This window comes from Coleofasciculus sp. D1-CHI-01 (assembly GCF_040218875.1).
Taxonomy (GTDB): Bacteria; Cyanobacteriota; Cyanobacteriia; order Cyanobacteriales; family Coleofasciculaceae; genus Coleofasciculus.
Window position 1 is genome coordinate 1 of record NZ_JAVJQP010000083.1, and the last position, 41,019, is coordinate 41,019.

The window sequence follows — 41,019 nt, forward strand, 5'->3', positions numbered from 1 at the left end:
GAGATTTGGGCAAGGGGTTTGGAACGAACCTCTTTAGACGCAGAGCCGCCTAGCTCTACTAATTGCTCCAAGCATGAAGCAGCCATCGGCGAAGAAGCGTCAGAAACAGCGACTTCAACGAAGTAAGTCGCTGTAGTTCATTCCCATTCAACAGCTAACTCGCCATGCAAATTACCCAATGTCTCCATACAGCTATTCTCGTCTCTAACCTGGAGAACGCCAAACACTTTTATGGCAACATCTTAGGGTTATCGAAAGTCGAGCGATCGCTAAAATATGCTGGTGTCTGGTATCAGATTGGCGATGTTCAACTCCACCTCATCGTTGACACCACGCTCTCAACTCACCTGCAAAACCCGGAAAAATGGGGGCGCAATCCTCACGTCGCCTTCTCGGTGGCTAACTTAGATGACACCAAAACCAAGCTATTGGAACATAACTGCCCGATCCAAATGAGCGCATCGGGTCGTGCGGCTTTATTCACTCAAGACCCCGATGGTAACATTATTGAACTAAGTCAAGTTTAGTTATTTGTCCTTTGTCATTCGTCGTTATTCAAAACCCGGTTTCCTTAAGCACAGGATTCGGTCAGGGCGGGTTTTGAACAAACGTGATCATCGATAGTGAAACGAAAATCCCTAAACCCGCCCCTACACAGTCAAAATGCAACACCAGGTTCCCTCGAAAGTCGTGAAGGGTCAAAAATGCGAATTGTTGCCTACCTCTATAGTGATCCTCTCTTAGAATCTTCTCCAGATCCAGTTATCTGGGGGTGGGAAGTGGATCACGTCTATCAAGATTTAGGTGGGCGTCAACAGTGGCGACAACTCATTGCTGACTGTCAAACTGAACCGACTGATTATCTGCTGATCCGCCGTTTAGAGGAACTGGGCGACTCCATTACCCAAGTGAGCGATCGCCTCACTCAAATCCAAGCCCTAGGCGTCATTGTCATGGCAACCGAACAATCCTACTCCTCCCATAACCCCAACTCCCAAACCAACTTACTCCAACTCCTCAGTGAAGTCCAGCAAGAAGCCAGTTCTCGCCGTCTGCGTCAAGGACATGCCCGTAATCGCCTCAACGCCTTACCCCCACCGGGAAAAGCCCCCTACGGCTACCGACGGGGCAAAGACCGCTATATTCTGGATCGCAGTACTGCCCCTTTAGTCAAAGATTTTTTCGACCAATTTCTGCTGTACGGCTCATTACGCGGTGCGGTGCGGTATCTGGAAAAAAAGTATAGTAAAAAAATCTCTGTGGCAACAGGGAAACGTTGGCTAACCAGCCCTGTCTATCGGGGTGATCTCGCCTATCGCAACGGAGAAGTTATCTGTGACACCCATAGCCCGATTCTCAACCGCGAAGAAGCCGCCCAAATTGACCGTTTGCTGCGTCGCAACCGTCGCCTCCCGTCTCGAACTGCCAGCGCCCCCCGTTCCTTAGCGGGTTTAGTCGTCTGTGGTGACTGTCAATCTCAGATGAGTGTTACCAGTGTCACTCGCCCCCGCCAAACCTGGGAATATCTTTACCTGCGTCCGGTTAACTGTCCCAAGCGCCCTAAATGCCGAGCGATTCCCTACCAACAGGTTTTAGATTCCACAATTCAAACCATTTGTCAAGAGTTACCCCGTGCCGTAGCCGGGATGAACCTGCCCAATTTGGATGAGGTCAAGCAATCTCTGAAGAGCAAAATTGGTGAGCAAAAAGGGGTATTAGACCAGCTTAACCACTTAACCGCCACAGGTGTTCTGGATACTGAAACCGCCCAGCTTCGCGCCTATAAGCTTCGCACCGAACAGTCTCAACTTCAGGCACAGCTAGCCTCCCTGCCCCCCGTGAATTTAGGCGCGATCGCGCAAACCGTATCTATTCCCCAATTCTGGTCAGATTTATCAGAATCTGAGCGCCGATTTTACTTTCGAGAATTTATTCGGCAAGTCAAACTCATTCGCCAGGGTAAAGAGTGGCGGCTGCAACTGATTTTTATCTTCTAGGCACTTACAGAAGTTGAAATAGAGTATAGTATTTAGTTTGGTGCGTATCGTTATAGGGGCTTATCCTGATTCATTGGTGTCAACTTAAGCTCAACCCCTCTCCCCCAGCCCCTCTCCCACGCCGGGGAGAGGGGAGTAAGAGAATCTGGTTCCCCTTCTCCCCACGGTGGGAGAATGGGTTAGGGGATGAGGGGGAAATTTTGAGGATTAAATAGACATAGCTGAGATCCTTACCAGCATTGGTTTTCGACTTTAAGTTGACACGGATGATCCTGATTATTCCATTCATACGGGGTAAATAGATAATCCCATCCCAACCAGGTGCAACTGCCTCAAATCACTGATGAATTAGGACGTTAGCGAGAGGCTAAGACCTGGGAATTTTTATGGATGCTGCTGAATTGCTAAAGGGTTATGCTGCCGGAGAGCGAGATTTTGAGGGAGTTGAACTCCGGGGAGCCTATCTGACTGAAGCAATTCTCAATGGGGCGAATCTGAGGCGCAGCGACTTGAGTGGTGCTAATCTCAGTGGCGCAAGTTTGAAAGGAGCGAACCTGAGCGAAGCCAATTTGAGTCAAGCTAACTTAAGCGTCGCTAATTTAAGCAAAGCTGAACTCAACGATGCCAATTTAACGGCGGCTGAGTTAGTGAGAGCCACGTTGATTGAATGTAACTTAAAACGTGCGAATTTGACGGAAGCGCATCTGCGGGAAGCCAGCTTGATGTTTGCCAATCTTGCCCAAGCTTGTCTTTATCAAGCTGATTTACACGGTGCGATGCTGCATCAGGCTATTTTACATTGGGCAAGCTTAAAAAATGCAGATTTAATTGGGGCAATCCTACAAGGGGCTGATATGAGAGGCGCTGATCTCAGTCAAGCTTGTTTGATTCGCGCTGATGTATCCAAGGCAATTTTGATGGTTGCTGATCTGCGCGGGGCAATTGTTATGGGGGCTAATTTTAAAGCCGCCATACTCACAGGCGCGGTTTTGCCAGATGGCAAGATGCATCAATAAGTAAGGTCTGCTGAATAAGTGTTCTGGTGAGGGGAAGCGGGGGAAGCGGGGGAAGCTGGGGAAGCGGGGGAAGCTGGGGGAGCGGGGGAAGCGGGGGAAGCGGGGGAAGCGGGGGAAGCTGGGGAAGCTGGGGGAGCAAGGGTACATTTGTCCTGAGCAAGGTGATGCCATACTTATGAAGGATGCTTAAGTGCTAAAAACGATTTGTCCATTCTGAATGGCGATTAACTGCATTTTCAATGGTCCGGCTGTAGAGGTTGGGTCTTGGGCGATCGCTCTTACCGCCAGAGGTTGCTCAGATTCTGCCAACTGTTCTATAAAGCGAATTAGGGTAGACGGATCACCATCGGCAACTTGAATCGGACCGAGGACTCCAGCGCGACGGGCGCGAAACTGAGAGGCGGCGAGTAACTGGTCAATGCGCTGTTGCAGTGCCTTATTTGTCAAGGTTGAAGCATCGATAGAAACAGCAGCTAACACCTCCCCCGGTTCAAACACCGCTTGATTCAGCGCTGCATCGGCAAAAGCTTGAATCGGTTTTTCGCCAACCACATAGTTTCCGGCGGAGAGAATTCGCACCACATAGTCTTCACCATCTTGAATTTGCTCGATTAACTGTTCGGCTTGGGCTTTTGTAATTTGAATCAGGGGTTCCTTCGGTTCCTCAGATCCGGGCAAAATAATTTCCGTGGCGGTTCGATTGGCTTCCCGCAGGAGTTGATTAACCGCCTCAGATGCGGCTGACGGTTCAACAATACGCACCACGCCAAATGCCAACACTTGACCGCGCAAAATTGCCACATTGCCCTGACGCAGGGCTTGGTAGTTCTGATAATATTGCTCCAGAATGTTGACTTGCCGTTCTAAAAACGCCAGTTGTTGTTCTTGATCTTGGAGTTGTTGGTTACGTTGAGCGATGAGGAGTTCCCGTTGAGCAAGTTCCTCTTCCAGTTGAGCTAAGCGAACTTCCCGTTGGGCGATCGCCTCTTGGAGTTCGGTTTGCAGTTCTTGAAGACGGGCTTCTCGTTGTGCGATCGCGTCCTGGAGACGGGCTTCCCGTTCAGCCATGGTTTCAATCACATTATCTTTTTGGGCGAGTTCCTGCTCTTTTTCCCTCAGTTGCTGATTTCTCTGCTCAAGTTCCTGGTTTTTTAGCGCCAGTTGCTGGCTGGTTTCCTCCAGTTCCTGATCCCGTTGAGCCACTAACTCTTTAAGCTGGCTAATGTCTGCCCTCAGTTGATTCCGTTGCTCAATTAACTGCTGACGTTCAGCCAAGAGTGACTGAATTTCTGAACGTAGATTACTTGCCTGTTTTGAGATATCTCGCAGTTGAGCTTGAGCTTTCTGGAAATTGCTGTTCAGTTCATCCAGACGCTGTTGTACTTTGGCTTGCTCAGCCCTAGTTTTAGCCAGTTCGCCCTCTACTTGTTGTTTCTGGGCATTAACAACTTCCACATCCCGACGCGCATGTCTAAGTTGTCGCAGGATGTTATCCAGTTGAAACACCCCTTCCCGCAGGGATTCACTCAGACCGAAGAGGATACCCAAAGTTGAGGCAGAAATCAAACATCCCGTCATAATCGTGACCACCGTCGCCGTTTTACGAGGACGTAAGTTAAATAAACTCAGCCGCGCCTTGCCAACTTTCGTACCAATGCGATCGCCTAAAGTTGCGAGGACTCCTCCCAACAGTAATATTGCCACGATCAGGATGTAAGCGCTGGTCATCACGGTGCTACGTCTGTCCAGATACAGCCTATCTTATGGCTGAGGCTGATTATATATTTTTTATGGTTTATTGTTTATGGTTCCGCCGAGAAAATTCTTCTCTCCGGAGTCTTCCCCTGCTTCCCCTGCTTTCCCTGCTTCCAGACGTAGCATGCTACGTCTCTACATAGCGTCCCCTGCACCCCCAGCTTCCCTTGCTTCCCTTGCTTCCCCAGCTTCCCCAGCTTCCCCAGCTTCCCCTGCACCCCCAGCTTCCCCAGCTTCCCCAGCTCGTCAATCAAAGCCGGAAACTATGCTGAAGCCGTCAAAGCTTATGATCAAGCTTTGAAAGTAAATCCTAACAGTGATTGGGCTTGGTTCCATCGGGGAATTACCCTGGGACGGCTGGAACGTGATCAAGAGGCATTAGAGGCTTATGATCAAGCTGTTCGCATCGATCCAGACTACGAACGGGCGTGGTACAATCGCGGTTCTGTCCTGGTTAAATTAGAACGTTATCCAGAAGCAGAAACGTCGTTTGCCGAAGTTGTCCGAATTAATCCAAATAGTGAGCTAGGTTGGTTCAGACGCGGTATAGCGTTACTGGAAATGGAGCAAAATAATACCGCTCTCAACGCTTTTGAACAGGTTTTATTAATCAATCCAGATAACGCCTATGCTTGGTACAACAAGGGCATTATTCTCGAAAAGTTAGATGGGAATGCAGAGGATATTTTTGCCGCTTATGACCAAGTAGTGCAACTGATACCAGATGATGTGGATGGCTGGTTTAAGCGAGGGAATGCTTTACTCCGTTTAGATCGCTACGCAGACGCCTTGAACTCTTATGATCGGATGTTAGAACTTGAGCCTGATAGTGAAGCGGGCTGGTATAACCGGGGAATCGCCCTCGCCCTGCTGGAACGGTATCATGACGCGATCGCATCCTTTGATGAAGCCCTACGTATTAACCCAGACAATACAGAGGCGAAGGAACATCGCGACAAATTGCAGGAACTGGTACAGCAGCAACCCCAAGAGGCGATCGGATAATCAATTAGTGGCAACAGATACAGGGGCATTTGTCATTTGTCATTTGCCCTTTGTTTTTTGTCCTTTGTCAAATAGCCTTTATATCATCCCAGACTGTGTAATTAGTTTATTATACCTGTAGTTATTTGGCAAGCAGCATTAACCTTTTTCATTTCTACCAAGTGAGTGCTTCTGGCGCTAAATCAAATAACTCTTTCAACTCTGAGAGAAACTGTTGCTGACGCTGCATTTCTTTCCAAATTGTGGGATGTTGCATTCTTTGTAATGCTGTAATCATAGGCTTTAGTTGCTCTGAAAGGGTGTCTGTTTTCTTTTTCTTAATATATTCACCCAACCTTGCCCGATAGTTGTAGAATGCTTCTTTGCTGGCTTCGACTAAATAGTCTCGGTCATTTAAGCGTAATACCTCAATCGTATAGTCTGCTCGTTGATAATCTTTTGAATCTAGAGAATATCTAGGCAAAAAATAGAAGGTATCAATTAAGTCAATTTCCAGAAAATCCATCGGATCTTCCTTTCGCGGATCGATAAGTACTGGCTCTCCCTGTTCTGGCTCCACCACCGGATCGCCCCGCCTTCGCGCAACTTCTCTTAGTTGACCCGTTTTATCCGAAAAAACAGCATACTTATTATTTTTGCCGCCATTACATTGACCGCAAGCATATAAATAATTTTCCCAGACAAAAACAGTTTCAGGATAGAGATCCTTTGGTTTAATATGCTCCACTTCATCAGCGACAGAATCTTCACAGTAACCACAGCGACAAGCACCACAACACATGTGGGTTAAAGTTTGACGCACTTGGCGAAAGGTAAAATTTGTTAGTTTGTTACGTCTGGCAAATGCTTTTTTTTCCTGAGCAACTCTTTCGGCGTAATCTTCTAAACAGTTAATCTCGTTTCGCCATACATTTAATTGGTTTTGAGCCGTTTTAGGTAAATTTTGATGTGGAAGCCGTATCATTGTTGTGACACTTCAGATTAGGGCTGATTTATTCATTCGGAGTATCTATCGCACTGTATTGGACTGACACAGCTACAATTGTGGAATAGATTTGACCATTGAATCGGGCGCAAAGCTTTGCGCCCCTACGGTTTTTGGATGTGAGCGTCATTCATCCAATTTAGGTATACCACGCTCATGTTATCGTAAAACATGCTCCTATAAATTATATTTTTATAGGTTTTTTCTATCCAATGAGCATCTTATTAGCAGACTTTATGGGGTGAAGTTGGCATCATTGTCCGCAGTTTTTCTTGTTCATTTCGCTCATCTTCACTGAGTTGTTCACGCAGTTCTTTCCGATTCAATTCAGCCAACCGTTGTAACCGATTTTTGGATTCGTCTGATCGCGTCACATCTGCACCAAATGCTTCTGTACCATAAGCATCTAAGACATTACCATAAAGTAAGCGATCTAAATCTTTCCCCCTTACCCTACCCCCGGATTCATTACTACCTGGTTTAGGTAAACGCCAGACTGTTCCCACGGTTGCGGCTTGGCAAATTAGAGGACTATGGGTTGTGACAATAAATTGAAGATTGGGAAAATGTTCTCGAAACCAAATCCCGACTCGCTGTTGCCAAGTAGGATGAAGGTGAGCATCAATTTCATCGATGAGGACAACCCCAGGAGGAATAATTTTTGTTTTGTCATTGGAATCAAAAATAGATTCATAACCGTAAACTCGAGTAAGTTGGCGAATCAGTTCAAAGGTTAGGCTTAAAATCGAGCGATACCCATCACTCAATTCCTCAACTGGCAATCGACAACCATTGCCATCAACAAATTCAACACCTTTAGAGGAAACGTGTTCCAGACGCGCTTGATGCGGCAGAAATTCACTTTGATTCACAAACTCTTTCACAGAATCAATCAAGTTACCTTCTGGATCACCTTCGAGTTTCTTGAATTGCAAATCTTGCAACCACTGTAAACATTCAGTGAGAGCCACATCTTCACCAAATAACGATAAGTGTGCCGCTACTTTGGGATTAGAGGAGAAAAGCTCGTCATAATCTTTATTTCCACCCCTGAAGCGTCGAAAGGGACCAAAGCCAGCCGAAAACCAGCAAGCTCTTTTTCCCCATAAACCTCGTCTAGGATTATACCCATCTACTTCTGAATCGTCTATTTTGACATCATTTTTGCTCTTGATAAATTCAATCAAAACAGGAAAACCATGAAATCCCATCGATTTATCCCCTCCAGGTATTTTGTCGAAACGGCTGTCATACAATAAATGGACATAAATTTCTTGAGGATTTTCAATGTCTCCATGGTTTCCATTTTTGTTTAACCAATTATTCCAATTTTGCCGCAGCGCAATAGCATTAGTTGGACCAAATAAAGCTAATGCAATAGCACGTAATAAAGTTGACTTGCCTGAACCATTGTCACCAATAACTACGTGCCATCCCGCACACTGTTCTAAACCTATCTTCCAATAGAAATTTTCAATTGAGCGGATATTCATCATTCCAATTTCATTAATATACATAATCTCTTCATTTAGTTTTTTGTCGGATAAATATCTTTCCCACCAAAGCCAATGGTGCAAGAACTGAAATCTACAATAGCTGATGCGATCGCGCTTTTTCTCCAATCCCCCCAAACCCTCTGCGAACCTCTGCGCTTTCCCTCTGCGAACCTCTGCGTTGAATCATTCTGGGAATGAATCCAGCAGCACAGATATCCCTCGCACACCCACAACCGCCACCAAACTGCCCATCACCACCAGGCTTAAAACTCGTAGACTAACCTGTAGCGATCGCAGTCGTTGTTCTAACTCACTATCATAGTGTTGGGCTAAGGTTTCCAGCGTCCGATCCAAGGTTCCGCTTTCTTCCCCCGTGCTAATCATCTGTAGGGCTGTGGCGGGTAATTTACCCTGGAGACTCTCACTCAAGGATTGACCCATGCGAACACGCCGCCTAGCCCCAGAGAGTTTGCCTTTGATGATAGTATCGGGGATATGGTCTCGCAGTAAATCCAAGGCGGTGAGGATAGAAACCCCACAACTTAACGGTAATCGTAACTTAGCCAGATAGAGGAGCGATCGCACTTGCACGATTTTCCCGAAAATAGGTAATCGTCTCACCAGTTGCAGCCAAAAGGGACTAGAAAAGCGAGACACGAGGATTATCATCACCCATAATAGCAGCGCGATCGCTAACCCTCTTAACCAAAACTCTGGTTTAATAATTCCTGTTGCATTGGGGTTAAAAATAGCCGCCGTTAACACCAAAAATCCCCAAATTGTCGCTATAGCTGAACGTTTTACCGACCCATATAATCGTTCCTGTCTCGCTTGCGTTTCAGCGTCTTCGGCGAGGATTTGACAGGTTTGGGGGAGAGAACCGCTATATTCAGCTAAACGAATTAAGCTAATCGTCCAACGGTTAAAATAACGGCGTTCACAGGTTAAGGCGGTGGCGAAATCCTGACCAGAACCTACGGCGAGACTGACTTTTTGTAAATAGCGTTTAACGGCTGGGTTTAAATCATTTCCCACCAGAGTTAAGCTTTGCTGTAGATTTATACCAGAATTGAGTAATTTAGCAAGCTGGGAGAAGATTTTAGCATTTTGGCGATTTGTCATTTGTCCTTCGTCATACTTGAAGAGCGCGAGAAGCAAGTTACGTCTTATGTCCTGATCTAGGTTTACTACCCCCTTTATAATCCAGTCCGCTTTTAGTGAGATTAGTTTAACCGGATTTGATATCAGAGCCTTTCCCAAACCCCTGGAGCGAACCTCTCCCTAGCCCTCCCCTACGAGGGGAGGGAAGCGGAATATATTTTTTATGTGGAGGGGCTTTCATACTCCTGCTTCCCTGACAGGATACTGCTGGAAAACTTCTGCCTTCTTGCACTAGGTTTCGCGGCTTTCCAGGAAAAATCGCGATCGCACTTCGTTTTCCGGTAAACTCAAATGTTGCTTATTCCAGCCTTATGACCCCCAATCTACGGAGAAATAACCTTGGCTATAGAATTGCGATCCTACGTCTATATCGATAGCTTACAGCCGCAGCACGCAGCATATATGGGGACGGTGGCGCTAGGGTTCTTGCCATTACCTGGGGATACGTCGCTCTGGATTGAAATCTCACCCGGTATCGAAATTAACCGGATTACCGATGTGGCGCTCAAATCGACCTCTGTACGCCCAGCTGTGCAGATGGTGGAACGACTCTATGGGGTTCTGGAAGTCCATGCGAATAAACAAGGCGAAACCAGGGCGGCGGGGAAAGCGATTCTAGCCGCCCTAGGCGTCGGTGAACGAGAACGTCTTAAACCGCGAGTTGTCTCTAGCCAAATTATTCGCAATATTGACCCTCACCAAACTCAACTGATTAATCGTACCCGACGGGGACAGATGATTTTGGCAGGACAAACCCTCTATGTTTTAGAAGTCGCACCAGCCGCTTATGCTGCTTTAGCCGCTAATGAAGCCGAGAAAGCCGCCTTAATTAATATCTTGCAAATTTCCGCCGTCGGCAGTTTTGGACGCCTCTATTTGGGCGGTGAAGAACGGGATATTCTGGCAGGTTCACAAGCGGCGCTGACAGCACTGGAGAGCGTTCCTGGGCGAGAACATCCAGGGGCTGGTGGGAAGGAGTAAAGTAGGGGAGCAGGGGGAGCTGGGGAAGCTGGGGAGCAGGGGGGAGCAGAGGGAGCAGGGGGAGCAGGGGGAGCAGGGGGAGCAGGGGAAGCAGAGGGGGTATGAGATGAACGCGCTAAAAGATAAAGTAATCAATATTGAGTTCAGAGGAAGGCATTACAGACTTTCCCGACTGAACGACAATCAATATTATGAACGGCGGCAAAATAGTATTTCTATTGCCGATGATTATGGATTTTATACTGATTGACTTTTATCGGTACTTAAGACAACAAGGCGAGGATTTAAATCTTGCCCAAATCTATGTCACCCTAGAAACAATCCCTATAATCAGTTTTTCTTCAAGCGAGTAGCTTCTAATGGTATCGTATTTGGATATAAAGACGGAGAATTTTTTGAAGAACAGTATGATTCCCCTAAAACCTACAACCAGGCTATGAAATCATTAGAGAATTACAGATTGGGGTAGGGGCGCAAGGCTTGCGCCCTTAGCTCTTACCGAGGTACTACGGATACATTGGCTAATTGTTAAATCCAGTTAGCAGCACCAAATCTGAGGGATTTATTGATTCTGTGTTTTAGATTGTGGTAAAGTTCGTTGAGTATTCCCCGACAATTGTACTGTATTATTACGATCACCCCGAATCAGCTTGTAATAATTCCAGATATCTTGAGTTATCCTGGTTGGAAGATACACCGATTTGACCGTTACCCTCTTGAAGACGCTCAATTAGGGATTCTAGTCTAAGAACATGAAGTTTTTGTCCAATTTGCTGACATTCCTCCCATAAATGATTTGCGTTATTGACGGGTTCATCTTCACCTTGAGCGAAGTTGTTTCGCAGATGAAAAGCGTAGAGGCTCAATTACAAGTTTAACAACTTCTACCCCTAATGAGCCTTCGGCAGCTTCACCTAATTCATCCAGATAAATTCGTCTCACCTGGTTCAGGGCTAAGAGGTTCCCAAAATGTAACGTCTGTTCTCGTTCAATACGGCGGTTGGGATAGATGACGATAATTTGCCAAGGATGGGATGGCTGGTATTGCCTTAAAAAGATGAAGAGTTCGGCAAATATGCGGTAGTATAAGCCAGCATCCGGCTGTAACTGAACTTCAACCAGGTAGAAAGGTTTGTCAGGTTCGCGGGTTTTGGGTAAAAATAAACCGTCTAGGCGAAAGGATAATTGTTTGACTTCGCGGGAGGTGAATTCATAGCTATCGGCTTCTTCGGGAGAATGGTTAATCAGCTCAAAGAAGATGCCGGGAAATGCTAGAAATAGGTTGTAGAAGATACTGTCAGGTGAGCAACAATCAGCATATTGACTGTTGCTTCCGCCAACTCCCCCTGCATTCGATGGCGCACAAAGCGGCGTTTAATCTTATCCAGAAATGCTCGTTCTGTTTCGGTTAACTCTGGTAAATTATCATGCCACTCCGGAAAAAATAGATCACTGTCGGCTGGGTTCAGTGTAAACCGCTCCTGAAGTTGAGCCATATTAGTAATGGCTTGAGAAATAGCTAGAGATTGAGTCATATTAATTAAAATCTTAAAAATCTATTTATCTTGTAACTGTAAACCTCCCTTGATCAATAATAATCCTAAATCAGAGTTTTTTACCCCTATTATAGTTTAGTCCGCGTAGGCGGACTTTGTTTGTGTAGCAGCGATTTCAATCGCCATAGCTGTCTAATCACCCGCGTTGTCGAACTGAAACAGTATCCGCCACCTTGCCATCCGCCCCTTTCCATTGAACAATAGGTGAGGTGAATGTTTAAAAATTTAAGAGAGAGCGGTTCCTCAGTCGAGGACATACACGAAAATGTAGAGGGAGCATGTCAGGGAAAGCACAAAATGTTCAAGCCCTCATATATGTGTTGGGTTGCTCTTTGAGAAGGCTCCGCCTACGTTCTTCAACCCAACCTACAAAATTGACATATACCCAAGGCTTGCGCCCTTAACAAGGTTCCGCATCAGACAGGAAATTGTCATATAGAAATTAGCAATAGACAAGAGTGAACGGTAAAGCGGGAGACGCGAATGGCAAATTTAGAGCATCTGAAATTACTTCAACAAGGTGCAGTTAGCTGGATTAAATGGAGAAATCAACATCAAACCATAGAACCCGATTTGAGTGAGGCTAACCTGGAAGGCGCTAACCTCAGAGGCGCTAACCTGAAGCAGGTTAACCTGAAAGGGGCGCAGTTAGAATCCGCTAATCTAATCACGGCAAATCTGACAAAAGCAAACCTGAGCCTTGCTTATCTGAGTCTGGCTTGTATGATTGACGCGAATCTCATCGAAGCCTCCTTAGTCAGCGCTCATTTGATGCAAGCGGAACTCAGCTATGCTGATTTAAGCCATGCTAACTTAATCGGGGCTGACCTCAGAGGCGCTACGTTGATGAATGTTAATCTGAGTCATGCTAATCTGATTGGCACCGACTTCAGAGAGGCAAACCTGAAAGGCGCAATGCTCAATGAAGCTAATTTGAGACGCAGCAACCTCAGTGACGCCAGCCTGATTCATGCCCATCTTAACCGGGCTAACCTTACCGATGCTAATCTTCATGAAGCGGAATTGATTGGCGCTTACCTCTACCAAGCTGACTTGGAAAAGGCGAATTTGAGTCAGGCTCATTTGGGAGGGGCGTATCTGTTTGGGGCAAATCTGGGCACCGCCGATTTAGAAGGAACAGATTTGAGATGGACGAATCTTACAGGCGCAAATCTCCAAGCTGCTAATCTCAAAGGCGTTAAGCTTGAAGGCGCTCATCTTGACAAAGCTAACCTGACAGGGGCAGTTTTAGATGATTTTACCCTAGAGGGTGCTAGTCTCCAAGGGACAATTTTGCCTGATGGGACGATTCATAGATAGGGGAGATGGGGAAGCAGAGGGAGCAGAGGAAGCAGGGGAAGCAGAGGGAGCAGGGGGAGCAGGGGGAGCAGGGGGAGCAGGGGGAGCAGAGGGAGCAGGGGAAGCAGGGGGAGATGGGGGTGGGTTGAGTCACATCAGGGTGACAACAAACAATCTCTGATCGAGTGCATCCCAGACACGCTACGATAATTGACAACCGGGATAATTGGGAAGCAACTATGCCACGAACACAGCGTAACGATAACTTTGTTGACAAAACCTTCACGGTAATGGCAGATCTCATTCTTAAGGTTTTGCCCACCAACAAGAGAGCGAAAGAAGCGTTCGTCTATTACCGCGATGGGATGTCGGCTCAGGGAGATGGCGAATATGCTGAAGCTTTGGATAATTACAAGCAAGCGTTGGAGTTAGAAGAAGATTCCTATGACCGCAGCTTGATTCTGTACAATATGGGGTTGATTTACACCAGCAACGGTGAGCATGAGACAGCATTGGAGTACTACCAGAAAGCCCTCGACTCTAATCCCCGTCTCCCCCAAGCGCTGAATAATGTTGCTGTCATTTACCATTTCCAAGGTGAGAAGGAAAAGGAAGCGGGAAATGATGAAGCTGCGGAAAAGTTGTTTGATCAAGCCGCAGATTATTGGAAACGAGCGATTCGTTTGGCTCCTAATAACTACTTGGAAGCGCAAAACTGGCTGAAAACCAGTGGACGTTCAGCCATTGATATCTATTTTTAGTGTTCGTCATTTGTCATTTGTCATTGACTAGGGAATAATCAAAAAATAACAATCAACAACTATGATTGACCTTGAACAAGTTCGCAAAGTTGCTAATCTGGCTCGTTTGGAGTTGACTCCTGAAGAAGAAGAGCAATTTTTGCCGCAGCTTAATAGCATTTTGGAATACTTTCAACAGCTTAGTGAATTGGATACGGAAAATGTTCCGCCAACGACCCGAGCTATTGATGTTAGTAATGTGACTCGACCTGACCAACTTCAACGGTATCCGGCGCGGGATGCTTTATTGGCAGAATCTCCTGACCAAGATGGGGACTTTTTTAAAGTGCCGCAAATCCTCAGTACGAAAGAGTAACGCTGAATTGCTCCTTTGTCTTTGGTCATTTGCCGATTTTTTTTGAGCATCACCAAGGGCGAAGGAGGATAAATACCAATATATAGTAGGGGCGGGTTTAGCCACTTAGGTAAGTTGGTTACTAATAACTTATCACCAAAACCCGCCCCTGGCTCAAAGGAAAATTTGTTGTCCCCAGGGATGAATAAATATTAAGTTTTTTTGAAAATATGAGGAAAATGACGAAATAGAGAATTGACAAACCAAAATTTGGGATAATTAACCAACAAATAGATTGGGATAGAAAGAAAATATGGCAACTGGAATGCTGGTGAATGGACAATGGACGAAGGAACCTTACCAGCAAGACCCTGAGGGGCGATTTAAGCGAAATCCGACCAAATTTCGTAACTGGGTGAGTGCTGATGGTTCTACAGGGTTTAAAGCTGAGTCTGGACGCTACCATCTCTATGTCTCTCTGGCTTGTCCGTGGGCGCACCGCACGCTGATTATGCGGAAGTTGAAGGGTTTGGAGGAGGCGATTAGCCTGTCCATTGTTGACCCGTTTATGGATGAAGATGGATGGGAATTTTCTGAGGCTCCCGGTTGTATCCCGGATACGGTTCATGGATCTCGTTATCTGCGAGAGGTTTATCTAAAAGCAGACCAGAACTGTACGGGACGAGTGACAGTCCCTGTGCTTTGGGATAAACAAAAGAATACGATCGCAAATAATGAATCCCGTGAAATTATCCGTATGTTCGATACGGAGTTTGAGGCGATCGCGAAATCTCAAGTTAGCTTCTATCCCGATCATCTGCAAGATGAGATCGATCGCGCGATTGACAGAATTTACCAACCAATCAACAATGGCGTCTACCGCGCTGGGTTCGCCACGACTCAGACGGCTTATGACGAGGCGGTAACCGAACTTTTTGAAGAACTAGACTATTGGGAAGGGGTTCTATCCCAGCAAGCTTATCTGTGTGGCGATCGGATCACGGAAGCGGATTGGTGTATGTTCACTACCCTGTTTCGCTTTGACCCCGTTTACTACGTGCATTTTAAGTGCAACTTACGTAGAATTAGTGATTATCCCCATCTGGGAAATTATCTCAAAGATCTCTATCAGCAACCGGGCGTTAGCGATACCTGCAACCTTGACCAGATCAAGCAACATTATTACCAGAGTCATCCCCACATTAATCCCACTCGCATTGTACCCAAAGGTCCTGTGATTGATTGGGTGGCGGGGTAAGTGTTGACTGTGTAGGGGCGGGTTTAGGGATTTTTTGTTCGCTGTTGATGATAACATTTGTACAAAACCCGCCCTGACCAACCCTTCCTTGCGTTCCCTCTGCTCCCCCTGTTTCCCCAGCTCCCCAAATTCCTACCAATAGAGTAAAGTCTATTCAGGAGCAACCATAATTTAGTATTATTGTCAATATTATTTATACAAGGATCTTGAGATCGGTAGAGTCTAATTTGAGCCATCGGTAAGGTAGCATCTGAGATAGTCCCCATGGATTGATCACAGCTCCTGACCCCCTTTCACCACCCGACTAGCAAGAGAAGGCAAGCTGTCAAGGCGTTTACACCAGGTTGCACTATGATTTCAAATTTATCTGAACAGTCCCATTATCCAGAAAGTGCGAGTAGCGGATTACAAATTGCCAGAGGATTAAAAGCTAAATCACAAAACTATAAACGATTGCTGGTTGAGGTGCTGAAATGGACAGGAGGACAACCCTTCCTCACCCAGCAGCTTTGTCGCTTAATCGCCCAAGCCCCTGATGCGCCGTCGAAAGGAACAGAAGCGGAATGGGTGGAAAACTTAGTGCGATCGCACTGGCTGGAGAATTGGGAAGAACAACCGGAACTGATGCATTTGCAGACGATCCGCGATCGCTTGCTCAGACGTAAACACCGCAGTCTGAAGCTGTTGCAGGTGTATCAGCGAATCCTCCAACAGGGAGAAGCGATCGCCAATGACAGTTCCGAACACAAGGAACTGCGGATGATGGGGTTAATCCTCAAGCATCAAGGAAAAGTTAGGATTCACAATCGCATCTATGAATCAGTATTTAACCAAGAGTGGGTCAATAAGGCTTTAAAAACCATCCAAGCTGATTTAGAACCAGGCGACTCGGAATTTCTCAAAGCCTTAGCCGAATTAGAACGCAAACTCCTGGTTTCCCAGGTAGAAATCCTATCCAAAGCCGATACAGAATCCGAGGATGAAGGTTCGGCGCAAGCCCTTTATGAGGTGCTGCGCGATGTTACCTCTAAAGTCGGTGAATTACTCGGTGCGGATCGCGCCACCATTTTCTTACTCAATGACGAGAAGACAGAACTCTGGTCATTAGTGGCGGAGAATGAAGAAGGTGAATTCCTAGATATTCAAGTGCGAGTCGGGGAAGGGATTGCGGGTCATGTGGCTGAGGATAAAAAAGTAATCCATATTCCCGACAACGTTTATGAAGATCCCCGCGCCGCACTGGTTAAGGAATTTGACAAAAAATATAATTACCGCACCGAAAACATCTTGGCATTTCCGATCTTAAGTGAAAACAAAGAGGTGATTGCGGTAATTCAGTTACTGAATAAGTTACCGGGCGATGAGCAATCCGACAAACGACCCAAAGGATTCACCACCCTCGACTTAGAACGATTGGCAAAATGCGTGGTTCCGGTGCGGCGGATTCTGGAAAGTTGCCAATCCTGTTACAAGGTAATGAAGAAGCTGCGGGCGACAGCCGCCTTAGCCGAAGCCACGCGATCGCTCGATCAGATTAACTTAGATACTAAGGCGATTTTGCAACGGGTAATGAATACCGCCAAGAAGCTGCTGAACGCCGATCGCAGTACCTTATGGTTAGTGGATCGCGATCGCGGCGACTTATGGACGGAACTTCCTGGAAAAGGAGAGGTACGCTGCGAAGTGGGTGTCGGTTTTGCGGGTCAAGTAGCGCAAACTCGCCAACCGATGATTATCCCCTTCGATCTCTATGACCATCCCAGTGCAGAAAATGCCAAAAAAACCGACGCACAAACCCGTTATCGCACCTGTAGCATCCTCTGTATGCCTGTTGTTAGTCCAGATGGGGAATTATTAGGCGTCACCCAACTGATCAACAAGCGCAAACCCGGGGATCATCCAGAGTATAACAAAGACGAGTGGCCCCACGTTCCCAGTTACTTTAAGGCGAGTTTTGATAAAAATGACCGCCAGTCCATGCAAGTCTTTAACGAACGAGTGGGTGTTATCCTGCAATTCGTTAAGACTCATGAAACGTTAAAACAGCTTGCTCAAATTGAGCCAAAAGAATCCGTTTATAACACCCTGGCAATTCTTAGTAATTCCGTTGCCGATCAGAGTGATGAAGCGCTCTACAATGCCCTGTATTATACCTTAAGCTTTGTCACCAACTCGATTAACAAACTCTTGGGCGCAGAACAGACCACAATTTTCCTCCTAGATGCCGAACAAAGCATCTTTTGGTCATTAGTCTGGAACTCCAGAACCCTAAATGCTCAAGAAATTCGAGTGTCCGCCACTCTAGGAATCGCCAGTAAAATGGTTGAATCGCGTTCAGTCAAAGCCAGCAAAAACCCCAGCAAACTGAATGATCTGATCATCCACATGGGGTTAGAACCCGACGCGATCAACAATGTGGAAAACATGTTGTTATTCCCGGTTGTGGACTCCAAAGGGAAAGTGATTGCCATTATTCGGTCATTTAACAAATTCCTCTTTACCTATGAATCGGGAGGAATGTTATCCGAAACAATCGAAATCAATGGCTTTACCCAAGCCGATGCCCAGAAATTGCATGAACGCATGGCATCCACATTGCCCATTCTGCAAGGCTTCCAAGCATTTCACCGGGAAATTCGCAATCTTCAGGAACAACGCAAGGCGATCGATCCCCTCTATCAAGCGATTAGTTTAGTCAGTAGCAGTAGCGGCGGAAATGCTGAAGAAGTCATCCAAACGGTGATGCAAGCCGCCAAACAACTGACCCATGCAGATCGCACCACCCTTTGGTTAATTGATTACTCAACTCAGGAATTATGGACAAAAATTCCCCAAGCCGATGGATCATTAATGGAAACACGAGTACCTTTAGGAGAAGGATTTGCTGGGAAAGTTGCCCAAACCGGTCAACCCTTAAACATTCCCTTTGACCTCTACGAACATCCCGATTCTGATATCGCCCGCCGAACCGACGCCAAAACCCATTATCGGACCTGTAGTCTGTTATGTATGCCGGTTTTAAGTTGTGATGGTGAGTTACTCGCTGTTACCCAACTCGTGAATAAACGTCATGGTGATGATACGACAGAGTATGAGCCATCCCAGTGGCCCCAAGTTCCTGAGTACTTTAAAGCCAGTTTTGATGAAAATGATCAACGGGACATGGAAATTTTTAACAATCAAGTGGGTGTTGTACTTCCCGGTATCATGCGTTAAGTCAGTTTCAACAGACATGTCATGACACCTCTGTTTTGACCGTTCACCACCTTCGGGGAACCTGATTTGTAGGGGCGGGTTTAGGAATTTTCGGGTCGCTATTGATGGTAATCTTTGTGCCAAACCCGCCCTGACCGATCCTTCGCTTAAGGACATAATTTTGAGGAACCCATGAACAATTTTTAACTGCTAAATACCTGAGCTAAATCTTCATTGGACGTTCCCAAGATACGTGCTAGTCGATTCAGTTCGCTATCACTGAATCCATCCCGTACTTCAATTAACTCTTCCACGGATTTTCCTAAGATTCGGGATAATGACTTAAGCTGGCTATCCGGAATATCTTTACCTTGAAAAATATCTTTAAGTTGTTGCGGTGCTAATTTGTAAGAGGCACAAAACCGAACAAATTCTCGATTGCTGATATCGAGAGCTTGCTGTCGTTCTCTGAGCAAGAACGCGATCGCACGAGTTCCATGTTCCGGACGTTTGGCTTTATCCAGATAGTCCTGGATACGCCTGTCGAGATGATTCATGCTAATCCCAGCTTGTTTAAGCAAGTCGATACAGGCTAATTTTAAGGCTTTGTTTAACATTTCATTTTCTTCATGGAGTCGTTCGTACTCATTAAAGATTTCCACCATCTTCGCCGCAAATTCTGGCGTACAAAACCCAACTTCCATATCCTCGCAGGAAATGGCAATATAGGAGCGGTAGTGATTCAGTTGTAAACGCAATGTCTGGTTATTTGGGCGCATAAGTCCAACGTTTTTAGTAAAAAAACTATTCTAGGGGAGTTATTTGACCAATTGTGCCAAAGTATAGTTCATACCGATAGTGGCGTAGAATGCAAGAGTTAACAATATAGCGCCTCCGCCAAAAAATTGGTGATCTTGCCCTCCAACCTGACTTAGGGTGAATACGATATTCTAGTACACCCTGTTTCCCAATCAGGAGATAACCTGATTGTCTGTTACATCGACATTTTGACATACTACCCCGCTAGACGACTGTTAGCAGGGGAGATGGGTGAGGGGGAGATGGGGGAGATGGGTGAGAATTCAATGTGTAGGGGCGGGTTTCACTACTACCTTTTCGATTGCACCCATAAGTGACTAAACCCGCCCCGATTTTCGCAGATTTCCAGACGCCCCGTGAAAAGTCAGCCCCCTGCAGATGGGTCAGGGCGGGTTTTGTACAAACGTTATTATCAATCGTGACAAGAAAGCCCCTAAACCCGCCCCTACACACTCAAAATTTTCTCAATCACGTCGGAGAATCTTGATTGCAGAGACGTTGTAAGGTGGTGGTAAAGTCAGGGTAGGAAATGGTTGCGGCTTCAGCGCCGTGGATGGTGGTGATTCCTTGGGCATTGAGAGCCGCGATCGCAAGACTCATGGTAATCCGATGATCGGTATGACTGTCAACCTCTGTACCCGTTAGCGGCGTGTTTCCGGTGATTTCTAATCCATCGGGGAGTTCTGTAATCTGCGCCCCCATCCGGTTTAACTGAGACGCCATAACCGCGAGGCGATCGCTTTCTTTAACCCGAAGTTCGGCGGCGTCGCGAATCACAGTGGTTCCTTGGGCGAAAACCGCCGCAACTGCCAAAATGGGAATCTCATCAATCATACGGGGAATTAAATCCCCAGAAATCTCACAAGCGCTGAGACGACTATAGCGAACACGGATATCCGCCACTGGTTCTCCCGCTACTATCCGTTGATTCTCCAACTGAATATCCGCATTCATCATCGCCAATGCGTCTAAAATACCCGTGCGGGTGGGATTAACCCCGATATTTTCAATCAGTAACTCAGAATCCGGGACAATCGCCCCAGCGACTAACCAAAAGGCGGCGGAACTAATATCTCCGGGAACAATCACCGTTTGTCCCTGGAGTTGCGCTGGACCCGTGACTGTAGCACTGTGGGTGTCTGGGTCAACAGTGATCTTAGCACCAAACGCCTTAAGCATCCGTTCACTGTGGTCACGAGACAGGGCGGGTTCTGTTACCGTTGTCTCCCCGTCTGCCATTAACCCCGCTAACAGGATACAGGATTTAACTTGGGCAGAGGCGATCGGGGAATGGTAATGAATCGGCTTAAGCTGTTGTCCCTGAATCGCCAGAGGCGCTAATGAACCATTCCCCCGCCCCCAAATTTGGGCACCCATTTGTTGCAGGGGATGAACCACACGAGACATGGGGCGCGATCGCAAGGAATGATCCCCCGTTACCGTAAAAAAGCGTCCAGGGTGGGAAGCTAAAAGTCCCAGCATCAGCCGCAGAGTCGTCCCAGAGTTGCCCGCATTTAAGATATCCAGAGGTTCTTGTAATTCTCCCACACCCACGCCCTTAACGATAACCTCGTCGGCGTTCAGTTCTGAGATAGTCGCCCCCATCCCTTGGAAACAACGGGCGGTACTGCGCGGATCATCGCCCAGTAAGAGTCCCTGGATGCGGGTTTCCCCTTGCGCGATCGCACCCAACATTAAAGCACGGTGGGAGATAGATTTATCACCGGGAACCTGGATATTCCCTTTCAGGAACAATCCCGAAGGCGGGCGGGTGATAATTAAATCCAGTTGAGTTTCGATTTGCTTCAGGGTGACAACCGTAACAGGCATAGGTATGGAGGGCTTTAACCAGGGCAACATAAAATTGTATCAAAGAATTGTATTAGGGGAGTGTAGAGACGTGCCATGGCACGTCTGGGATCAGGGGAAGATGAATGATCCATGATTATGTAGGGGCGGGTTTCACAACTATCGTTTTTTTCTGCCCTAATGTCACTAAACCCGCCCCGCCCAAATGATGAATACCCTGTTCCCTGTCCTCTGTTCCCTCTTTTTTAACCAATGACTAACTCAAAATTCTGGAAACCCGTTTATCAACTGTTTAAACCTGAAGAACCCTTGGAAAAACCGGAAGATATTCGCGATTTTTACGTTTCGCGATCGGATAGTCCTGTTGAGCATTTAGTCAACGCCTTAGAAATGGAAGATGACCCCGCCAAATTTTTAATATCGGGTCACACAGGTAGTGGGAAAACCACAGAATTACACCGCGTTGAACAGTGTTTAGCGGATAACTATACCGTCATCTGGATTGACACCGCTACCGCCCTTGACCGTTATAATATCGGTTATGCCGAAGTTGTTGTCTTAATTGGTCAAGAAGTTTGTCGTCAAGCCATTAAACCGGGGTGGTGGTCACGCAAAGATGACCGTTTACTCAAGGATTTAGAAGATAGTCTCAAAACTGTTATTTATCAAGATAAAACCAACGCCACTGAAGGATTAGCCCTACCCGATCTGCTGACCAAAATGGGCATGACCCTAAAATTAGGGCTAACGCGAGAAATGACAAGAAGCCTGAATATTCGTCCACTGTTAAGTGAAATCATCGCCAAGGTGAATGCAATTATTCAAGCTGCAGAAAAAGATAGGAAGCAAAAACTATTAGTTATTGTCGATGGATTGGATCGTCATGATCAGATGACCGCCTTGGAAATGTTTGCCAGTCCTCTGCTGACAGAACTCAATTGTCATATCATCTACACCATTCCCATTTCCCTGCGCTATTCTCCCAGTTTTCGCCAACCGATGCAGCGATTTCAAGACTGTTTAGACTTGGCGAATATTCCCGTATTTGAATGTGACGCCAATTTATGTCCCACAACCCAGCCGGATCAGATGGGGCGACAGCTACTGAAACAGGTAATTAACAAACGATTAGCGCGATTAACCAACTATAATACCCAGGACTTGTTTACCCCAGAAGCATTAGAACTACTGTGTAAAAAAAGTGGCGGAGTAATGCGAGATTTAATTCGTTTAGGGCGAACAGCCTGTCAAGTCGCGGTGAAGCAGAAATCCCCTTTTGTGGATCAAGCTGTGGCTGAACAAGCGGTAAAAGAAGAACGACAAGCGTATACCATTAGTGATTATCAGTTCCCGGAATTAGCCGCAATTCACCGAACTGGGCGATTAACCACAAAAACCCATACCTTGCCGAACAAAGGAGAATTTGTAATTAGCGATGAACTCCTGCAAAATAAATTTGTTTTAGGCTATTACGACAAGAATCAAAATCCTTGGTTTGATGTGAATCCGATATTGATTGAAGACTTACAGCGATGGCAAGCAACTCAAGGGTGATTCGTCATTCGTCATTCGTCATTCGTCATTTGTCATTCGTTATTCGTAGGGTGGGTTAGGCGGTGTTAAATTTAGGAGATAACCATTCAATTCAATACAGCAGTTTGCTCTGCTATGCGGTACATTGTCGATCCCCCTAAATCCCCCATGCAAAAAAAGCGAAGTATCCTCTGGCTTCCCCCATGGAACAAAAAGCGAAGCATCCTTTGGTCTCCCCCTTTTGAAGGGGGACGGAAGGGGGATCTAAAAGGGGGACGGGAGGGGGATCTGAAGGGGGACTTTGATCTACTGTACTTTATTACAGCGCAAAGAGCTGTATCCGCAGTAACCCACCGATATCCTAATGTTTACAAAAACAAACCTTAATCAGGAGACTCATTAATGCAATCAGCGTTAAGAATTGAAACCCAAGTATTACCCGGAAATAAAATTGAGATAACCATTTAATTAGATATCCGCCGTAACCCACCAACAGCTTGAAATGTTATGAACCTGTTCGTAGTCAGCACTTTAGTGCTGGCAAATCAAGCATTTTAAGGCACTAAAGTGCCTACTACGAACAAAATCATCTACAATTAGACTAAGCATCAGGACGGATTGACCATGGCAATCGACATTCCCCCCAATCTAAATCAACCTGACCAGGAAACCTTAGACGATTTAGTCACCACCCTAGAATTATCCGACGGGACAACCATTGTTTTTGCCATCACCCCTGAAAGTGCCCCTAATCATCCCGTCGTCGAACAATTAAAATCCGTCCTCAACCCCGATGAATTTCAGGTTGAGAACTTCTTTTATAGTCAAGAATCTCTGATTGCTTTTCTCTATGCTTTAGACAAGAGAATCCCGGTTAACCCAGACGCAAAAGACGAATCTAAACGTCCAGTTATCATGGCGTTTGGGATTGAACAGTTACCTCGCCCCCGGATACTGAAGGAACTGAAACGATTGAATCTGGGGCGAGAGGCGCTGTTTTCACGGGAGATTGTGCTGATATTTTGGCTGAATAAGCGGGATTTTATCGATACGTTTCGCGGTTATGCGCCGGATTTTTGGGATTGGCGGGAAAAGGTGGTGAAGTTTACCACTCGTCCGCCGTTGAATCCGCTACTTTATCCCTATTTAGAGAGTTTAATCGCGGAGAATTCTTATCTGAAAATGAGTGGCGTGATGCAAGTACAGCGCCAGGTTGATATTTTTTTAGATCAAGTTTATGTGTCCCTAAAGGCGGAACGTCAGCAGCAGGTGACAGAAAGGAAGAGAGGGGGAAAGTTAGGGTTTGAAACGCAGAGGTTCGCAGAGGTTGGCGCAGAGGTTCGCAGAGGGATGGAGTTTGCGCCGTCGGAAATGATGACGAAGACGGTGACGCATAAGGTGGATTTGGCGGAGGCGGTGGGGAGGTGTCACTATAGTGTGATTTTAGGTGATCCGGGGGCGGGGAAAACGACGCTTTTGCGATATCTGGCGCTGCATTTTGCTATGGCGCAACGGGATGGGAAGGAGAGGGTTTTGGTGGATGGGGGAGATGGGGGAGATGAGGGAAATAAGGACGAATTTTCTCAATCTTTAGTCACTACTCCTGAATCATTGGGGAATACTCGTTTCCCGGTGTTTTTGCGAGTTGCGGATTATGCGGAACGGTTGGTGAAACAGCCGGAGTTGAGTTTGTTGGCGTTTCTGGAGGAATTTTATCAGCAGTGGGAAGCGGATGTTGGGAATTTGGGAGATGAGGGGGAAAATGTCCAAAGGGCAAATATTACTTCCGATGATTCTGCTTGTCTCTCCGATGAGATCCCCCCTCCGCCCCCCTTCAAAAGGGGGGAACTACAAGAGGCTGAACCAGGCAATCTTACTCCCCCCTTCCGTGCAACAAAAGCGAAGCATCCTTTGCCATCTCCCCTCGCAGGGGGGAACGAGGGGGGTAGGGAAGGGGGGCTGGGGGGGTTAGGTCAACCCTATTCCCACAATACAAATATCACCCAATTACTGTGTGAAAAGATGCGTCAGGGTGAATGTTTGGTGTTGCTGGATGGTTTGGATGAGGTGTTTAATCAGACTAGCCGTCAGCAGATTGTTAAACAAATTGAGGCGTTTGTTACTGATTATCCCGATAACAAATATGTGATTACCAGCCGGATTGCTGGCTATCAGGATGTGAAATTAGGCAGTCGCTTTACCCAGTTTACCATTACTCAGATGGAATTTGAGCAGGTGGAGCGATTCCTGCGTCGCTGGTGTTTGGCGATTGAGAAGGCACAGAAACCCGATGAAACGGAGGAGGTTTGGCGACGAGACGCACAGAAAGAAGCTGAGGAACTGTTAGAGGCAATTCAAGGAAATGAAGGGGTCAAACGCCTCACCGGAAATCCCCTATTATTAACGATTTTGGCATTAATTCATCGCAATGGGTCGCGCCTCCCGAATCGGCGGGTGGAACTGTATGCGTTGGCGGTGAAGACGTTGATAGAAGATTGGCAATTGAGTAAAAATTTACCCAATGCGCCGCAGGTGATGTTGCGGGAAAGTGAGGTAATCGAACTTTTAGCACCTCTGGCGTATTGGATGCATGAGGAGAAACCATCGGGGTTAATTACCCAAGCAGAAGCGGAAGCGCAGTTAGGGGAAAAATTGGCAGAGTTAAATGATGAAGATGCGGAAGCCGATAGTGTGAAAAAAGCCGTCCAGGAATTTTTGCGGCGGGTACGGGAAACCACGGGGTTATTTGTGGAACGTGCGCCCAATGTTTATGGGTTTATGCATTTAACCTTTGAGGAGTATTTTGTGGCGCGGTATATTGCCGATAATGAGGTGAGTGAGATTCTGGAGATTATCCAGAAACATCAGGATGAGGCGCGTTGGCAAGAACCGATTTTATTAGCGTTGGGGTATTTGGGAATTCATAGTCCTAAGCGGGTGAATCGGTTACTGGAACGGTTGTTTAAGGGGTTGGAGGACTATCAACCTGTTCTGGGAGAAGGAGAGATTCAGGTTAAAAATAATTCATCGAGTGAGACTATTTTACAGTGGTCAGTTTTGGCGGAAGATGGGACAATTTCCTGGCGTGAATCTGACTCGATATTGAAGGAATTGCTATTTGCGGGTCAGGTTGTGGCTGAAGTTGAGGTGAATAGCCGGATTCGGTCAAAGGTGATTGAGAAGTTAGGCGTGACTTATTTGGGATTGGATGAGGAGTTTGACAATGAAACGATTAAACAGATATTGAGATTGCTGCGACAAATTGAACGATTTAATCAGAAAGGGGAAGTAATCCGTTATTTGCGCCAAGCGGTTGAGGAGGCGCAAGAAATAGCGGAACGAGGAGTGAAAGCACTGTCAGCTATTTTATATGTGGCTTGTGGTGAGTCGGGGGCGGGATTGGTGGATTGTGTGACGGAGATTGTTAATCAGATTACTAATCGGGCGGTTGAAACCGCAGCTACACAAACAAAACCTGCCTACGCAGGTTTTCAAATCGTTGATTCTCCCCAAGTTCGCGCAGGCGGACTTGGTTTTTATAGCCGCGAATTCCATTCGCTAGGGTGTGTTCCTCTATTTTGTTCAATTAAGGATTTAGTGGAGGAATTAGGGAAAGAAATGACTCCAGCGTTGGAGGTAACGCGACAGAATCAGAGTGGTGTGTCAATGGGATTAACCTTTATCACCGCGATGTCTTACCTGCGAAGTGATGATTATGAGAAAGCGATTCCTCTTTTAGAAGAGATAACGGGGCAAAATAACAGTGGGATTCAGGTTTATATTGATTGGTCACTGGCTGCGGCTTATCAGGAAGTGAATAAATTTGACCAAGCGATTGATTGTTATCAAGCTTGCTTAGAAAAGTTAGGTCAAGATATTGAGTCAATAGCATTGTCAATGTTCTGGATGGATTTGGGCGTTTGTTATCAATTAAATAAAAATTATGAACTGGCAATTGACTGCTTTGAGCGAATGTTGACGAAGGTAAGAGAGGCTGATAAATTAAGAGATGAATCACTCGGTCTTTATCACATCGGAAGAACCTATCAAGATTGGCAAAAATATGAACAAGCAATAGATTACTACCAACAAAGCCTTGAGATCTATGAACAATTAGGAAAACAGCAGGATGTCATTAGCCAGTGGTACTGGTTAGCTGATTGCTATCAAGACTGGGGACAGTATGAAAAAGCAATTGAGTGTCAACAAAATTGTTTAGCACTTAGCCAACAGCTCAATGACAAAACCAATGTCGCGAATGTCTATTATGAACTTGGTTGGCTCTATCATAATTGGGGCAAATATAAAGAGGCGATCGCACATTACCAACAAAGCTTAAAACTTAATGAGCAATTAGGAAAACATCAGTATGTCGCTAATCAGTGGGACTGGTTAGCTGTTTGCTATCGAGACTGGGGACAGTATGAGAAAGCGATAGAGTGTGAACAAAAGTGTTTAGCCATTTGCCAGCAGCTAGATAACCCATCAGATATCGCTTTATCCTACTATAAATTGGGTAGAATCTATCAGGATTGGTACAAATATGAGGAGGCGATCGCACATCACCAACAAAGCCTTGAACTCTATGAGCAATTAGACAAACAGCAGAATGTGGCTAATCAGTGGTACAACCTAGCAGATTGCTATCGAGACTGGGGACAGTATGAAAAAGCCATAGAGTGTGAACAAAAGGATTTAGCGATTCGCCAGCAGCTAGATGACCAACCCCGTATCGCTTTAGCCTACTATCAGTTGGGTAGAATCTATCAGGATTGGGGACAATATGAAGACGCGATCGCACATTACCAACAAAGCCTTGAACTCAATGAGCAATTAGACAAACAAGATAATGTGGCTTCAGTGTGGTACGGGTTAGCAGATTGCTATCGAGACTGGGGACATTATGAGCAAGCGATAGAGTGTGAACAAAAGGATTTAGCCATTCGCCAGCAGCTAGATGACCCATCAGATATCGCTAATGCGTACAATCAGTTGGGTAGAATATATCAGGATTGGGGCAAATATGAAGAGGCGATCGCACATCACCAACAAAGCCTTGAACTCTATGACCAATTAGATAAACAGCAGGATGTGGCTAATCAGTGGTACTGGCTAGCGAATTGCTATCGAAACTGGGGACAATATGAGAAAGCGATAGAGTGTGAACAAAAGGATTTAGCGATTCGCCAGCAGCTAGATGACCAACCCCGTATCGCTTTAGCCTACTATCAATTGGGTAGAATCTATCAGGATTGGGGCAAATATGAAGAGGCGATCGCACATCACCAACAAAGCCGTGAACTCTATGAGCAATTAGACAAACAGAAGAATGTGGCTAATCAGTGGTACAGGCTAGCTGATTGCTATCGCGCCTGGGGACAATATGAGAAAGCCATAGAGTGTGAACAAAAGGATTTAGCCATTCGCCAGCAGTTAGATGACCAACCCAGAATCGCTTTAGCTTACTATCAATTGGGTAGAATCTATCAGGATTGGGGTAAATATGAAGACGCGATCGCACCGTGGTAAACTGCAAGCCGCCGCGCAGCAACTCCTGGAAGAAATCCACCAGCGAATTTAGTTTGTAGTTGCGCTTGTAGTTGCGCTTTAGCGCCATAAACCTTTGCCTCACCACCTCCAACCCCAAATTGAATAAGTTTGTAGCGTAGCGCTATAATGGTGCGTTACGCTACCCTTCGGGAACGCTGCGCGAACGCTAACGCACCCTACGTATTGTTGAAATTTTGCTTGCTATTTAATGGTGCAAGATGTAACGTTGATGCACTAAAGTGCTTACTACGAACCAGGGAAATATCAATGTCTAAATCTCAGTCAACTCCAATCTGTCACACCACCCAGCCAAGTGCTGAATTTTACTCAATATTCTCAAACGCCGAAATTTTAGATATTATTCAAACCTTAGCCACCCGACGCGAAATTAGCCTCAAATATTCCTACAAAGGTCAAGGCGCAAACATCTGGGATAAATTTTATCTCAACTATCTGCGTCCGCGCTGGTATCGACCCGTTAATCGGGAAATTGACCTGTTAAACAATAACTTTGAAATCATCACCCGCCAAATTAAAGCCGTCAACACCGTTAATCTTATCGATGTCGGCGCGGGTAATTCTTATCCTGTTAAACAATTTATCCGTCGGCTGCATCGCTTGGGCAAAATCACTCGATATATCGCTTTAGATATTAGCGACGACTTACTCAAACTATCCCAGAAAAATATAAAAAAATGGTTTCCTAATATCGAGTTTATCAGCGACCTAATTGACATCGAAAGTCATTCATTATCCCAAACTTTGTTAAACCATCAGGTTAACCTAAAAACTGACGACACTGCCCAAATTATTTTACATTTAGGCGTAACCATGGGCAATCATCACAATAGAACCGCAGCCCTGCAAAATTTTCGAGATAGCATGGGAAAGCACGATGTCCTCGTCTTCACCAACGAAATTGGTTCTAACTCTCAATGGGATGGAACAGTAAGAGGAGGATTAAAGTATCATGTGGATCAAGTTTATGCTTGGGTGAAAACTGCACTTGGGATTCAATCTGAAGATTGTGAACTGGTGCGAAAGTATGATCATAAAACTGATAGTATTGTGGCGACGATTGAATTTTGTCAGAACTATCGGATAAATTTTAGGTTAATGGGAGAGGATAAATGTCTTGAAATTGCTGAAGGAGAAGAAATTACGATTTGGAGACAGCATAAGTTTGAAATTTCTGAACTGGTGCGAGAAATAGAACAGGCTGGACTCCAAGTTATCCACTACAAGACTGACCACTATTCATCGAATATTATGGTAATTTGTGAGATTGATCAGCTGTCATGCCTTTAAATTGGGTATTAGTAGTGAGCAAGATGTTCAATGTAGTGAGCAAGATGTTCAATGTAGTGAGCAAGATGCTCACACTACGTCCTGGCGATTCATCTGGTCGGTCAATCAGAGATTCGACGACTCGACTGAGCGCTCGCCGAACGTCCGTGAGGCTTGGAGTCGATAAGCTGATAGTATTTATACTGACATCCTACCCGCGCCAGAAAAAGCGAACGGATGGTGCGCCGTTTCCCTAATAATCATGGCTAAGAAATCGAAGACAACGACCGAGGTTAGTCTGAGAGACCCTAAATACTACTTCAACCGGGAACTCAGTTGGTTGGAATTTAACGATCGCGTCTTGCATGAAGCCCTCGATTCCCGAACCCCACTGCTGGAACGCTTGAAGTTTCTGGCGATCTTTAGTTCAAACCTGGATGAATTCTTTATGGTTCGGGTGGCGGGTTTGAAGCAGCAGGTGGAGGCGGGGGTGACATCCTTAACTGCTGATGGTCGCACACCTAGCGATCAATTGGATGGGATTAATCAGCGGTTACTCCCCATGGTCAAGGAACAACATGAACATTTTGAACAAATCCTGCGACCATTATTGGCAAAACAGGGGATCTACCTGCTGGAGTACATGGATTTGAACTCCGAACAGCGGACCTATTTGCAAAACTACTTTGAGGAGCAAATTTTTCCGGTTCTGACGCCGCTAGCGGTTGACCCTAGCCACCCGTTCCCCTATATTTCCAACCTGAGTCTGAATCTAGCGGTGGTGGTCAAAGATCCTGAGCAGGGCGAGGAATTTTTTGCTCGGGTGAAAGTTCCTAAAGTCTTACCTCGATTTGTCGCCCTTCCCGAACCGTTGCGAGAACGGCAAAAGGGAAAACCTGCTCTCTGGATGGGCGTTCCCTTAGAACAGGTGATTGCCCATAATTTAGAGTTCCTGTTTCCAGGGATGAATATCCAAGAATATCATCCGTTTCGGATTACTCGCAATGCCGACTTAGCCGTCGAGGAAGATGAAGCAGATGACCTACTCCTGGCAATTGAAGAGGGACTGCGGAAACGACGCTTAGGGGGTTCAGCCGTCCGCATGGAAATTCACGCGACTGTACCCGAAACCTTACGGGAAACGCTGATGCGGGAGATGGGACTCCAGGACAGTGATGTCTACGAAATAGACGGTTTATTGGGACTAGGGGATTTGATGTCGTTTATGGGATTACCCCTACCGGAACTCAAAGACACACCCTGGACACCTGTCATGCCCGTCGAGTTGCGATCGCTTTCTGGAGAAGACGATGGCGAGGACTTCTTTAGTATTATTCGCCAACGGGATTTATTTGTCCACCATCCCTACCATTCCTTTAGCGGTACAGTACAGCGATTTATTACCCAGGCGGCGGATGACCCAAACGTACTGGCGATTAAAATGACACTTTATCGCACCTCTGGCGATTCCCCAATTGTCAACGCTTTGATTAAAGCGGCTGAAAATGGCAAGCAGGTGGCAGTTTTGGTGGAATTGAAAGCCCGTTTTGATGAAGAGAATAATATTCTCTGGGCGCGTAAGTTAGAACAAGCTGGGGTTCATGTAGTTTATGGGATTATTAAGTTAAAAACCCATACCAAAATCGTACTGGTGGTGCGTCAAGACGAGAAGAGGATTCGCCGCTATGTTCACATTGGCACGGGAAACTATAACCCCAAAACAGCCCGAATTTACACCGATATAGGACTTATTAGTTGTCGTGAGGATTTAGGGGCAGATTTAACCGATTTATTTAATTTCCTGACTGGATACTCCCGCCAGCGCTCCTATCGCAAGTTATTAGTCGCCCCGGTAAATTTACGCGATCGCATGACGACGATGATTCAGCGGGAAATCGAGCATTGTCGCCAGGGAAACACAGGGCGCATTGTTGCCAAAATGAATTCTTTAGTCGATCCGAAGATTATCGCTACCCTCTACGAAGCCTCCCAAGCCGGCGTACAAATTGATTTAATTATCCGGGGAATTTGCTGTTTGCGTCCTGGTGTCGTAGGCGTTAGCGATAATATTCGCGTAATTAGTATTGTCGGTCGCTTTTTAGAACATTCGCGGATTTATTACTTCTATAATCAGGGTGATGAAGAAGTTTATATTGGCAGCGCTGACTGGATGCGTCGCAACTTAGATCGACGAGTTGAGGCGATTACACCGATAGAAGATCCAGAGATTATCAAAGATTTGCAAGAAATCTTAGCCATTATGATGGCAGATAATCGCCAAGCTTGGGAATTACAACCTGATGGGCGTTATATCCAACGTCAACCGGAGGATGCGAAAGAGCAATGCGCTCAAAAGATTTTCATGGAGATGGCGAAGGAATCAGCAAAGGAGGCGGCGGGAATGGCATAGTTAGGGGTTGCTTCAGGGAGTCTGGTGGTGGGGGTAGGGAGTCGGGGTAGCAGGGGGCGCAGGGGGAGCAGGGGGAGCAGGGGGAGCAGGGGGAGCAGGGGGAGCAGGGGGAGCAGGGGAAGCAGGGGGAGCAGGGGAAGCAGAGGGAGCAGGGGAAGCAGGGGAAGCAATGGTACATTTTCGGTGATTATTCTATCGCCATAGTTTTGATAGATATAGCACTACGAGGTACGGAAAGGACATCAGTTGATCCCAAGAGGGAACAGGGAACAGTACAGAATGGTACTGCTATAAGCCTAAAAGCAGCATCTCCCCCATCTCCCCCATCTTCCCCTCACCTCACCGCTTATTTCCATTCTGCGATCGCAGGCAGTAAAATTCTGCTCAGAGGATGCTCAATGTACTCTTGCAGTCTGGTAATTCCGGCGCTTTGTACCGCTTCTATCACCCTGGATTTTAGCGGACGATTACTCTCAATCTGTTTAATCGCGGCGGCGACAGCAATCACTTTTTCTAATGGTGTACTTGTCGGGCAAGTTTGGCTCAATTCCTGCAAAAGTTGCTGAATTTCTGCGGCGACTTCTGTCCATTTAGGTTGGGAAAGATTCTGATCCAGTTGTTCTAGAATTCGGTGAACTTCCGATACCGCCTGTTGTAGATTCGGTGGGATAGTCGGGCTGTCACTTTGGGAAGGCGACGGGGGACTTGGGTCTGTTCCCTGAGAAACGCTAGGTGTTACGGTATCATAAACGGGCGGTTGAATGTCTACTTTAATCGGCGGTGCGCCAGTCGTTGCGGTGTAATTGACAGGCGGTTGGTGGGGCTGTTGGATTTCAACTTTTACCTCTGGTGTACTAGCGGATACATTCGGGTTTGGGGTTGGAGAAGCTTGAACTGGAGCAACATCTGGACTAACTTTGACTTGAACAGTGTTAAGATGCTGATGCCATAACTGAGTAAACTCTCCCGGAGCAAAACTTCCCTGATTGGGATGACGTTTTCGTTGACCCGTTTGCAAGTAAATATAATCACAAATTACTTCGTCCAAGTTGGTGGCGCTGTTGATTTGCCAGTCCTGCAAACAGGTTCCCGTTAAGATCGCTTTGTTAAAGTTTGCCGATAAGACTTGGGTTTTTTCTAAATTGGCTTCACTGAGGTTAGCCATCCGCAGATTCGCTTCACTTAAATTTGCCACTTGCAGATTCGCTTCACTCAAATTAGCACCACTGAGGTTAGCCATCCTCAGATTCGCTTCACTTAAATTAGCCCCACTGAGGTTAGCAATTCTCAGATTCGCTTCACTCAGGTTAACCGCCGTAAGATTAGCATCAATAAAGTTGACTAAGGTTAAATAAGCTCCGTTTAAATTCGTACCCATCAGGTTAGCTAGATTTAGGTTAACCCCTCTCAGGTTAGCCCCCCGGAGATCGGCGCTACTGAGATCCGCACCCTGCAGATCTGCATCACTGAGATTTGCCATCCTCAAATCAGCATTCTCAAGGTTCACCCCACTCAAGTTTGCTTCATTGAGATTAGCTCTACTTAGCTTTGACTGACTCAAATCGGGTACGAGTTGTGGATTCTCTTCCCGCCACTGATTCCAGGTTTCTACGCCTTGTTTGAGCAAAGCCGCATGTTCTTCATTTGCCATTGACTGCTAACCTCTTCACTTGCCCTTTTGTCGCAGCTTAGCTCAAGAAAACAGTAACCTACAAGAGTGGAGAGAGGCGCCATGGCGCTTGAGGATACAAAAATCCAACAAGATGAATTTGACTATAGCCTTCTGTCCTCTACCTTCTAAAAAAAGAGAGGTGATCAAACCTCTCCTTCCTATCTCAGCAGATTTTAAGCCTTTGCCACTTAGTAGTAACCTCGGCTACGACCACTTTCACCGGGCTTATAGATAATAAAGCTCAAAACTTGGCACTGCTTAATGTTGTCAAAACCCACAACGCGGATATAGTTGTCGCGATAGTCAGACCGACAAGCATCCACCTCAGCCATAACTTCTTTAGGCGAAGTGGCGTTGAACAGAGGAAGTTTCCACATTGTCCAGTAGTGCTGTGTCGGTTCAGAGGTTTCGCTAAATTCGATCGCGGGAATATAACCCTGTTCCAAAATGTACTCAATTTGGCGGACAATTTGCTGATCGCTCAGAGGCGGCAAATAAGACAGAGTTTCGTAACGACGCTCTTTTGGTAAAGTTTGCATGGGTAATTCTGTGATGGTTGTTTTAGTGAAGTACGGGTATGCCAGCAGGTGACAAAAGTACCCGGTTTAATTGAGAACTAGGTATCCGAATCAGTTGGCTGTTCGGGTGAGGCTGGGTATTCAGAGATACTGAGTTGTGTCATTCGCTCAAGATACTGGCGTCGATATTCCATATTCGACTGCTGAATACTGGTGCGAACCATTTCTGGCAAGAAGTCTGCCACTTCCTCAGCCAGATGCTGTCGTACAGTCATGATCCGAAACGCCAGTTCTTGTTTTTCCACCAGAAGTGCTTGGAGATAGGCATCTCCATCTTGAACTCCTTGGTTTGCCGAAAAAGAATGCAGCCACAGCGCCTGGGGCGGGTCAGTTTCACCCAATTGATCCAGGACAGTCCGCAGTGCTTGGTAGGTCATGTAATTGGTAAGCACTTTGGCTGTATCTTTGGCAACTCGTTTTAGATCCATAGTTTGATCCCAGCCCTCTAATCCGATGAAGTATCAATAATGAAGTATGAAGTTACACACTTCATACTTCACACTTCATACAGAATCAGACGGTATCAACCGCTTCATACTCGAACTTGATTTCCTTCCAAAGTTCGCAAGCGGCGGCTAATTCAGGACTCCATTTAGCCGCTTCGCGGATAACATCGCCACCTTCACGCATCAGGTTGCGTCCTTCATTACGGGCTTGAATGCAGGCTTCTAAGGCGACACGGTTAGCCGTTGCACCGGGAGCATTGCCCCATGGGTGACCCAGGGTACCACCACCGAATTGCAGGCAGGAATCATCGCCAAAGATTTCCACCAGTGCTGGCATGTGCCAAACGTGGATACCACCAGAAGCGACGGGCATGACACCGGGCATAGATGCCCAGTCTTGGGTGAAGTAAATACCGCGTTCGCGATCGCGCTCGATGTGATCTTCCCGCATCAGGTCAACAAAGCCCATGGTGATGCCTTTTTCACCTTCAAGCTTACCGACCACAGTACCAGAATGCAGGTGGTCACCACCGGACATCCGCAAGCACTTCGCCAGCACCCGGAAGTGGATTCCGTGAACCTTCTGACGGTCAATTACCGCGTGCATCGCCCGGTGGATGTGCAGCAGCAGACCATTGCTACGGCACCATTTTGACAAGGTGGTGTTCGCGGTGAAGCCACCCGTCAAGTAATCATGCATGACGATCGGCGTACCCAGTTCTTTGGCGAACTCAGCCCGCTCCATCATTTGTTCACAGGTGGGGGCGGTGACATTCAGGTAGTGACCTTTAACTTCACCGGTTTCTGCTTGGGCTTTTTCAATTGCTTCTTGCACAAACAGGAAGCGATCGCGCCAGCGCATGAAGGGCTGGGAGTTAATGTTTTCGTCGTCTTTGGTGAAGTCTAGACCACCGCGCAGACACTCATAAACGGCACGACCATAGTTCTTCGCCGACAAACCTAACTTCGGCTTAATCGTACAACCCAACAGAGGACGCCCATACTTGTTCAACTTATCGCGTTCAACCACGATACCGTGAGGCGGTCCTTGGAACGTCTTCAGATAAGCGACGGGAATCCGCATATCTTCTAGACGCAGGGCTTTCAGGGCTTTAAATCCAAACACGTTCCCCACGATGGAGGTCAGCATGTTGGTTACAGAACCCTCTTCAAACAGATCCAAGGGGTAGGCGACGTAGCAGATATACTGATTATCTTCGCCACGAACTGGCTCGACTTCATAGCAACGACCTTTGTAGCGATCGAGGTCAGTTAACAAGTCTGTCCAAACCGTTGTCCATGTCCCGGTGGAAGACTCTGCTGCTACCGCCGCACCCGCTTCTTCCGGGGGAACTCCTGGCTGCGGAGTCATGCGGAAAGCTGCCAGAATATCTGTATCTTTAGGAGTGTAATCCGGAGTATAATACGTTAATTTATAATCCTTGACCCCGGCATCATACCCAGCCTTTGACTGAGTTTTTGTTTTAGCGTAAGACATGTTTTCCTTCCTTAGGAACTACTGAATGTTGCGACAGGCTAAATCCATAAACATTATTAACGATTTTACGCCCTTAGTTAAGCCCTAAAATCGCTAAAATGACTCTGAAACTTAGCCCCGATTGGGTGCATCCCCACACCCAACCTGCTCTTTTTGGTGTTTTGTTTCTGAATTACCTATTATCCGCCATTTTGGGTCAAAAAACTTGACTTAGCCAAGACATTTTTTTATTCAGCGGATCAGGTAAGAGTAATAATCCCACAACACCAAACTATCGCTTGATGTGGGCTTCTCTTCCCATAAGGCTTTAGGTGGAATCCTTCTGGCGATTCATTTCACGCCAAATTTAGAAATTACAGCGTGTTTACGAAGCGGCACGACGTGCAGCTCCTTGCCAGATAAGTTAAATTTTCAGCAACGTTGTTAATATACCAAAGAATTCAATAAGTTTAACTTCAAATATTCTTGAGAATTGTATAAGGTACGGTTATGACTCAACAAAATGTAAAGTTTTATTAAAATTTCGTTACAAAATAACAAATCTGGGACGTATTGAGGTAAAGATTCTATAGCCCAGGAGGAAACATCACTCCGACTACTATAGATATATAGAAAAACTATCCAAATAGTCTCAGACAACATGGCGTCTTTGAATGCCCCGATTCCTCTTTTCATTGGTGCTACCCTGCTAGGGTTGGTGGGGTCCCCGACCAGGCTCATCTCTCCTGTCGGGATGGGAACTGATCCGAACCCAGTACTGGCACAAGAGACCCTAGCTCAAACCGAACTAGGAACAGCCCCCGACTACCGAGGTGCGCCCCCTCCTCCTGGCGGCGAACCGTTACCTCCCGAACGCTTGCGGCGAGAAGTCGAACCCCTACCCACGGATTTTCGCGTTCCCGCTTTGCAACCCGACTACACAGGTGATCTCTGGGTGGGAACCTACTCAGGACTTGCCCGAGTTGAGCCGAACACTGGACGCCTGAAAGCCCGTGTTGATTTACCTAACTACACCATCGACGCCTTAGCCCAAGACCGGGTTGGACGAATTTGGCTGGGAACGTATGAAGGATTGTTACGAGTCGATCCTCGGAGTAACGAAGTTACTGCACAAAACTTTACATTACCCTCCAATCGGGTCTTATCCTTACAAGTTGATCGGCGCGGGTATCTCTGGGTAGGAAGCGATCGCGGTTTGGCTATGATTAGTCCGGACCAAGGATTATTAATGACCACAGTGCAAGAACTCCCTGGCGTTAGCGCCAATGCTTTGACATTAGATGAAGACGGTCAACTGTGGGTGGGTACATTAGAAGGATTAGTGCAAATCGATACCGCCAGCGCTTTTATCAGTCGGCGGGTTGGTAATTTACCCGGAACCATTGTCCAATCCCTAACCACAGGACCCGATGGTAAGCTGTGGGTGGGAACTCCTAGTAGTTTGTTGGTGATTGACCCCAATAATCCCTTCGCTGAACCGCGTTCGGTGACACCATTACGGGGACGTAGTGTAACAGCGGTGCGCTTTGCTCTAGATGGTAGTGTTTGGGTAGGTACGGAAGGTGGCTTATTAAAAATCAGAGCGGAAACGGGAGCGGTATTGGGTGAACTGTCGAATCTTCCCTCAGACTATATTCTTTCCCTGTCCCCAGATGTAGGGAATAAGTTATGGGTGGGAACAACGGAAGGATTAGCCTGGGTTAGCCTATCCACGGGTCAAGTCAGACCCCATTTAGCGTTTGTGAAGAATCCACCAGAGACGTTTTAGATCTGGGTGGCAAAAAATGTTAGTCGTCAAACCCACCCCTACACATCGGTCAGGGCGGGTTTTGTAGAAACGTTGACAAAACAATTAAGATGAATCCCTAAACCCGCCCCTACAAACCATATCCGACAAGCGAAGCGAAGGTTTTCCCTAATTACCCTGTCATTAATCCCTAATCACCAATCACCCATCCCCAATGGTCAATATCCAGCAACTGAAACAATGGAAACAACAAGGGCGTCCGTTGGTCGTCTTGACCGCTTGGGATTATGCGATCGCACAATTATTAGATGCGGCGGGAGTGGATATTATTCTGGTTGGGGATTCCTTGGGAATGGTCACATTGGGGTATGAGACGACATTACCTGTGACCTTAGATGAGATGCTGCACCATGCTAAAGCCGTGCGTCGGGGTGTAAAACAAGCATTCGTGGTGTGCGATTTACCCTTTTTAAGTTATCAGGAAAGTTTACAACAAGCGATGCACTCGGCGGGTCGGGTATTGAAGGAAACCGGGGCGCAGGCGGTAAAATTAGAAGGCGGACATCCAGCCATAGCCCAAACGGTAGCCCACTTAACGGCGGCGGGAATTCCGGTGATGGGTCATGTCGGGTTGACACCGCAGTCGGTACATCTTCTCGGTTATCGTCAGCAAGGGAAAACAGAAGCAGCAGCGGAGCGGATTTTAGCCGAAGCGATCGCGCTTGAGCAAGCGGGTGTTTTTGCCCTAGTTTTAGAGCATATTCCGGCGGACTTGGCTAGAAAGATTACACAAACCTTAACCATTCCCACTATTGGGATTGGTGCTGGAGTCGATTGCGATGGACAAGTATTAGTTACCGCCGATTTACTCGGACTTTCGGAACGTCAGCCACCCTTTGCCAAATTATATGCGAATTTGCGGCAAGTGATTACTCAGGCGGTGCAAGACTATAGTCATGATGTGCGAGAGCGACAATTTCCAGAGGGAAAATAGTTGACTTGTCCTAAAATTTAACTGGGTTCAGGCGATATAAGCTGTCATACATTTAAATTGGGTATTAGTAGCGAGCAAGATGCAAAGCCTGCGGCATGGCTTCGCTTAACGCACTGCAAGAATTTCGCCATTATTGATATTAAGGTTTAAATGCCGAACAGCTTATTTCCATACCAAATCCGGGGAACGCTACCTACGTTATAACAAAGTCCGCCTGCGCGGACTTTGTTTGTGTAGCAGCGATTTCAATCGCCTCCTCTTGCAGGGGGTGATAAAGGCTTACGAATCGCTCACCTGTTGCTCCTCCAACCAAGCCACTAAATCAGCAACTTGGGAAAAATCCAATAGTGCAATTCCCAACGCTTCCAACTGTTCTGTTGATAACCTGTGAATGCGATCGCGCAGTGAGGGGTCAACGTCACCCAGCCGTCGGGTTAGCTGGCGGAGAATCAAAGCGATTTCCACGTCTCGCATCTTTTGTCGGTCAAACCAAGCCATTAAATCCGCAACTTCGGAAAAATCCAATAGCGCTACCCCCAACTCCTCCAATTCCTCGATGGATAACGCCCGAACCCGCTCAATTGCGCCTGGGTTAACCTCTCCTAGCCGCCGATTGAGTTGGCGCATGACTAATGAAAGGGCTTCCTGTTGTCTTCCTTGTTGCAAGATATCTTGATAGATAACCGACTCGCGCATGATGTCCTCCCGAAAAAACCGACGTATTAAAGCTTTTTCAAACCGCAATCCAGCTAAAATCTCCGCAAAACCCGCCAGAGTTTGTCGCTGTTCCCTGTCAGGAATTGTAGCGGTTTGTTCCGCCACTTGTGCGAGTAAGCCTTGAGGGGTGTCGGTTTGGGTCAAACTGGCTAAGGGTAATAGTCCCGGATTGGCGAGGAATGGCGCTGGATCTTGTTCCCACAGGCGAACAACTCGATATCGATGGGATGGGGTGCGATCGCGATACTCCTGAGTAAACACTATTTCATCGTATTTCGCGTGAGACTCCACCCTCAGCAGATCCTTCGCAGGCTCAGGAGGGTGGAGAGGGATAGAGGTCAAATCGACCCTTTCAATAAGGGGAGATTTGACAATCCAGTTGAAGGCACGACGATTAACCCCGTGCTTCGCTGCAACAATTGGACTTTGGATGCAGTGAACTGTCCCAACCGTTTCCAGTTGGCGTCACTGACCGAAACTTGTCTCTCGGTGTCTCCAGAACACCAACCGACGTAAGTCTTCCCAGCTTTTTCGGCTATAACTTTGTCACCTTTGCTAAACACCTTCCGGGTAACTGTGCCGCCATACTTGCGCCGCTTACCTCCTTTAGAAGGGACACATAAATGTAACTGTCTACGGCTAATTGGCGGTCTACGGATTACCGCAAATGGTGCAGGTGTGATTTGAACATAACCACTCCAGTCGCCATGTTTGGCATTATCAGAGTGCCATTCCTGCCATCGGGTAAACTCAAACGCGGCTAAGGTTACACCGTCAACAGCGTGAGTTGCTGGAGTTTGATTAGCTTTGTTCTTTTTGTCCTTAGCTAATCCTAGCCATTGTCTAAGCTGACTGGTTCCGTTACCATCCCGTTGCCACCCCTTGTGGGTAACAACAGGAGCTAACTTAGATAGCCAGTTGAGCATCTGTCGTTGTCCTACCATAACTGGAGAGAATCCAATACCAGACCGAGCCGATTTACGACCACTGGTTTTATCTACGTCAGCCATGACCAACTCATAACTCACCGTTCGCTCATTTTGGTAACTCAGTAGCCAAATGAGCAGCCACACAGTAGTCTGAGTGAGCAATTGCACGATTAAACAGACTACTAGGAGGCAATGAATGAAACCAACCATCTCAGAACGAGTAGACGATCT

The 41,019-nt window shown here is 46.6% G+C and carries 31 protein-coding genes and 1 pseudogene; 17 read left to right on the forward strand and 15 right to left on the reverse strand.

Annotated features, from left to right (window positions below; translation table 11 throughout):
• Window positions 1–164 precede the first annotated feature (164 nt).
• The 3 genes from RIB93_RS15180 to RIB93_RS15190 all read left to right on the forward strand — a co-directional run bounded on the left by RIB93_RS15180 (window position 165) and on the right by RIB93_RS15190 (window position 3,013).
• Window positions 165–527: a VOC family protein gene (locus tag RIB93_RS15180; RefSeq protein ID WP_446373580.1), complete on the forward strand. Its 363-nt coding sequence runs from the start codon at window positions 165–167 to the stop codon at window positions 525–527.
• Between the two features lie 177 nt (window positions 528–704).
• The gene (locus RIB93_RS15185) at window positions 705–1,997 is read left to right on the forward strand and encodes a recombinase family protein (protein WP_446373604.1); all 1,293 of its coding nucleotides are present in this window, start codon (window positions 705–707) and stop codon (window positions 1,995–1,997) included.
• A gap of 386 nt (window positions 1,998–2,383) precedes the next feature.
• On the forward strand, window positions 2,384–3,013 hold the full coding sequence (locus tag RIB93_RS15190; RefSeq protein WP_446373581.1) for a pentapeptide repeat-containing protein: 630 nt from the start codon (window positions 2,384–2,386) through the stop codon (window positions 3,011–3,013).
• Between the two features lie 186 nt (window positions 3,014–3,199).
• Here RIB93_RS15190 and RIB93_RS15195 read toward each other — a convergent pair whose 3' ends face one another.
• Window positions 3,200–4,741 (reverse strand): DUF3084 domain-containing protein, encoded by a 1,542-nt coding sequence (locus RIB93_RS15195; protein WP_446373582.1) that lies wholly within the window; start codon window positions 4,739–4,741, stop codon window positions 3,200–3,202.
• A 276-nt stretch (window positions 4,742–5,017) separates the two neighbouring features.
• Between RIB93_RS15195 and RIB93_RS15200 the strand changes: the two genes are divergently transcribed.
• A complete protein-coding gene (locus RIB93_RS15200; RefSeq protein ID WP_446373605.1) occupies window positions 5,018–5,773 on the forward strand; it encodes a tetratricopeptide repeat protein in 756 nt (251 codons plus the stop codon).
• A gap of 154 nt (window positions 5,774–5,927) precedes the next feature.
• Here the strand turns inward: RIB93_RS15200 and RIB93_RS15205 are convergent, their stop codons facing one another.
• From RIB93_RS15205 to RIB93_RS15215, 3 genes are all read right to left on the reverse strand, one after another.
• The gene (locus RIB93_RS15205) at window positions 5,928–6,737 is read right to left on the reverse strand and encodes an HNH endonuclease (protein WP_446373583.1); all 810 of its coding nucleotides are present in this window, start codon (window positions 6,735–6,737) and stop codon (window positions 5,928–5,930) included.
• Between the two features lie 245 nt (window positions 6,738–6,982).
• Window positions 6,983–8,275 (reverse strand): AAA family ATPase, encoded by a 1,293-nt coding sequence (locus tag RIB93_RS15210; protein WP_446373584.1) that lies wholly within the window; start codon window positions 8,273–8,275, stop codon window positions 6,983–6,985.
• A 162-nt stretch (window positions 8,276–8,437) separates the two neighbouring features.
• On the reverse strand, window positions 8,438–9,376 hold the full coding sequence (locus RIB93_RS15215; RefSeq protein ID WP_446373585.1) for a type II secretion system F family protein: 939 nt from the start codon (window positions 9,374–9,376) through the stop codon (window positions 8,438–8,440).
• A 378-nt stretch (window positions 9,377–9,754) separates the two neighbouring features.
• Here RIB93_RS15215 and RIB93_RS15220 point away from each other — a divergent pair, with 378 nt between their 5' ends.
• Window positions 9,755–10,396 (forward strand): hypothetical protein, encoded by a 642-nt coding sequence (locus RIB93_RS15220; RefSeq protein ID WP_044204270.1) that lies wholly within the window; start codon window positions 9,755–9,757, stop codon window positions 10,394–10,396.
• Between the two features lie 635 nt (window positions 10,397–11,031).
• On the opposite strand, the gene RIB93_RS15225 is transcribed toward RIB93_RS15220, so the two are convergent.
• Genes RIB93_RS15225 through RIB93_RS15235 form a run of 3 tightly spaced genes read right to left on the reverse strand, consistent with a single transcriptional unit; the run spans window position 11,032 to window position 11,931 of the window.
• Window positions 11,032–11,262, reverse strand: coding sequence for a hypothetical protein (locus tag RIB93_RS15225; protein ID WP_446373586.1), 231 nt, complete (start codon window positions 11,260–11,262; stop codon window positions 11,032–11,034).
• Complete coding sequence (locus RIB93_RS15230; protein WP_446373606.1) at window positions 11,216–11,689, reverse strand: Rpn family recombination-promoting nuclease/putative transposase; 474 nt, start codon at window positions 11,687–11,689, stop codon at window positions 11,216–11,218. The genes RIB93_RS15225 and RIB93_RS15230 overlap by 47 nt, the downstream gene beginning before the upstream one ends.
• Complete coding sequence (locus tag RIB93_RS15235) at window positions 11,668–11,931, reverse strand: hypothetical protein (protein WP_446373587.1); 264 nt, start codon at window positions 11,929–11,931, stop codon at window positions 11,668–11,670. Before RIB93_RS15235 ends, RIB93_RS15230 begins: the two co-directional genes overlap by 22 nt.
• Before the next feature lie 504 nt (window positions 11,932–12,435).
• On the opposite strand from RIB93_RS15235, the gene RIB93_RS15240 reads away from it, so the two are divergent.
• From RIB93_RS15240 to RIB93_RS15265, 6 genes are all read left to right on the forward strand, one after another.
• The gene (locus RIB93_RS15240; protein ID WP_446373588.1) at window positions 12,436–13,272 is read left to right on the forward strand and encodes a pentapeptide repeat-containing protein; all 837 of its coding nucleotides are present in this window, start codon (window positions 12,436–12,438) and stop codon (window positions 13,270–13,272) included.
• Window positions 13,253–13,432 carry a hypothetical protein gene (locus tag RIB93_RS15245; RefSeq protein ID WP_446373589.1) on the forward strand — a complete coding sequence of 60 codons (180 nt, stop codon included), beginning with the start codon at window positions 13,253–13,255 and terminating at the stop codon, window positions 13,430–13,432. The genes RIB93_RS15240 and RIB93_RS15245 overlap by 20 nt, the downstream gene beginning before the upstream one ends.
• A 58-nt stretch (window positions 13,433–13,490) precedes the next feature.
• Window positions 13,491–14,012: a photosystem I assembly protein Ycf3 gene (locus tag RIB93_RS15250; RefSeq protein ID WP_044204267.1), complete on the forward strand. Its 522-nt coding sequence runs from the start codon at window positions 13,491–13,493 to the stop codon at window positions 14,010–14,012.
• A gap of 61 nt (window positions 14,013–14,073) precedes the next feature.
• Window positions 14,074–14,367: an Asp-tRNA(Asn)/Glu-tRNA(Gln) amidotransferase subunit GatC gene (gatC, locus tag RIB93_RS15255; protein ID WP_446373590.1), complete on the forward strand. Its 294-nt coding sequence runs from the start codon at window positions 14,074–14,076 to the stop codon at window positions 14,365–14,367.
• 292 nt (window positions 14,368–14,659) lie between these two features.
• Window positions 14,660–15,604 carry a glutathione S-transferase family protein gene (locus tag RIB93_RS15260; RefSeq protein WP_446373591.1) on the forward strand — a complete coding sequence of 315 codons (945 nt, stop codon included), beginning with the start codon at window positions 14,660–14,662 and terminating at the stop codon, window positions 15,602–15,604.
• Window positions 15,605–15,955: 351 nt separating this feature from the next.
• Entirely contained in the window at window positions 15,956–18,820 is a 2,865-nt protein-coding gene (locus RIB93_RS15265; protein WP_446373592.1) for a GAF domain-containing protein, read from the forward strand.
• Between the two features lie 182 nt (window positions 18,821–19,002).
• Here the strand turns inward: RIB93_RS15265 and RIB93_RS15270 are convergent, their stop codons facing one another.
• Window positions 19,003–19,578, reverse strand: a complete 576-nt coding sequence (locus RIB93_RS15270) for a hypothetical protein (RefSeq protein ID WP_006098180.1) — start codon at window positions 19,576–19,578, stop codon at window positions 19,003–19,005.
• Between the two features lie 508 nt (window positions 19,579–20,086).
• Window positions 20,087–21,448, reverse strand: coding sequence for a 3-phosphoshikimate 1-carboxyvinyltransferase (gene aroA, locus RIB93_RS15275; protein WP_446373593.1), 1,362 nt, complete (start codon window positions 21,446–21,448; stop codon window positions 20,087–20,089).
• 231 nt (window positions 21,449–21,679) lie between these two features.
• Here aroA and RIB93_RS15280 point away from each other — a divergent pair, with 231 nt between their 5' ends.
• From RIB93_RS15280 to ppk1, 4 genes are all read left to right on the forward strand, one after another.
• Window positions 21,680–22,981 (forward strand): P-loop NTPase fold protein, encoded by a 1,302-nt coding sequence (locus RIB93_RS15280; RefSeq protein ID WP_446373594.1) that lies wholly within the window; start codon window positions 21,680–21,682, stop codon window positions 22,979–22,981.
• Window positions 22,982–23,584: 603 nt separating this feature from the next.
• On the forward strand, window positions 23,585–28,489 hold the full coding sequence (locus tag RIB93_RS15285) for a tetratricopeptide repeat protein (protein ID WP_446373595.1): 4,905 nt from the start codon (window positions 23,585–23,587) through the stop codon (window positions 28,487–28,489).
• Window positions 28,490–28,777: 288 nt separating this feature from the next.
• Complete coding sequence (locus RIB93_RS15290) at window positions 28,778–29,818, forward strand: L-histidine N(alpha)-methyltransferase (RefSeq protein WP_446373596.1); 1,041 nt, start codon at window positions 28,778–28,780, stop codon at window positions 29,816–29,818.
• 241 nt (window positions 29,819–30,059) lie between these two features.
• Entirely contained in the window at window positions 30,060–32,207 is a 2,148-nt protein-coding gene (gene ppk1, locus RIB93_RS15295) for a polyphosphate kinase 1 (RefSeq protein WP_446373597.1), read from the forward strand.
• Between the two features lie 346 nt (window positions 32,208–32,553).
• Here the strand turns inward: ppk1 and RIB93_RS15300 are convergent, their stop codons facing one another.
• The 4 genes from RIB93_RS15300 to RIB93_RS15315 form a co-directional block, all read right to left on the reverse strand.
• Window positions 32,554–33,858, reverse strand: a complete 1,305-nt coding sequence (locus RIB93_RS15300) for a pentapeptide repeat-containing protein (RefSeq protein ID WP_446373598.1) — start codon at window positions 33,856–33,858, stop codon at window positions 32,554–32,556.
• Between the two features lie 209 nt (window positions 33,859–34,067).
• Window positions 34,068–34,418: a ribulose bisphosphate carboxylase small subunit gene (locus RIB93_RS15305; protein ID WP_446373599.1), complete on the reverse strand. Its 351-nt coding sequence runs from the start codon at window positions 34,416–34,418 to the stop codon at window positions 34,068–34,070.
• Between the two features lie 77 nt (window positions 34,419–34,495).
• Entirely contained in the window at window positions 34,496–34,885 is a 390-nt protein-coding gene (rcbX, locus tag RIB93_RS15310) for a RuBisCO chaperone RbcX (protein ID WP_006098295.1), read from the reverse strand.
• 85 nt (window positions 34,886–34,970) lie between these two features.
• Window positions 34,971–36,401, reverse strand: coding sequence for a form I ribulose bisphosphate carboxylase large subunit (locus RIB93_RS15315; protein WP_446373600.1), 1,431 nt, complete (start codon window positions 36,399–36,401; stop codon window positions 34,971–34,973).
• A 640-nt stretch (window positions 36,402–37,041) separates the two neighbouring features.
• Between RIB93_RS15315 and RIB93_RS15320 the strand changes: the two genes are divergently transcribed.
• Both RIB93_RS15320 and panB read left to right on the forward strand, forming a co-directional pair.
• Window positions 37,042–38,169 (forward strand): ligand-binding sensor domain-containing protein, encoded by a 1,128-nt coding sequence (locus tag RIB93_RS15320; RefSeq protein ID WP_446373601.1) that lies wholly within the window; start codon window positions 37,042–37,044, stop codon window positions 38,167–38,169.
• A gap of 193 nt (window positions 38,170–38,362) precedes the next feature.
• A complete protein-coding gene (gene panB / locus RIB93_RS15325) occupies window positions 38,363–39,142 on the forward strand; it encodes a 3-methyl-2-oxobutanoate hydroxymethyltransferase (RefSeq protein ID WP_446373602.1) in 780 nt (259 codons plus the stop codon).
• 279 nt (window positions 39,143–39,421) lie between these two features.
• Here panB and RIB93_RS15330 read toward each other — a convergent pair whose 3' ends face one another.
• Window positions 39,422–40,150 carry a DUF4351 domain-containing protein gene (locus tag RIB93_RS15330; protein ID WP_446373603.1) on the reverse strand — a complete coding sequence of 243 codons (729 nt, stop codon included), beginning with the start codon at window positions 40,148–40,150 and terminating at the stop codon, window positions 39,422–39,424.
• Between the two features lie 47 nt (window positions 40,151–40,197).
• Window positions 40,198–41,019 (reverse strand): annotated as a pseudogene (locus RIB93_RS15335) (hypothetical protein); the annotation flags it as partial.

What these genes read in the sequence shown, in the direction of transcription:
- RIB93_RS15180 (WP_446373580.1), top strand. Translation starts at nt 165, where the DNA reads ATGCAAATTACCCAATGTCTCCATACAGCTATTCTCGTCTCTAACCTG.
- RIB93_RS15185 (WP_446373604.1), top strand. Translation starts at nt 705, where the DNA reads ATGCGAATTGTTGCCTACCTCTATAGTGATCCTCTCTTAGAATCTTCT.
- RIB93_RS15190 (WP_446373581.1), top strand. Translation starts at nt 2,384, where the DNA reads ATGGATGCTGCTGAATTGCTAAAGGGTTATGCTGCCGGAGAGCGAGAT.
- RIB93_RS15195 (WP_446373582.1), bottom strand. Translation starts at nt 4,741, where the DNA reads ATGACCAGCGCTTACATCCTGATCGTGGCAATATTACTGTTGGGAGGA.
- RIB93_RS15205 (WP_446373583.1), bottom strand. Translation starts at nt 6,737, where the DNA reads ATGATACGGCTTCCACATCAAAATTTACCTAAAACGGCTCAAAACCAA.
- RIB93_RS15210 (WP_446373584.1), bottom strand. Translation starts at nt 8,275, where the DNA reads ATGTATATTAATGAAATTGGAATGATGAATATCCGCTCAATTGAAAAT.
- RIB93_RS15215 (WP_446373585.1), bottom strand. Translation starts at nt 9,376, where the DNA reads ATGACAAATCGCCAAAATGCTAAAATCTTCTCCCAGCTTGCTAAATTA.
- RIB93_RS15235 (WP_446373587.1), bottom strand. Translation starts at nt 11,931, where the DNA reads ATGACTCAATCTCTAGCTATTTCTCAAGCCATTACTAATATGGCTCAA.
- RIB93_RS15240 (WP_446373588.1), top strand. Translation starts at nt 12,436, where the DNA reads ATGGCAAATTTAGAGCATCTGAAATTACTTCAACAAGGTGCAGTTAGC.
- RIB93_RS15245 (WP_446373589.1), top strand. Translation starts at nt 13,253, where the DNA reads ATGGGACGATTCATAGATAGGGGAGATGGGGAAGCAGAGGGAGCAGAG.
- RIB93_RS15250 (WP_044204267.1), top strand. Translation starts at nt 13,491, where the DNA reads ATGCCACGAACACAGCGTAACGATAACTTTGTTGACAAAACCTTCACG.
- gatC (WP_446373590.1), top strand. Translation starts at nt 14,074, where the DNA reads ATGATTGACCTTGAACAAGTTCGCAAAGTTGCTAATCTGGCTCGTTTG.
- RIB93_RS15260 (WP_446373591.1), top strand. Translation starts at nt 14,660, where the DNA reads ATGGCAACTGGAATGCTGGTGAATGGACAATGGACGAAGGAACCTTAC.
- RIB93_RS15265 (WP_446373592.1), top strand. Translation starts at nt 15,956, where the DNA reads ATGATTTCAAATTTATCTGAACAGTCCCATTATCCAGAAAGTGCGAGT.
- RIB93_RS15270 (WP_006098180.1), bottom strand. Translation starts at nt 19,578, where the DNA reads ATGCGCCCAAATAACCAGACATTGCGTTTACAACTGAATCACTACCGC.
- aroA (WP_446373593.1), bottom strand. Translation starts at nt 21,448, where the DNA reads ATGCCTGTTACGGTTGTCACCCTGAAGCAAATCGAAACTCAACTGGAT.
- RIB93_RS15280 (WP_446373594.1), top strand. Translation starts at nt 21,680, where the DNA reads ATGACTAACTCAAAATTCTGGAAACCCGTTTATCAACTGTTTAAACCT.
- RIB93_RS15285 (WP_446373595.1), top strand. Translation starts at nt 23,585, where the DNA reads ATGGCAATCGACATTCCCCCCAATCTAAATCAACCTGACCAGGAAACC.
- RIB93_RS15290 (WP_446373596.1), top strand. Translation starts at nt 28,778, where the DNA reads ATGTCTAAATCTCAGTCAACTCCAATCTGTCACACCACCCAGCCAAGT.
- ppk1 (WP_446373597.1), top strand. Translation starts at nt 30,060, where the DNA reads ATGGCTAAGAAATCGAAGACAACGACCGAGGTTAGTCTGAGAGACCCT.
- RIB93_RS15300 (WP_446373598.1), bottom strand. Translation starts at nt 33,858, where the DNA reads ATGGCAAATGAAGAACATGCGGCTTTGCTCAAACAAGGCGTAGAAACC.
- RIB93_RS15305 (WP_446373599.1), bottom strand. Translation starts at nt 34,418, where the DNA reads ATGCAAACTTTACCAAAAGAGCGTCGTTACGAAACTCTGTCTTATTTG.
- rcbX (WP_006098295.1), bottom strand. Translation starts at nt 34,885, where the DNA reads ATGGATCTAAAACGAGTTGCCAAAGATACAGCCAAAGTGCTTACCAAT.
- RIB93_RS15315 (WP_446373600.1), bottom strand. Translation starts at nt 36,401, where the DNA reads ATGTCTTACGCTAAAACAAAAACTCAGTCAAAGGCTGGGTATGATGCC.
- RIB93_RS15320 (WP_446373601.1), top strand. Translation starts at nt 37,042, where the DNA reads ATGGCGTCTTTGAATGCCCCGATTCCTCTTTTCATTGGTGCTACCCTG.
- panB (WP_446373602.1), top strand. Translation starts at nt 38,363, where the DNA reads ATGGTCAATATCCAGCAACTGAAACAATGGAAACAACAAGGGCGTCCG.